A 51943-nucleotide genomic window follows, 5' to 3' on the forward strand; every position below is an offset into this window, starting at 1 on the left:
ACCACCAAACATACTTGGTCTATGGACATCTCCGATGACTATCGGCGCGGTAGACACGTGGTTTCCGCGCTTCACATTCACTTGGTCTTCGTGACGAAGTACCGGCGTGGGGTGTTCGACGCGGCGATGCTCAACACCTGCGAGCAGACCATGCGCGACGTGTGCGCCGACTTCAGCGCCCGCCTCGTCGAGTTCAACGGGGAGGACGACCACGTACACCTGCTGGTCGAATATCCGCCCAAAATCGCCGTGTCCACGCTCGTGAACAGCCTCAAGGGTGTGTCCGCGCGGATGCTGCGCGCCGAGTTCACCGGCCGGGTGAACCGGGCCTCGATGCGCGGGCATTTCTGGTCCCCGTCCTACTTCGCTGCCTCAGCTGGCGGAGTGCCCATTTCGGTGTTGCGCGAGTACATCGAAGGGCAGCGGCGGCCAGCCCCGATGCGCTAACCCCGCCCTGAACGGCGGGGCTTGCGCGCTACGTTTCCCGGTCATACCGCCGGCCGTACCTGGACAGGACCTCGACGGCCAGAACCGGCAGGCGCGCATCCTTGTCAGGCAGTACGAGAACGTCGGGTTGAAACCTCTTCTTCAGCGACACGGGCACGTCGAACGGTGCGACCAGAGTCCGTTTCAGACCCTGCTCGGCCGCAAGGAGGATGGAGCCGAGCCGGAGCACAACTCGTTGGTGGTCGTAGCCGGGGGCTGGGCTCACGACGACGACGCCGTCGAGGAGTTCCCAGCGCCGCCGGTCGTCGGGCGCCTGGTCGAGGTGGTCGGTGGTGTAGCCGCCGGGGTCGACGGCATGGAGGTAGGCCAGACCTTCGTCGAAGTCGACCCGGCCGACCGGCAGCGGCCACTCGACGAGGCCGGTGATGTCCAGCGGCTGACCGAGCGGCCTGTCCTGCGGCTCCTGCGCCATCGGGTCACGGTTCACCGCCACAGCTGTCATGGTGCCACTCCTCCTCGGATTCGGACGGCACATTTGCTGTGAAGCAAAAGCCGATGAGTGACTGATTTACGACGATGAGCGAAGAATCGTCCGTTGGCTCGCAGTGACCCGGTGGCCGGGTGTTCGAATCATGGGGTTCCCGGGCGTGTCGTGCCTGGTCAGCCGACGATAGAGGGGTGGGTGACGCCGGGGTTCCGCTCACGACCGCCATGGCGCAGAGCGCGCACAACGCCGTGACGGGCGCAACGCCGGATGAACCGATACCGGACGAGCCGGACGAGCCGGACGAGCCGACGGGTACAGCCAGGCGCCGGTGGTGGACGCGGATACGGCCGGTGGACGCCGTCTGTGTCGGCGGCCTCGCGGCGCAGACCATCTGGGCGTCGGTCAGCGTGCTGCTGATCCCACGGCTTATCGGCACCCACCCTGTCCTGCTCGAGCTGCTCGGTGCCACGTCTCCAGCCATGGTCGCCGCGGGCGCGTTCGCTCGGGCCGGCAGGGCCGGCCTCGTCGCAGCCCTCACAGCGCCGACGGTCGGGTGGGTGCCGCTGGATGTGTTCGGCTGGTGGGCGGGACGCCGGTACGGGCGGCCGGCGGTCGACATCGTCACCCGTGGGCATCCCCGGAGCGTCGAGTTCGCCAGCCGTGTCGACCGGATGGCGCGACGGTGGGGATTCGGCGCGCTGGTGCTCGCGCCCTGGCTGCCCGTCCCGAATCAACTGATCTATGCGGCCACCGGCTGGCACGGCATGTCGCTGGTCCGGTTCCTGATCGGCGACGCCATTGGTACGACCCTGCGTACCGGAGTGATCGTCAGTCTGGGCTACGCCGTGGGCGACCAGGCGGTCGATCTCGCCACCGCGATCTCCCACGACACCGTTCTCAGCTTTGTCACGCTGACCGCTCTGATGCTGTCCTGGACGGTCTTCCGTAACCGCCGGAGCCTGCGCGGTCTACTTGCCCGTGCTCGCCCCCGCCCGTGGGCGTCGCGAACGCCGCGGCGGGTCCGGGGCCAGCCGCCGACGCCGGACCCGTCAGACCCGCCGGGCGGTTCCACGCCGGGCCCACCGGGCGGGTCCTGACCGGCAGAGCATGGGCCAGCGCCGGGCGGGATCACACCCGGCGGGGGTCAGCGCCAGGCGGTCTCCGAGACAGGGGAGCGGCCGATGAGCGGACGCCACCACGACTCGTTGTCGCGGTACCAGGCGACGGTCTCCCGCATCCCGTCGGCGAAGCCGATCTCGGGTGCCCAGCCGAGCTCGGTCCGCAGCTTGGATGAGTCAAGCAGGTAACGCCGGTCGTGCGACGGCCGGTCCGGCACGATCGTCTTCAGCGACGCGGGCAGCCCGAGCTCACGGAGGATGGTGTCGGCGATGGTCTCGATGTCGGCCTCGACGCCGCTGCCGACATGGTAGGTCTCGCCGACCCGGCCCCGCTCGAGCACCGCGTCGATCGCCCGGCAGTGGTCGGCGACGTGCAGCCACTCCCGGCGGTTGCGCACCGAGGCGTACAGCGGCAGGTTCTCACCCTGCAACGCCCGGGTGACGAACAGCGGGATGACCTTCTCCGGGAACTGGTACGGCCCGTAGTTGTTCGAGCAGTTCGTGATGGTCACGGGCAGGTCGTAGGTCAGGCCGTAGGCGCGTACCGCGTGGTCGCCGCCGGCCTTGGCCGCGTTGTACGGCGTGCGGGGCAGATAGGGGGAGTCCTCGGTGAAGGCGCCCGGGTCGTCGAGGTCCATGTCGCCGTAGACCTCGCACGTCGAGATCTGGTGGAAGCGCCCCACGCCGACCGTGCGGGCGGCCTCCAGCAGCGTCTGGGTGCCGATGACGTTGGTGGAGAAGAAGTCACCCGGGCGGATGATCGCCAGGCTGTTGTGCGACTCAGCGGCGAAGTTGATCACAATGTCGACGCGGTGCTCCCGCAGCAGCGATTCGATCAGCTCGCGGTCGCGGATGTCGCCGTGCACGAAGGTGATCGCGTCCAGCACGTCGGTGAGGTTCTCCCGGCAGCCCGCGTAGGTCAACGAGTCCAGGGCGACCAGCTGGTCGCCAGCGTGGTGCTCGCGCCAGTATCGGATGAAGTTTGACCCGATGAAGCCAGCGGCCCCGGTCACCAGCAGCGTCGACATGGTGTGAACGTCCCCCCTTGGGATGAAGTCGGGATCGGCGGCCCCCGGACCGCCCGGACGCCAGCCTCTCATGTCGGTTACTCAGCCCACTGCTCAGCCCACGCCAGGTGCTCAGCCCGGCCGGGCGGGTGCGCTGGCGCTGGTGGCGGGGCCGCCGCGGTGATGGCGGCGGGGCTGCCACACCGCGCTCGAGCGCGGTGGCTCCCTCCGGACGTCGCCTGCGCGCCGCCCGCCGGGCACGACGGCGACGAAGGTGACGAACGTGGTTCCCACCGGCTGCGCCCGGTGCACCCAGGTACGGGCGAGCCGGGTGACCGTACTCTGTGACTATGGGCTCGGTGGTGAAGTTCGTGGGCGCAGGCCGGGTGCCGAGGCACGCGATCGAAGTTCGACCAGACAGGCCCTTCGTTCGCTGACGTCCCAGGAAGGCCACGTACATCCATGATCATCGCGTCCGACCTGGAGTTGCGCGCTGGCGCCCGGACTCTTATCGAGGCGGTGTCGTTCCGTATCCAGCCGGGTGACCGGATCGGGCTTGTCGGCCGCAACGGCGCGGGTAAGACGACGCTGCTCAGGACGTTGGCCCGCGAGACGCTGCCGTTCGCCGGAAAGGTCGACCTCCGAGGTGACCTCGGTTATCTCCCCCAGGAGCCCCGGGCCGGCGACCCGGCGGACAGCGCCCGTGACCGTGTCCTGTCCGCCCGCGGCCTCGATGTGATCGTGCGGGAGATGGAAAAACTCCAGGTGGAAATGGCGGAGCTGGTCGACGATGCCGCGCGGGACGTGGCGATCCGTCGCTACGGCCGTCTTGAGGAGCGTTTCGGCACCCTCGGCGGATATGCGGCCGAGGCCGATGCGGCCCGGATCTGCTCCGCGCTGGGGCTCGCGGACAGGGTGCTCGGCCAGCAGCTGGAGACGCTGTCCGGTGGCCAGCGCCGTCGGGTCGAGCTGGCTCGCATCCTGTTCGCCGGCGCCGGTGACAGCGACGCCACCTTGCTGCTCGACGAGCCCACCAACCACCTCGACGCCGACTCGATCATCTGGCTGCGTGAGTTCCTGCGCTCCCACAGCAGCGGGCTCGTGGTGGTCAGCCACGATGTCGATCTGCTGGACCGCTGCGTCAACAAGGTTTTCTACCTCGACGCCACCCGCGCCGCGCTGGATGTCTACAACGTCAACTGGAAGACCTACCTGGCCCAGCGGGAGCTTGACGAGCGCCGTCGGCGGCGGGAGCGGGCCAACGCCGAGAAGAAGATCGATGCCTTGAAGGCCCAGGCCGACAAGATGCGGGCGAAGGCCACCAAGGCCCGCGCGGCCCACCAGATGGACCGCCGGGCCGACCGGCTTGCCGCCGGGCTCGCCGAGGTGCGGGTCGCGGACCGGGTCGCCAAGCTGCGGTTCCCCGATCCGGCTCCGTGCGGACGGACCCCGCTGACCGCCACCGGCCTGTCGAAGTCCTATGGGTCGCTGGAGGTCTTCACCGGAGTCGACCTGGCCATCGACCGTGCCGCGCGGGTCGTCATCCTCGGCCTCAACGGTGCTGGCAAGACGACCCTGCTGCGGATGCTCGCCGGTGTCGAGTCCCCGGACACGGGCGAGGTCCACCACGGTCATGGGCTTCGGCTGGGCTACTACGCCCAGGAGCACGAGACCCTGGACATCAACCAGTCGGTGCTTGACAACATGCGTGCTACCGCGCCGAGTACCTCCGACGTGGAGCTGCGCCGCATCCTCGGCGCCTTCCTGTTCAGCGGCGACAGCGTGGCCCAGCCGGCCGGCACGTTGTCGGGCGGGGAGAAGACCAGGCTGGCGCTGGCCGGCCTGGTGTGCAGCGCCGCGAACGTGCTGCTGCTGGACGAGCCCACCAACAACCTTGACCCGGCGTCGCGGGACGAGGTCCTCGCGGCCCTCGCCACGTTCCGCGGAGCGGTCGTGTTGGTCACCCATGATCCGGGCGCGGTGGAGGCGCTGGCCCCGGACAAGGTGCTCATGCTGCCGGACGGGGTCGAGGATTCCTGGTCCGAGGATCTTGTCGAACTGATCACGCTTGCCTGACCGGAGCGGGCGCCGGTGTATCCGCCGGCCGTGCCACAACCGGTGGGGGAGCGCCGAGCAAGGGATGGTCGTGTGAGCGCGGAAGGCGGCACGAAGGCGGTTCTGGCCGCGCTGTCGGCCAATCTGGGGATCGCGGCGGCGAAGTTCGTTGGCTTCCTCATCACCCGGTCGTCGTCGATGCTGGCCGAGTCCATCCACTCGGTCGCGGACTCGGGCAACCAGGTCCTGCTGCTCGCGGGCCAGCGGCACGCGGCCCGGCCAGCTGATGAGGAACACCCCTTTGGCTACGGCCGCTCGCGTTACATCGCCGGCTTCCTCGTCGCGATCGTGTTGTTCAGCGTCGGCGGGCTGTTCTCGGTCCATGAGGGGGTGGCGAAGCTGCGCCATCCCCATGAGCTCGACAGCGCGCTGGTGGCGATCGTCATCCTGCTGGTCGCGACCGCGCTGGAGGGATTCTCCCTGCGGACCGCGGTCGCCGAGGCCCGGCACGTCAAAGGAGCCGCCTCCTGGTGGGAGTTCATCCACGCCGCGCGTGCCCCGGAGCTGCCGGTGGTGCTGATGGAAGATCTTGCCGCGCTGGTGGGCCTCGTGTTCGCGCTTGCCGGCATCGGTCTCACCATCGTGACCGGCGACCCGGTCTGGGATGCCGTGGGCACGCTCGCGATCGGCATCCTGCTGCTGGCGGTGGCCGTGATCGTGGCGGTCGAGACCCAGGCGATGCTGGTCGGGGAGGCGGCCACCCCGGCGATGGTCGCCGCCATCCGCGGCGCTCTCGCGGAATCGCCGCACATCACCCGGGTCATCCACCTGCGCACGCTGCACCTCGGCCCGGACGAACTGCTCGTGGCAGCCAAGATCGGAATGGATGTCACGCTTACCCTGCCGGCTGTCGCGTACGCGATCGACAGCGCTGAGGCGCGGCTGCGGGCGGCTGTACCGATCGCGCGCAGGGTCTACCTGGAACCGGACATCGCCCGGGAGGCCGATGAACCGCCCGTGCGAGCGATGAACCGCCCGTCGGCTGGCCGCTGACGCCGCCGGGCGCGCCGGCTGGTCGGCACACCCGCTTGGGGCAGGCGCTCGGTCGGGGCAGATGGCCGGTTAGGCCAGTTGGCCGGCGCCGGCTGTCACAGCGTCCCGGGCAGGAAGGCGCGGGCGACAATCGCGCTGAGGGCTCCGACGCTGGTCAGGCCCAGCGGAAGGGCTCCTGCCTGGGTCATGTCGCCTGGACGGTCCGGGCGTGGGTCAGGCGCCAGCGCGGGCACCAGCAGCCAGCAGTAGAACGGCAGCCAGGACCGCTCGGGATCGACCGCGGCCAGGCCGGTCAGCATCCCGCACCCGATCGCGGGGACGGCACCGGCGAGAAAGGGCCATCCAGGGGTGAGCCGGACGCGCCGCGCCGCCCGGATGATCGTTGGCCCGCAGGCGACCAGCACAACCGTGAGGCTGGGAGGAACGCGCGCGACCCACGCTGGCACACCCGAGCCGGTGCCGGGGATGTGCGCGGCGGCCTGGGCCACCTGGTCACGCGCGACAGCCAGCCCGTCCGGCCAGGAGAACCCCAGCAGCGCGGCCACGGACAGCGGCAGCAGAACGCACGCGCCGGTGATCACGTTGAGGAGCGGTCGCCGACGGACGAAGTAGACGGCCACAACCGCGACACCCAGCCAGGGGATCCCGTAGCCGCACAGCGTCGCCACGCCGATGCCCAGCCCACATGCTGCCGCCCACCACAGCCGCCGCCCTGGCTCGGAGCCGATGACCCCGAGCGTGACGAATGCGGCGGCGAGTGTCGCTGCCAGCGCGTCCGCGGCCGGGAGCCATACCGCCCACGGCGCCAGCACCAGCACCGGGACGAACCGCCGGGCGGTCCGTTCATGGCACAGCGACCGGACCGCGATCGTGACCAGCGGGACGGTGGCCGCGCCCACGAGCGTCAGCATGGCGCCGAGCGCGCTCGGCGCCCGCATCCCCAGCCGCGTCAGCGCCCACAGCAACAGCGTCAGGCCGGGGGGATGGGTGCGGGTGTCGTAACCGTAGGCGGCGGCGTGCTGGGCGTACGTCCGCAGGAACCCCAGCGGATCCGCGCCCACGGCGGCCATGTCCGACAGGTAGCCCCGCTCGTCGCCCAGCGGGGCGGCCAGGCCGCCACAGCCGCTCACCAAGGCCAATGCCAGGGTCCACGCCACCGATGCCGCGTATCCGACGGCCAGCAGCGGACCCCACCGGATCCGGATGTGAAGATCCTGCCATACCGCGACGATGACCACGGTCATGACGGCCGGAGCGAGGAGGGAGGCCAGCGAAATATGCGCGCGTCGCTCCACCGTGAACGGCATGCCGACAAGCGTCTTCGGCAGCGGCACGGTATCGCTCCCGCCGCTGCGCAGCAGTGCGGTCAGGCCCAGACAGGCGATTACCGCACCGATCCACACCGCGATTTCCCCGAGCCCGGCGCTGCCCGCACCGGGTTCTCCGCCGGCTTGCCGGCTGCCGCCTGGATCCTGGCCGCCTGATCGAATCGAGGTCCGCAAAGACGTTCTCACGACCGCACGCCCGGCGCAATGACCACATGTGCACCGTAGCCAGGTCGACGCCGCTGGGTCCGGATGGTGCACGATGTTCCTGGCGCGGATTCGACGATGTCCGTTGCGGCGCGCTGAAGTCCCTGTTCGGCCAGCCAGGGCGATGAGGGACGCTGGTCTTCACTGGCGTCGGCGGACGCGCTGTTTCTCTTGCCGGGTGGGCGGAACAGCTGTGCTCCCGTGGCCGGGCGTTGGTGTTCCGGTGGCGGGAGGAAGGGAAAAGCTGGGCCTATCCGGGGGGTTGCTCGGGCGCGCGAAGAGGATCAGTGTGATGGATCACATGCGCTTCGAGTGGCGCGTTCACCGCGACTGAGTGAAGATCGGTTCGCAGATCATCTATCACGGAGGGGGCCACATTGGCCGAGCTTAGGAAAGGAACCCGGATCACCGGCGCGGAGCGCGACAAGCTTGCATCAGAGCTTCGGAAGAAGTATGAGGCGGGCCAGAGTATCCGCCTCCTCGCTGAGTCGTCGGGTCGTTCGTACGGGTTCGTTCATCGGATCCTCTCGGAGTCCGGAACGACTCTGAGAGGCCGAGGCGGCGCAACCCGAGGCAGTAAGAAGAAGAGCGTCTGATCATGTCGCGACCGGCCGCCGTCGATCTGGCGGCGGCCGGGGTGACCCTGGCGATCGACGGTTCACGGGCGACCGTAACCATTGATCGCCAGGATCACGACGCCGGATGGGCGCGTGCCGCGTCCACCGCGGGAGCGCTGGCGGATATCGGGAGATGTCTAGCCGGGAACATCCGGCTTGTGCTTCTGCGGATCATCGGTGGTTTACCGTGCCCCGATCATGGCCGAGTCGATTCAGCCGCCGCTGACGGCGTGGAGCGGCCCGGTATGGCGGGTATGGCGGGCGTCGGTGTGGCTGGTGTGGGCAGCCGGCCGGCCGCCCAGTGCTGGTTGTCCCGGCCCGACCTGTTCAGCGTCGCTGTCGTCAGCGGGTACGCCGTGGACGCGCTTCACCTGGCGCTCGCCTGCGATCTGCGGGTTTTCTGTGAGGACGCATATCTGGCCATGACCGGAATCCACCAGGGTCTTGTCCCGGCGCTGGGCGTGTCCCACACGTTGGTTGATCTGATTGGTTACAGCCGGGCGCTTGATCTCTGCGTGACGGGACGCATGTTGTCCGGGAGGCAAGCGTATGAACTGGGGCTCGCGGAGCGGCTGGCGGCCCCAGGCGATCGGGATGACACGGTGGAGGAGCTCGTGACCGGGCTGCTGGCGGCACCCCGCGGGCTGGCCGTTGAGATCAAGGCGCTGCTGCTGCACAGCCGTGAGCGCACCCGGACGGATCAGTTGCGGGCCGAACGCGATGCCTGGCTCCGCACCGCGCGGGAGGCCGCGTCAGCGGGATGAGATGTCCCCGGGCTGAGAGCGCGGGAATGATCCGCTGGTGAGGCCTGCTTACAGTGTTACACAAGCAGCGGCATCGATTCCTGGGGTGGACTGATGAGATTTGCGGAGGGCGGGCCGCCCATCAGCGCACGGGCTTTCCAACGTGATCGTTCGATCGTGCATCAGAAACTTCGGCCAGGTACTCTGCGCCGGATCGTGGAGTTCGCACGCCCGTACCGGCGGATGCTGGCCGGTTTCCTCGTGTTGATCATAATTGACGCGGCGCTGGGCGCCACTACGCCGCTCATCTTCAAATCGATCATTGATGATGGCATCATCCCCGGCCGGGTGGGTGTTGTGGAGGCACTCGCGGCACTGGTCGGGATGATCGCCGTCATCAGCGCGCTGCTGGCGCTGGCACAGCGCTGGTTTTCCGCCCGCATCGGCGAAGGCCTCATCTTCGACATGCGGTCACGGGTCTTTGATCATATCCAGCGCCAGCCGCTGGCCTTCTTCACCCGCACCCAGACCGGCGCGCTGATCTCCCGGTTGAACAACGACGTCCTGGGCGCGCAGTCGGCCTTCACCGGGACACTGTCCGCCGTCCTGTCCAACGTCGTATCCGTCGGTTTCGTGCTTGCCGCGATGGTCGCGCTGTCGTGGCAGATCACCGTCGTGTCGTTGGTCCTGCTGCCGGTGTTCATCATCCCGGCGCGGCTGCTCGGCCCGAAACTCGCCACGCTCACCCGGGAGGGCTACGGGCTCAACGCCGAGATGAACACGACGATGACCGAACGGTTCAACGTGTCGGGGGCGATGCTCGTCAAGCTTTACGGCCGCCCGTCAACGGAGAACCACGGCTTTGTCGCCAAGGCCGCCCGCGTCCGCGACATCGGGGTGACCCAGGCCATGTACGGCCGGATCTTCTTCGTCTCGCTGACCATGGTCGGGGCGCTGGCAACCGCGATCGTCTACGGGGTCGGCGGACGCTTCGCGGCCGAGGGCGCGCTCGAGGTGGGCACGGTCGTCGCGCTGACGTCGTACCTCTCCCGCCTCTACGGGCCGCTGACCCAGCTGTCGAACGTCAACGTGGACGTGATGACCGCGCTGGTCTCCTTCGAGCGGGTGTTCGAGATCCTCGACCTGACGCCGGCCATCGCCGACCGGCCGGACGCGGTCGACCTGCCGCGCGGGTCCGCGACGATCGAGTTCGACAACGTCGACTTCGGTTACCCGGCCGCGGACGAGGTCTCACTGGCATCGCTGGAGTCGGTGGCGGTGCTCGACGGACGGGTGCCCGAGCCCGTCCTGCACAACGTCTCGTTCCGGGTGGCCCCCGGTGAGCTGGTGGCGCTGGTAGGCCCGTCCGGCGCCGGCAAGACGACGATCAGCCAGCTGGTGCCGCGGATGTATGACGCGCGTTCCGGCACGGTGCGCGTCGGCGGCCATGACGTCCGCGACGTCACCCTGCGATCACTGCGCGACGCCGTGGGCGTTGTCACCCAGGACGCGCATCTGTTCCACGACACGATCCGGGCGAATCTCGCCTACGCCCGTCCGGAGGCGAGCGAGGAGCAGATGTGGTCGGCGATGGAGGCGGCCGCGATCTCCTCCGTCGTGCGGGCGCTGCCCGACGGCCTCGACACGGTTGTCGGTGACCGTGGCTACCGCCTCTCCGGCGGTGAGAAGCAGCGCCTGGCCATCGCCCGGCTGCTGCTCAAGGAGCCTTCGATCGTGGTTCTCGACGAGGCCACCGCGCACCTGGACAGTGAGTCCGAAGCGGCGGTCCAGCGGGCGCTGGCCACCGCCCTGGCCGGCCGGACAGCGCTGGTGATCGCGCATCGCCTGTCAACGGTCCGCGATGCCGACCGGATCCTGGTGATCGAGGACGGCCGGGTGGCCGAAAGCGGGCGGCACTCCCAGTTGCTGGCCAGCGGCGGCTTGTACGCGGAGCTGTACCGCACCCAGTTCGAAGGCCAGCGTCCGGTTCCGCCGGTGCTGGTGGCCGAGGGCCGGGCCCCGCGCGATCGCGACGAGCCCGAAGCCGTGGCCACGGCTGTCAGCTAGTACGGTGACCGACCGGCCGTGTTCTTCTCAGGCCTGGTCGCCCGGTGGCCCGCCCGACGTGCCAGGCGACGTTTTCCGTATATGTGTGCCCGGATTCACCGCGGACCGGCCGGGCCATTTCACGCGGGCCGTCCGGGCTGTTGCCGCGGGCCGGACGGCGTCACATCCCCGGGGTGCCGGGGACGGGCACGACTACGCCGGGCGTCCTTTGCCACTGTCGGTGGGAGTCTGGTCAGCGGCGTCATCGCCACTCGCCGACGCCGCATCGGGCTCGTCATGCGGGAGGGAAATGTCGACATCGCCGGACGGATGGCGGTGGATCGCCGGGTTTTCACTCATCTGCCTGCCCACCGTGACCTGGGTAGTTATCTGGACCTGCCCGCCTACGCAGCCGCTGGGGAGCTCACCGGTGAGCTCTCGGCTCCGGTGCCGACGCCCTGATCCGGTTCGTGTCCACGCGCTCCGCAGCAGTGCGGACACGTTGACCGTACGCCTAGTCGCCACATAACGCAGCCGATGGCGTAGCCGGGTCCTTTTTCCTGTAGACGAAAAACGTTCCGGGTGTCGTTCAGTCGATAGCGGGGGCGGTGTCCAGGGCCCCCGCATCATTTCCTAGGCTTATCCCGTGTCTCGTCGCGCGAAAATTGTGTGCACACTCGGTCCGGCCACCAGCTCTCCCGACATGATCCGGGCGCTGGTCGAAGCCGGGATGGATATTGCCCGTCTCAACCTCTCGCATGGCTCCCATGATCAACATGTCGAGACCTACCTGCGCATCCGCGCCGCCGCTGACGCCGTCGGGCGCAGCGTCGGCATCCTGGTCGATCTTCAGGGGCCGAAGATCAGGCTGGGGAAGTTCGGCTCCGGGCAGGTCACCCTGCTGCCCGGCCAGCACTTCACGATCACCACCGATGACGTCGTCGGTGACCAGAACCGCGTGGGAACAACGTTCTCGGGGCTGACCGCCGATGTCTCCAAGGGGGACCGCATCCTCGTCGACGACGGCCGGCTGGTGCTCGATGTCACAGACGTGATCGGCGCCGACGTCCATACGACGGTTGCCATCGGTGGGCCAGTCAGTGATCACAAGGGTATGAACATTCCGGGCGCGGCCCTCGGCGTGCCCGCGTTGACCGACAAGGACACCGAGGACCTCCGTTTCGGGCTCAGCCTGCCCGCTGACATGATCGCTTTGTCCTTTGTCCGGTCGGCCGCCGACATCGAGAAGGTGCGGACGGTGATGGACGAGGCCGGTGTGCGTATCCCCGTCCTTGCCAAGATCGAGAAACCGCAGGCTGTCGATCAGCTTGAGGAGATCGTCGAAGCCTTCGACGGTCTGATGATCGCGCGTGGCGACCTGGGCGTGGAAATGCCCCTGCAGGTCGTGCCGCTGGTCCAGAAACGTGCTGTGTCATGGGCGCGCGAGCGCGCGAAGCCCGTGATCGTGGCCACCCAGGTGCTGGAGTCAATGGTCCACGCCCCCCGGCCCACCCGTGCCGAGGCCAGCGACTGCGCCAACGCGGTCCTGGACGGCGCTGACGCGATCATGCTGTCGGCGGAGACCAGCGTCGGTGACTACCCCATCGAGGCGGTGTCCACGATGGCTCGGATCATCGAGACGGTAGAGGTGGATCTTTCTCGGATCCCGCCCCTGCGGACCCGTCCACGGACGGTCGGCGGCGCCCTGGCCGAAGCCGCGGCGAACGTCGGCGGCGCTATGGGGGCCCGTTACCTCGTCGCGTTCACCCAGAGCGGGGACACCGCGCGGCGGCTCGCCCGGTATCGCAGTCCCATCCCGTTGCTGGCCTTCACCCCGGTGCCGGCGGTCCGCAGCCAGCTGGCTCTGCTGTGGGGCGTCGAGACCTTCCTGGTGCCGTTCGCGCACAGCACGGACGAGATGGTTCGGCAGGTCGACAGCGCGTTGCTGCACCTGGAGCGTTGCCGGCCGGGTGAACTGGTTGTCGTGGTCGCGGGGACACCGCCGGGGGTGGCCGGGATGACCAACACCATCCGGGTGCACCGCATCGGCGAAGAGGTATAGCCCCGCCCCAGCGAGTGCCTTCGGCACGATCTGGGGAGGCCCGTCTCCTGAGCTGGTCGTTGTGGGGGGTTTGTAGATCACCTGATGGTGGTCTGCAAGGGGGAGGGGCTGGTGCGTCCGCTCCGCGCAAACCTGGGGACCCCTGGCTCGCGGGCCGCGGCCGAGCCGCGAGAGGACGGATCAGCCCGTAGTGCCCGCGCCACGATGATGCGGCCCGGGGCTGGGCTGGGCATCCGCGCGCTGTGCGTCCCGGCCGGCGGATGTGGCTGATCAGGTTTACTGGGTGGTCAGGCGAACGGATGGCAGGACTGTCCCACGGTCGTGGCAGTGTGCGCCATTGGTGTGAACGCCGCTGTTCCAGCGGGCGGAGGTCCTGGGGACCCGCGAGGCGATGGCCTGGTTCCCGGGGGCTTCAGCTCCCTGGGCCATTCGCCGGACCCCGACCCGGCCCAACCGACCCGGGAGCGTGTCATGACCGAACAGCCGGCGCGGCGGCCTCGTGAAACAGACCGCGGCGACGATGCCGCCGAGGGGCAGGGATCTTCGCCGGCTGAGGCCCAGCCCGGTACGGAGCGCCCGGCGGCTCCGTCCGGCCCGTCCGCCGATCGGCCGGATCCGCGGACCGAGGCACCCGCCCCGCGCCGGACAGGCACAGTGCAGCCGCGTGGGCAGTCCGGGGCGCACCGCTCCCCGCCGGCCGCTGCCCCTTCATTTGCTGCCCCTTCGTCTGGCGCCCCCGCCGGCGCTGCTGTGTCCCCCTCCGAACGGGGCTCCGGCGGCCAGCCGCCGGTGGCGCGCCCGGCGCAGGCGAGTCCTCGACCGGTGAGTCCCGCGCCGGCCCGGCCCGCGCCGGCCCGGCCCGCACCGGAACGGCCCGCACCGGAACGGATGCTGCCAGTGGCTCAGCGGCGGGTGGTGTCTCAACGGACCGAGGCACCGGCCGGCACGACGGCCGCGGCGGTGTCGACCGGCCAGGGTGACAACGGGCCATCGCGGTCCGGACCGGAGCGCCAGCAGACCCCGCGGCCCGCACCGGGCCGTGCCGACGCGGACGCCGCGAAGGACTCAAACGGCGCGGGTGCCCGCCCGGACCCAGCCGCGGCTTCCTCCCGGCAGGCGGCACCCGGGCGACCGGCCGCGCCGAGTCCCGCATCCAGCCCTGCCGCCGGCCCCGCTCGGACAGCGCCGGGGCTGTCGGCGACGCCCCGTGCGGAACCTTCGCGCACGGAGAATCGCCAGGCTGAGACCCGGCGGCCCCCGCAGCCCCGGCAGGCGGCACCGAACAGGCCCCGGCCGGCTGATCGCGGGCCGATGGACCGCCAGCCGGGCGGCGCGGCATCCGAGGCGGCCAAACCCACCGAGACCAGGTCACCCGCGGCGCCGCGGCCTTCCCTGGAGGCTCCCACCACGCGGATTTCCCCGCATCGATCACGGTCACCAGCGCCGGAGACAGGCTCCGAGCGTGCCGAGCCGCCACCCTGGACGCCCGCGTCCCAGCCCCACTCGCGGAGCGGAGCGCAACCGTCCGCGCCAGCGGGACAGCCTCGGCCACCGGGGCCCGCGCCGGAGCGCGCGCACGCCGCGCGGCCACCGGGCCCGGATGAGCGTCCGCGGCCGTCAGACGGGCAGCGGCCAGCCGTGGCCGACCGCCCGGAGGCGTCCCGCCCGGTCCAGGGGCGTGACACCCTGTACCCATTTCCGCAGCATCGGGACTTCGACGTTCCGTCCGCTGCGTCCGCCGAGCCGGGCGGGGCGCAGCGAGGCCCGGTCGGGCACCGGCCGGCGTATCCGAGTGCCGACCCGGTGTTCGGGTACCACGGGCGTACCGCTGAGCCGTCCGCTCCCACCAGCGGCCCGCGGGAGCGCGATCGTGCTCCTTTCCGCGCTCCCGCGGAAGCCGGCCACCCTGGCGCCGGACTGGCCGGCGGATGGGAGCCGGCTACGGCAGCCCCGGACATGAGCCTCGACGGCCGGGCTGGTGAGCTGCCCCAGGCGCGCCTGCGAGCCCCAGCAGGGAGATCTGGGCAGCTCCTTTCGGCCGAGCCTGCCGTTGCCCGGCAGCGTGCCGGCTGGGATGCCGATGCTCGGGAGAGCGCTGCCGAGGACGCCCCTGCCAGCGGTGTGGCTGCCGAACCGCCGCTGGGCACCGAGCGTGGCATCGTCGATCCGGATTGGGCTGTGCCGCCGCGGCCGGCCAGGGCCGGCCGGCTCGCCGGCCTTGTCGTCGGTACGGCGGGCGCGGTCACCGGAGCGGGCGCGGTGTTGCCGTGGAGCACGCTGAGCAGCGGGGCGGAGACCCGTACGTTTTCGGGGCTGACGGTTGGCGACGGTCGTGTGACACTGGTTGTCGGTGCCGTCCTGTTGATGATCGGCTTCGCGCGCCTGTTCGGGCGTCCGGCGGGGGCAGCGGATGGAGTGGTTGCGCGGGTGCTCGCGGCCGGGGTCACGGTGCTGTCCACGATGGACATCATCGCGGGACCGCCGTCGCTGTCATCCTTCCGTGGCATTTCAGCTGATCAGATAAGCGTTGTTCCCGGGCCCGGTGTCGTCCTGACCCTGGTTGCCGGGCTGGTCGCGCTTGTTGGTAGCTGGTTGTTGCGGCCCGCGCGCGTGATCCGGCGGTGAACACCCAAGGATCAGGATTGGCTGGCCGGCTGGTGGGCCAGCCAATCAGCTCCGCGGGGCGGCTGGCGCCATGGTCGGCCCGCGCCGGCTGACCGTACAGGGAGGAAGGTGTGTCCGAACAGGATCGCAGTCCATGGGGGCCGCCGACCGAGCGCATCGCTGACTGGAGCGGCGAGACCGATGCGGGCGGCCCGCAATCCCGACCCACCGGTGACGACCGCGGACACGAGCAGGCACGGCGGTGGCAAGCGGAAAGGCGCGCGGCAATGGCCCGTACGGCCGATCCGCGCTGGGCCCGATCCGACGATGGCCCGCCGGCGGCGGACTGTGTCGCCGTGGACGCCCTGGACGCTTGGGGAGTCCCGAATGAGCTGGCGGGCGCTGGAGAACATCAGCTGTGGGGCGCGCCACTGGGGGCCGACGCGCGGGATGCCATCGCCGACGCGAGCACAGCTGGCGGCGCCGGGCCGGGCCTGAGCCGAACACTCGGCGGCTTGGTGGTGCTTGCCGCCGGTGCCGCGACAGCCATCGCTTCGTTCATGACGTGGGCTACCGTGAGCGCTTTCGGGCTGATCGAGATTTCGGTCAAGGGCACCGACGCGGAGCAGTACGGCGCGACGACGCTGCTGTTCGGTGTCGTGTCCGCCGTTCTCGGCGGGACGCTGATGGTCCGTGCGCGAAGCGGGCTGCTCTGGATCCTCGCCGCGGTCACCGGGTCCATGATCGTTCTTATGGCGGTGCTCGACCTGTTCCAGCTCCTGCGTGGCACCCGGCCGGCCGGGATGGATCTTGGCATTTCGGTCCGGGTCGGGCCAGGTCTGTGGATCACGCTTCTCGGCGGCTTTGCCGTTGTCGGCGGTTCGCTGTTCGCCCGCTTCGGGTCACGCCGCGGCCGTCCCTGACAGGGGCATCCCCGGTATGGCCGTCCCCCATATGGGGGTCCTTTCGTCCTGAGCTGTGGGGTCATGACACCGCGTGGCATCCGGGCCAAGCTGGGTGACGGTCGCTCAGTGGCCCCGAACGGCGCGCGTTTCCACCCTGAGACGGGGGGCGGGGTGGGACGCGGCCTGAGGGACAGCGCGGGAGACGGGTGACAGGTGGGCTCAGGACACGGCATGCCGAGGGGGTCCGCCCAGCTCTCTAGCGGGGGCGGGGGCGGGCGTGGGGTCATCCGGTGCCGTCGGGCCTGAGATGGCCGTCTTCCACCGCCCGGCGGTACAGATCGATCTTTGTTGTCGCGTCGCGGCCGACCTTGCGGTACTTCATCCTGACCCGTTCGATGTACTGCTTGGCGGTCTCGGTCCCCACGTTCATGCGTTTGCCCACCAACTTCATGGGCATCCCGCCCGCGTACAGCCGCAGCGCCTCGCGCTCCTGCGCGGACAGCGCCGGGCGATCCGGCGCGTCGTCGGTGAGCAGGACGAAGGCGAGCTGGGGCGATACCCAGCCGTTCCCGGCCGCCGCGGCCCGGATGGCCGTGGCCAGATCATCAACGGTTTCGGTCTTCGGCACGAAACCGTACGCACCGGCGCGGATGGCCTCACGGACAGCGGCCGGCGCCGCTGTCGCGCTGAACACGACCACGGCGGGGCCGGTGTCGGTCAGCCGCCGGATGTTGTCCGGCGCGGTGCTGCCATCACCGAGGTCGAGGTCGAGCAGGACGACGTCGGCGTGCCTTCCCGGGCCGGTGAGCAGTTCCGCCATGTTGGCGGCCTTGGCCACGAGTGTGCAGTCGGGCGTCCCCGCGAGCAGTCCCTCGAGCCCGTGCAGGACGATGGGATGATCATCAACGGCCGCGACGGAGATCATTCGATCCGCGGCGCAGGGGCTCGGGCCGCGGGGCCTGGCAGGGCCTACCACTTCACCCTTTCGAACATCTTGGTCCCTTCGGATCGGTTAAGAGCGCCCGGCAATAGGGGACGCGGCGTCGCGGGGCTGGGGCACGCACCTCGCCACGTTGTCGTCGGTCGCCACCCAACACCTCCGGTGACTCCCTCCGCCGCCTCGCGATGCACGCACCCCAGCCCCGCTCCTTGATCCACGCCCCTGTTGCCGGGCGTTCTAAGAGCGCCGGGCAACAGGGGTGGATGAGCGTGCTCATCGGCTCCATCGCAGTTCCAGGGAGCCGCGTCCGTCCGCCATGTCCGTGAACGCGTCGAGATGGCCCTCCATCCGGTCGCCCACGCCGATGGCCCGGACAGCCCGCGCGCAGGCCGGAGAGGTGGGAGAGGTGGGAAACGACACGAACACCTGGGCCTCGTCGCTGCCACCAAGCACGGTCAGCAGGACTCGGCCGGCGGCCACGGGCGCGAGGGACTCGTCGACCATGCGGGCTATCGCGCTGCGAGCCCCGGCCGGTACAGCGCTGAGATCTCCGCGCAGCTGGGTCTCGATCCGCAGGCCCCGGCGCTCAGCGACGGCGATCACATGCTCGAGGTCCAGGACGGTTGTACCAGTGATCATCCGGCGCAGGGTCGCGGCCTGGGCGGCACAGCGGCCGCGCACGGCCTCGTCCGCCGGGTCGAGCAGACCGTCCGCGATCGCTTGGACCAGCGGCAGCGTACGGGTCGCGAGCATGTCCCAGCGGCGGGCGCGGTCGGCCCGGACCGTTGCGGCGGAGATCTCCAGCGCGTTCAGCTCAGCCTCGGTAGCCACGATCCGCGCGACGGTCGGGCCAGCCGCGGCCATGGCACGGCGAACCACCATGACCGCCAGCGGCGGGACCCACAGCCCCCACGTCACCGCGGCCAGCCGGGTGAGTGCCAGTGGCCCCGGGCCGGCCTCACGCAGGGCCAGCACGCCAGCCACAACCGTCACGGCCGTGGTACCGAGCAGGGCCTCCCTGGCCGGGCGGTTCGCCGCCGTCGCAACCAGCAGCCAACCGGCACCGAGCAGCGCCCAGTTGGCGAAACCGACCACGTTGTAGCCACGGCAGGTCAGGCCGACCAGAAGTTCCGTGAGCACCGCGGTGGTCAGCAAAGCTGCGGACTCCCAGCCCCGCAGACCTCGCCGGAGCAGGACGGTGGCGGTGGCCACGGCGAGAACCGCCAGCGTGAGCCATAGCGCCAGCGAGAGCGCCGGCCAGCGGTAGCTGCTCACCATGGTGACGGCCGGCAGCAGCACCGCGGCGTGCCAGCAGAGGACGAAGACGGCAACACCGCGGGCCAGCCCGGTCTCGTAGCGGGTGCGGATGAGCTGGCCACTGTCACGGGTGAGCGCGGCCCGCTCGGCCTGTCCGGCGTCCCATGCCGCTGCCGGCAGGCCGTGCCCGCCGTGGGTACCGGCGGCGCTGTCCCCAGGCGTCCCCCGGGCCAGGAACGCCTCCAGCACGGACAGGTCACGTGCGCAGCGGGCGCGGACATCGGCGGTGGGCACCGCCGTGGTTCCCTCCGCCCCGGCCGGACCGGTGGGGTGAACGGCGCCCATCGCGATTCCGGTGAGGGTGTTGACGAGCGTGTCGTGAACAAGGCGTTCCTGCTCCCGGCGGTCCTGTGCCCGGGAGCGAACGATCGTTGCGATCCGGTACCGGCGTATCGCCGCGGCGAGGTCGACATCGGCATCGACGGCATGGGCACGGACGGTCCGTACGGTAAGCGCCCAGGCTGTCGTGATGACCGCGAGCAGCACCACGGAGCGGGCCGGCACCCCCGGGGCCGGCCCGGACGGCCCCACCATGGCCGCACCGGCCCAGTACGCCGCCGCGACGCTCGCGACGGCCGGCACCGCGGCCCGCACCGGCAGGCACCACGCCGCCGTCACGGTGGCTCCGCCGACAGTGACATAGACCCAGTTGGCCGCGTCCCCAACCGTCGTGGGCGGGATCATCAGCGCGCCGAAGCAGGCCAGCGGTCCGGCCAGGGCGAGCTCAAGCAAACTGGCGCGCGGGTCGAGGCCACGACGGGTGAGAAAGATCACGACGAGCACGGTCCAGGCGGCCGCGGCAAGCGGGCCGGCGAGCGTCCACGGGTGCGACCAGGTCCACGACCACCAGATCGCGACCTGCGCGAGGCTCAACACACCGGTGAGGACACGGAACAGCACGGCCGCTTGGACCATGACCGCGCCGTGCGATATGAGGGCGAAGCCCTTCGGGGCTGGCGGCGGTGCGTCAGGTGGCATGGTCACGCCGTCCTCGGCCGGTCAGGTCTGGCTACAACGCCTGCTATTTCAGCAAACGTGACATTCAGCTTCCACGACGCGTTGCCGGTGGTTGTCAGCGGGTCCGCGTGAACCTGTCCAGGGCGTCCGCGAGGGCCTCGATCTCGGCTGGGTCGCTGTATACGTGCGGGCTTGCGCGCAGGAGCGGGCCGGTCATCTCCCGGGGGGCGCGGCTGGTTGCGAAAGCGCTGGTCAGGATGCCAGCTTCGGCGTAAAGACGGTCGCGGACCGCGTGCGGATCCACCCCGGGCGGCGGGACGAGCGTGACGATTCCGCTGGGCTCGGCCAGCGGCTCACCCACCCGCCAGCCGGCCACCCCGTCAAGCCGCCGCCGTGCCAGCGTCCCGAGCGCCGCGATCCGCCCCGACACCACCGCCGTCCCGGCATCGACAAGCTCGCCCACGGCGTGCGCGAGACCCACCCTGGCGGCCGCGGCAGACTCGCCGATCCCCAGCGCGGCGATGCCGGTCAGCGGGACGGGCGGTCCGTGCCCGTCCCAGCTCGCCGTGTGCAGGCAGCGGGCCGGTGCGGCCAGCCGTTCGATGATCCGTGCCGATATGGCGAGAACACCCACCCCCCGCGGCCCGCACAACCACTTGCGGGACGTCCCGACATAGGCTGCCGCGCCCAGCCCGACCGTCGGTACGTGCCCCAGGGACTGCGCGACGTCCAGCAGGAGCGGGACGCCCGCGGCGGTGGCGCGCGCGGCGACCTCGGCGGCCGGCTGGACGATCCCGCGCTGGGAGGGCACGTGCGGGAAGGTCACCAGATCCAGGTCAAGGCCGGCGGGGCCGTGGCGGTCCAGGGCATCGAGGTCGATCCGCCCGTAGCCGTCCACCGGCAGGTCGATCAGGTCGATGCCGTCGCGGGCCGCCCGCGCGGCCAGCACCATCGCGTTGGACCCGAACTCGCCGGGCACCACACCGATCCGGCCACCGGCGGGCAGCGGCCAGGCGTCGACAAGCGCGGCGAACGCGGTGGACGCCGAGTGGTGGAAGGTCACGTCGCCGGCCGACAGATCAGGACCGAGCAGGTTCGCGAGATCCGCGCGTAGCTGTGCCAGCGGCTCGCTGTGGCGGATCTCGGCGACGTACCCGCCGGCCCGGCTCTCCTCCGCCAGGTAGGCGCCTGCCGCGGCGATGGTGGCCCGGCTCATCCGCGCGCACCCGGCCGCATCGAGATGAATGATCTCACTGCTGTCGCGGGCGGCTTGCCAGCGCGTCGCCAACTGCTCGAAGGATGTTGCCGGCATGCCCGGAAGTCTCACGCGGGTGAGCGTCGCATCGATGCGCCGTGACTCCAACCCGGAGCCCGCCCTGTTCCGCTCGTTGAGCGGCTGTCTCGTGCGGCTGACGCCGCCGGCATCGTTCGGGGAAAGATCGAATACAAAAAAGTGTGCGGATGATAGACGTTCTTTGCGCCGCTACCTGCGGGTTTCCATATCCGTGGAGATCCTGGCCGCTATCCCCGGTTGCGCGCTGGAGCAGCGGCCGGCTGTAGAAAATATCTACAGATTAACAACTCTGCGATTGATGTAGTGTGCGTGCGGATGCTTGCTGGCAGTATCTGTCCGGTGCCTTTCGACGCTAACGGATGGGCATGTACAACTTGCTTGCCCCACGGCTCGATTTTCCGGTAACTCAATTATCCGTACTGGCGCCGCGCTGTGCGCGGTCTTTCTGGTTGGACTGACTGGAGTCGACGTTCATGTCAGCTGGCATACGGCACTGCCTCCCCGGTGTTTGTCCCGCCCCGTCGGGTGACGATTATCAGCGTTCGTGGCCGTCGCGGCCGTCAGGGGAAGGCCGGCTGGCCGTGGCTCTGTAGTCCGCTGATCTGCGGCGATGCATTCTTCCGCTCCAGTGGCTGTGTTTCTCGTTGGCGGCGCACAGCTTTCACCGAGCCGCTTCTCCTGTTCATGCGCACAGGCGTCCGTGGGCCTCCCGCCAGACCGCCCCATTACCCGGGAAGGGTGGAACGACGATGCGAGACGATCCGGTCAGGAAGTCGGCAAGGAGGGCCGGCGCGCGGCGCGGGAAACTCACCGCGGCGCTGGCCGCTCTCCTGGCGTTAGCCACTTTCACCGTGCAGCTCGGTGCGACGGCCACGGCGGGCGTGGTCGCCACCGGCGCCGGGACGGCATCGGGGCTGCCGGGCGCGAGAGGTGACGCGGTCACTCAGGCGTTCATCCAGACCGTGGGGGCCACGACCATCAGTAACCAGGAAGCGCTCTCCGTTTTCAGGTCCTGGATGATCGACCAGGCCGGCTTCGCTGACAGCGGCTATGTCGGCTCAATCGACGACCTGGCGCGCAAGGCGATCACCATCATGTGGTACGGCCCCCACACACCCCTGCTGTCAGCGATTGTCAAAGAGGGCGAGCGGCGTGGCATCGCGGTGTCCGTCCAGCGGCGTGCACACAGCTTGCGGCAGATCCGCGCGGCTACCAACGAGATCTGGCAGCAGGCGGCCGCAGGTGAATGGGCCGGGTTCAAGATTTCATTCATCGCCGCTGTCGGGGCGACGGATGACGATATCACCGTCAACGGGACCTACACCGCGGCCCCGGCGGAGCGGCGCGCACCGCAGGTGCGGTCGCGGGCTACGGCGGTCATGGGGGTGCCGGTGCATGTCACACCAGGTGTCAGCGCTGACACGAGCACCGGCCGTGACGACGACTTCGCACCGTTCAACGCGGGTGGATACATGCTCAGCCCCTCCACCGGACACACCTGTTCCAGCGGGTTCGCTGTCAACCTCGGCGGGACGTCCAACACGACGACCGCACGTCACTGCAGCGCGGACGACTATCAGGATCGAGCCGCGTCGAACAGGTACGGCACCGGCGTGCGCACCTCCACGGACGGCGGCGGCCGGGTGCTGAGCGCTACCGGGGCGGCCTTGGCATTCGACGGGGCATACAATTCCAATAACTTCTGGAAGACCGTCATAGGCTACGCTGACCTGGGCGTCAACGACTTCGTGTGCACGGGTGGCGGTAACTCCGGCGAGCATTGTAACATCAAGGTCACAAACCTGTTGGTGTCATTCAATGATGGTAGCGGGTCGTTTTCGACCATCGAAGGTGTCCAGCAGTCGAGCGGTGCGATCGCGCAGATCCAGGGTGACAGCGGCGGCCCGGTGATCTCGCTCGCGAGTACGTCGTCCGGGCAGGTCCGGGCGGCCGGAATGATACAGGGTTTTCTGGGTGCGGGCATGACAGGCTCCGCCTGCGGCGCGGTGTACGACGCGGGTGGCAACAAGTGCAGCACGAACGTCCTTTTCTCGTCCATGCGGACGGTCGTCAACGGCATCCCGGGCGCGTCACTGCGGACCGGGTGACACCGGCCATCCCCGACAATCAGGCGGCGTATCGGCGTTTTGTAGCGATCGCTGATCGTTCATCCCGCAAGAATGAGGTGGGTAACGGCGTCATAACGTTATAATCGGGTCTGACGTCCCCCAGGCAGGGGAAGGACCGCGATGCTCCGCCACCTCCTGGCTGAACCCGGCGAGCGGATCGCCCAGGTCTCCGGCTGTCCGCGCACCCGGTGCGGCGCGCTCGCGTTCCTCCCCCGCCCGCGCCGCACCGTGGCTTGCCGCGACCACCTCGGCGAACAAGGAGCGAGCACGGTGACCTCGAACAGCTCTTGGCATCCCGCGCCCAGGAGGACACCGATCCGGGCGCTGTCGTGACCGCCATCCACAGCAGCTTCCGCAGCAGGCGGCAGCGCCGTGCCCGCAACCGCACCCTCGTCATCGGCGGTCTGGCCGGGGCTGCCATCGTCATCCTGGCCGCTGTGCTGCAGACATGGGCAACGCCACCCCGGCCGGCCACGACCGCCCAGCCGGGCGCGGCAGGAACGCGGGCCGCGGCAAACGGCTGCGTGTCGCTCTCCCTGCGACAGACACTGGCCATAGCGGGGCAGGGCGGCGCATCGGTGCTTGTCGCCAGCGGCTCGCTGACCGGGGAGACCGTCATCGACGGGCAGGCGTTCCATCAAATGATCATGCATTCCGTGCGGACTCTCAGCGGCCCGGTCATCACCTCGGACAGCACGGGCTGGATCGGCAGCGCCAGCGGGGCCGTGGGGCCGATCCCCGGCGCGGACGCGGGCGCGCTGTGGGGCACGGACGGGCGTCTGTTCGCCATCGCCTGGCCGGCGCGGCAGACGGGCACCGCGGTCGGGCCCGTCCTGCGCATCGCCCCGGTCGTCCACGATCAGGTGATCTTCAGTTCGGCCGGCTGTTGGGACATCACGGACCTGCCCACCGAGCCGTACCACGGCCCGCTCGCGGAAATCCCGGGCAGCAACTCGTATGCCCGCGCGGCCCCAACCGGCTTCCACGCGGTTGCGCTGACGGCCGTCGAGCAGATGCTGGCCAAATGATCATCCTGGATGCTCGCGAGCGGGACAGCGACGGGTCGCCCCGCGCCTGTGGCGCGAGCGCCCGGCCCAGGCGCCATGGCTACTTGGCCATTGTGGTCACCGCGTCTCCGTCTCCACTGGTGTGCCGCCACCCCGCCGTGACCGTGTGATGGTGCGTCATATGGTGTGTGGCATGCCGAACCTGAACGTGTCCGTGCGGGCCGCGACCCTCCAGCAGGCTCGCGCCGCGGCGACCGCCGCCGGCATGACACTGTCGGCGTGGGTGGACAAGACGCTGACTGAGTCGATCTGGACCGCTCGGTTCGCCCGCCAGCGGCAGCGCAACACCGCGCTGGGCGTCACCGCGAGCTACCTGGTGGCCGAGTACGCCCGGCTGGAGGAACTGCGGCGTGCGGCAGGGTGAGGTGTGGGCGCGCGTCGACGTCCTCGCCCATGCCCTGATCGTCTCCGCGGACATGTACAACAACGCCGGCACTGGACGGGTGATCGTCTGCCCGGTCATCCCCGGTGACCCGCTGCCGCATGACGACTACACTGCCGACGCCTGTATCACCGACCCGATCCCCGGTACCGTCCTGCCCGAGCTGGTCGCCTGGCTGCCGACCTCGGCCCTGTCCCACCCTCTCGGCCCGATCCCCGAAGACGCGTGGCTGCGTGTCGACCAGATCCTGTGCCGCGTCCTGGGGCACTGACGGCAGAAGGCCCCTGACGACGGAAATGGGCTGATCGACGACAATGGCGGGACGGCTGGCGGTCGTGGGCGTGGGTGCGGTCGGCGGGTTCTTCGCCGCCCGAGCGGCGGCCGCGGGGGCTGACGTACAGCTCTGCGTGCGTCGGCGGTTCGACGAACTGGTGCTCCGGGGCCCTGACGGGGTGTTCCGCGCCGAACTGCCCGTCTGGACCAGCCCCGAGCATGCCGAGCCCGTCGACTGGGTGCTGCTGGCGACCAAGGCCCATCAGAACGCGGCGGCACTCACGTGGCTGACCCGGCTCGTCGGTCCGGACACCGTCGTCGTGATCGCCCAGAACGGTGTCCGGCAGGCCGAGCGGGTCGCGGCGGTGGTACCCGCGGAGCGGGTGCTCCCCACCGTCGTCTACATCAACGCCGAACCGGTCGCGCCCGGTGTGGTCGAGCACCGCAACTACGGGTTCCTGCATGTTCCGGCCGGCGCCCTCGCCGACCGGTTCGCCGGGGTTCTGCCCAGCGCGGGGCTGGTGCGACCGGTGGACGACTTCGCCGTCGAGGCCTGGACGAAACTGACCGCCAACACCGCGGCAAACTCGCTCACAGCGCTGACCGGCCGGCGCCTGGAGGTGCTGCGCCGGGACGACATGGCCCGGCTCGCGGTGACCATCATGCGTGAGGCGGTCGCTGTCGCCCACGCCGACGGTGCGGCCATTGCCGACGAGCTGCCGGAACTGATCATCGAGCGGCTGCGTGACCAGCCCGCCGGGTCGGGCACATCGATGCTCTACGACCGGTTGGCGGGGCGCCCGCTGGAACACGAGGCCCTGATCGGCGCGGTGGTGCGTATCGGCGCCGAGCACGGTGTCCCCACCGTGGTGTCGGCGCACATCCTCCCGCTGCTGGCGGCCATCAGCGACGCCGCGCTGAGCCGCTGAGCGGCTGAGCCGGGTCGCTGGGATGGCCCCGCGGGCCTCCGGTTACGCGGCCAGATCTGGTCGCGTAACCGGAGATCAGAGCGTTACCCGATGGTCCAGTACTGGTCCGCGTTGGACAGGCTGCGCAGGTCACCGCCGTTGCCGAACGTCACGCCCGTCCCGCCGACCTCGATACGCAGATACAGGTTTCCGCCGGAGACGAAGTACTGACCGTCCTTGCCGATGCTGGCGACGCTGGACGCCATCTTCACCGGGACGTCCTGGCCCCAGAACTTGAAGCTGGCCCTGGGTGCCGACCTGCCCGCCCAGGGGATGACCAGGTCGACAAAACCCGGATCGGTCCCGTGGATGTCGAAGTCGAGCGAGCTGAGCGTTCCCCCGGACGGTGGGGTCACCTGGTAGCGCTGGCCTTCGACCACGCCGACGGTGCCGCTGTAGCCGGTGACGCCGTCGGTGCGCTTCCACGTCCAGTGGTCGTCGACCAGGCCGAGGCGCAGGCGCATGAAGCCACGGTCGAGCGGGCTCCAGGTGCCGAAGTCCGCGCCCTGGAAGTAATCCGGACCGACTCGGCTGTAGATGGTCCTGTCCGCGGGTGACCGCAGCAGCGCGGAGTCGTTGTGGATGATCGCCGGTACTCCGTCACCCTTGACCGAACCGTCGAGATCGGCGAACCAGTGTGAGTGGCCGGATTCCGCCGCTTCGAAGTACGGGCTGTTGCTGGCGAACAGGGTGCGGTACCCGTCGCCGAAGAACTTCAGCCCCTTCACCCGGTTGGTCGCGTCCCAGGTGCTCGCGCCGATGTCGCTGATGGCCGCGAGCCCGGGATCCGCTCCGGCGGCCTGCTTGAAGTTGGCGAGCCAGGTCCCGTTCGTGTCGCACTGGCCGTGATAGAAGCGGATCAGCGCCTGGATATGCCCTGTCTCAGTACCGGTGTTGGCGGTGTTGTTGCCGATGAGCAGGCCGTTGTTGATGGCGGTGTCCTGGCAGTTGAGGGCGATGCTGTTGTTCGCGGCGGTCGGGTTGTCGGTCGTGAGCGCACCGTCGATCCACAGTCCGAAGCCCTCGTTCTTCCACACGTTCGGATTGATCATCCGGCCGCGCCGGGTGAAGTCACCGTTGTAGGCCTCGACGCTGATGCCCGAACCCGGGACGCCTTCCGCCGGGAAGTCGGCGGGGTGGATGGTGTGTGAGTGGGCGGTGCTGTTCTGGTTGAGACCGAACGGTTTGTCGACCGCGTCGTGGATCGCGTCGTCGCTGGCGTTGCCGGGGTCGACCGCGTTCATGTCGAAGTCGTACCAGATACCCACGCCGTCACCGCCGGCCGCGGAGTTGCCGCTCAGGATGTTGTTCGGATCGGTGATCCAGAATTCCGACGGGATCTGGTCCGACGCGCGTAGCGGCCTGGTACCCGCCGGGACCTGATGGACGCCCATCACCAGGTTGTTGGTCAGTACGTTCCCTTCCTCGACACGATCTTCGAGGAAGAAGCCGGCGCCGTAGGTCTCATCGGCCACCACGCCGTTGACATGGACGTTGTTGCTCCGGTGGATGGTGACCATGCGGTTGAAGCTGTCGATGATGCTGACGTTGTCCACCAGCGAGGCGCTCTGGTCGCCGGCCCAGTGCCAGTGGATCGGGTAGCGGGCGAGTACTCCGAACTGGCCCATGTGGTCGAGTTCGGTGTTCGACATGCGCAGCGTGCCGCCTTTCATGATCATGACATGGCCGCCGAACTTCGTCGCCGCCGCGTTATCCGGGCCAGTGATGACGATGTTGTGCGACAGCAGGCCGACCTCGGCCCGCTCCTCGACCGAGCGGGTCTCGCCGCCGGAGGTCTGGGCGGTGACTATCGACGCGTGCCGGTGGGCCAGCGGCCTGTCGATCGTGATCGTTCTGCCGTCCGCGGAAACCCCGGCGACCGTGACACGTTCCTTGTGGTTCACGTCGAGGTCGGAGGAGGCGACGACGATCAGATCGCCGGTACGCCACGACACGGGGTCGATGAGCGAAAGAGTGGTGGCACCAGTGTTGGCCGTCTGTGACAGTTTCGTCCAGGTATGGCCGGAATCCCTGCCGTGGATCTCGATGCGGCCACCCATCGAGCCCAGGACGTCCGCGCCCATACCCATCGTGTTGTCGGTCGGGCGCCCGTCGAGGACGAGCCTGATGGCGCTGGTGAGCGGGGCACCTTCGGTGCCCATCCAGAAGCTTCCGTGCACCATGATGTAGGCCGTGCGCAGTGTCGTCGGCCGGTCCGCGAAGGCGAGGTCGCCGTCGACCTCCAAGCCTCCCAGTTTGGGTACGTCGACGTCGACGAGTATCCGTCGGCCCGCCGCGACCGTGACGACCGCACCGGCGGCGGGGACTGTGCCCCCCCACGTCGCGGGATCGCTCCACTTGGCGAAGGTGCTGAAGTCGGGTGGGGCGATCCCGGGCTGGGCCGGTGGCACCGGTACTGTCGCGACGCCCTCCGACACGGTGGTGGACGCGCCGGTGGCGTCGGGGCTGTGGCTGGCGGTCGGGCTTGTCGGAGCGGTCGGATTCTGACACGCTGCGAGCGCGGACAGCAGGCCGATAATGGCGACGCCGGCCGCCGTCATCGTCGTTCGGCGCCGGCTGAATCGGCGGCGTCCGCCAAGAACAGGGAACATCTGGCTACTTCCCTACTTTACATTTGGTGACCGGTCGACGTTCTGACTGCCCCCCCGATCACGTAACGTGACCATGAGCATCATGATAGACCAACAGGTCAAAGGCACTGTTTTGGGATCGAGCCGTAGTTGCGGCGCCATGCACTGGGTGGCGGCCGGGTGACTATGTGACGGGCGCTCTTGGAGCGCCCGAGGACAGGGCTGTCCGGCTCGCGGCTCCCCGCGTCCCGCCCGGCCGCGTTGTCCTCAGTCGGCGCCCAGCACCAGGGCGCCTTCCTCCGCCGCCTTGCCGGACCGGGCGCGGATGAGCCGCTCACTGATCGAACGCCCTGTCCTCGGGCGCTCCTACGCGGCTGGTTCCGGGACGACCTTGCTCACGATGTGCTCGGCGATCGCCAGTGACGCGGTGGCACCTGGTGACGGTGCGTTACGGACATGCACGATCCGTCCGCGGATCGACAGCACGAAGTCATCCACCAGGCTGCCGTCGCGGGCGACCGCCTGCGCGCGGACGCCCGCGGGACCCCTGACGACATCGGCGGCCCGCAGCTGCGGGACATACCGGCGGGCCTGTGCCACGAACGCGCGTCGGCTGGCCGTCCACAGGATCTCGCGCGCCCCGGTCCGCCAGTGCGTGCGGGCCATCTTGTGGAAGCCTGGCCAGGCGATCGTCTGACGCAGGTCCGATCCATCGACGGCCAGGGCTGTGTACCCTTCCCGGGCGGCCGCGAGCACCGCGTTCGGGCCGACCAGGACCTCGCCGTCCACCCGCCTGGTGAGGTGGATGCCGAGAAAGGGGTACCGCGGGTCCGGCACCGGATAGATCAGCCCTCGTACCAGCTCCCGGCGTTGCGGCCGCAGCAGCCAGTACTCGCCCCGGAAGGGGATGATCCGCGGCGAGGGGTCCTCGCCGGTGAGCCTCGCGACCTGGTCGGACTGTAGCCCCGCGCAGGCGACGACGAGGCCGAACGGCCCGGCTGTCTCGGACACCTCCGTCACCGTGCCGCCAGCCCTCGACGCGGCCGCGTGGTTTCCGTTGGGGGTCACCCGGGCCGTCCCCCGCACCCGGAGGCCCAGGTGGACACCGTCACCGCGGTCGTCGACGGATACGACTTCGGCGCCGGTGCGGACCGACCCGCCCGCGTCCCGCACGTCGTCACGCAGCGCACGGGCCACGGCCTGGTAGTCCACGATCGCGGTCGTGGGGGAGCGCAGCGCGGCCACCCCACGGGCATGCGGCTCGTAGCGACGCAGGCCGTCCGCGTCCAGCATGGTCGTGCCCGGGACGCCGTTGGCGCGCGCCCGGTCGGCGATGTCGGCGAGCCTGCCCAGCTCGCTGTCGTCGACCGCTACGACAATCTTGCCGCATTCGTCGTAGCGGATGCGGTGGGCGGCACAGTACTCCTTCAGCAGCGCGACACCGCGCCGGCACAGGGTCGCCTTCAGCGAGCCGGGCTGGTAATAGAGCCCGGCGTGAACCACCCCGCTGTTATGCCCGGTCTGGTGGCGGGCGACGTCGTGCTCCTTTTCGAAGACCGTGACGGTCACGCCCGGATCGACCTGCCCGATCCGCCGGGCCACTGCCAGCCCCACAATCCCACCGCCGATGACCGCGACCCGACCCGTCACGTGTGCTGCCCCCTTTGGTTGTCTGCCACGATTGGTGTGGCCCGTACCCAGTATCGGCGGATGCGGACGGGCGGTTCGTCCTGGCGGATCCCCGCCGGCTACCCGAAGAAGTGGCCGGGAGGGTATGCCCGGTCGGTGCGGGAGCGCGGCATGCCCCGGAGCGCGTCCGTCAGTGTCCGCGCGGTGTTGACCAGCGGCACATGGCTGAACGCCTGGGGGAAGTTGCCGACCATGCGCCCCAGCCGCGGGTCGTACTCCTCGGCCAGCAGCCCGACGTCGTTACGCAGGGCCAGCAGCCGCTCGAACAGCTCCTGGGCCTCGCGGACCCGGCCCGACAGCGCGTAGTTGTCGGCGAGCCAGAAGGTACAGGCCAGGAACGCGCCCTCACCAGCGGGCAGCCCGTCCACGGCGCCGTCGTGGGCGGTCGGGTACCGCAGCACGAAGCCGTCCTCCATGAGCTCACGTTCGATGGCGGCCACGGTGCCGACGACCCGTCGGTCCGTCGCGGGCAGGAAGCCGACCAGCGGCATGTAGAGCAGGGCCGCGTCCAGTTCGGTGGAGCCGTAGAACTGCGTGAAGGTGCCGCGGTCGGCGTCGAAGCCACGGACGCAGACCTCGTTGTGGATCTCGGCTCGCAGCGCGCTCCAGCGCTCCAGCGGTCCGGGCAGGCCCGACTCGGTGATGCCCTTGATCGCTCTGTCGGCCGCCACCCAGGCCATCACCTTGGAGTGCACGAAGTCCCGCCGTGGCCCGCGTACCTCCCAGATGCCCTCGTCGGGCTTGCGCCACCCGGTCTCCAGGAAGTCCATCAGCTTGGTCTGCAGGGCCCAGGAGTCGTCGTGACCGTCCACATCGGTCGCCATCCGGGCCACGTGCAGCGCATCGAGCACCTCGCCGTAGACGTCCAGCTGGAACTGCTCGACGGCGCCGTTGCCGACCCGTACGGGCGCGGAGCCCTCGTAGCCGGGCAGCCACGGCACCTCGTATTCGGTGAGCCGGCGCTCACCGCCGACCCCGTACATGATCTGTACTCGGGAGGGGTCACCGGCCACCGCGCGCAGCAGCCACTCCCGCCATGCGGTGGCCTCGCTGGTGAACCCGGCATCGAGCAGCGCGAGCAGGGTGATGGTGGCATCACGCAGCCAGCAGTAACGGTAGTCCCAGTTGCGGACGCCGCCGATCATCTCCGGTAGCGACGTGGTGACCGCGGCGACGATGCCGCCGGTGGGCGCGTACGTCAGCGCCTTGAGGGTGATCAGGGAACGCCGGACCGCCTCCTGCCACTGCCCGTCGTAGGTGCAGCCGGCCATCCACTCCGCCCACCACGACTCGGTGAGGTCGATCGCCCGACGGACGTCGATCAGGGTGTGCGCCGGCCGGTGCGAGGGGCACCAGGTCAGGGAGAACGGCACGGACTGGCCGGCGGAGACGGTGAACTCCGCGTAGGTGGCCATGTCGTGGCCTTCCATCGGCGCGGTGGTACGCAGGGTGACCGCGTCCGGCCCGGCGACCGCCACGATCGTGTGGTCATCCAGCCGCCGCACCCATGGGACGATCGAGCCGTAGTCGAACCGGATGCGGGTCTCGCTGCGCATCCGCACGTTCCCCTCGACGCCTTCGACCAGCCGCAGCACGATGTGCTCGCCTGACCTCGGGTACATGGCGTCGACGATGCGCACGGTTCCGGTCGCCGTGGTCATGTCGGTTTCCAGGACAAGGGTGTCGCCCCGGTAGCGGCGGCTCACCGCGAGCACGGGACCGACCGGAGCGATCTTCCAGTGGCCGGAGTCCTCATCGCCGAGCAGCGCGGCGAAGCAGGCGGTCGAGTCGAACCGCGGCAGGCACAGCCAGTCAATCGAGCCGTCCCTGGAGACCAGCGCGGCCGAATGGGTGTCGCCTATCACCGCGTAGTCCTCGATACGGGAGGGCACGGTCTCTCCGGGGTTTCTTGGGGCCTGCGACGACGCGAGGAGGTCGCCCCGACAGATCGCCTCGCGATCCCCGCTGGTCCCCCATGCTCACGTCGTCCCTGGCCGGCTTGGACAGGTCGGTGTGATGAACATCCCTCGCGTTTGCGCGGGCAAGAGCGCTTACCTTAAGGCCTCATCGAAACGGCTAACGTGAGGGGCACGCCGTACTGGTGGCGATCCGGTTACGGATCAAGATCAGGATTGTCGCTCGCCGCTGCCGACCCCAGCTGACCATCGTAACCGATCACCCCAGCCGCTATCGTTTCTGCCGGATCTCGTCCGAAGGAAGGCTCGTGACCTCGCAGGACGTCCCGGACATCGCTCCACGGGCGACGGTCCGGCGCTCACCTGAGCCGGCCGCGGCGCGGTTGGTTCGGGCCCTCGTCGACCGGCGTCACCGGCGCTGGGTACTGCTGGGCGGGCTGGCGTTCGCCGCACTGGCCGCTTTTGGCGTGTATGCCTCGGTCGCCGGACCCCCGCCACGGATCGAGGCGGTGGTCTACTTCACCCCCACCGCCACGGACGCGCAGAAGGACGCGGTCCGCGCCGCGTGCCCCACAGCTGGCCAGGCCGTCCAGGAGGCGCGTGATCACAACACGGCCCAGTCCAGCCGCGTGTACCCACTGCGTTACAACGTCACGTACGCCTCGCCAGCGGACAAAGCCATGATCTATCGGTGCGTGCACGCCCAGCCCAACGTGATCGGCATCAGCGAGTTCACGGCCGGGGAGTGACCCGCCTGGCCGCTGTGCCAGCGGGCGTGCCTACGCTGTAGATCATGTGAGTACGGCGGCGGGCACGGACGGACCTGGACAGCGAAGACGCGTTACCCAGCCTCTAGGCTATGGGCAGCAGCTGTCACAGCCTGTCCCGGCTGTACCGATCCAAGGAGACGTCGAAGTGCCTGCATCTCGTTCCGAAGCCGTGGCCGCGCGCGCCGTCGTCCCGGCCGGGACGACGGCTGCCCAGGCGATCGCCGCCGCGAAACTGCCGCTCGTCGGGCCCAACGCGATCGTCGTGGTCCGGAGCCCTGATGGCGTTCTGAGAGATCTCGACTGGGCTCCCGACACCGATCTCGACGTCGAAGCGGTGCCGATGTCCAGCCCGGACGGGCTGCGCGTGTTGCGGCACTCGACCGCGCACGTCCTCGCCCAGGCGGTCCAGGAACTTTTCCCCAAAGCCAGGCTCGGCATCGGCCCGCCGATCGAGAATGGTTTCTACTACGATTTCGACGTCCTGAAGCCATTCCAGCCAGAAGACCTCGAGCGTATCGAGCAGCGCATGCGCGAGATTGTAAAGGCCGGCCAGCTCTTCCGGCGGCGCGTGTTCCTGTCTCCGGCGGCGGCGCGGGCCGAGCTCGCCGACGAGCCCTACAAGCTGGAGCTGATCGACGTCAAGAGCGGGCTTGATCTCGGTGAGGTCATGGAAGTCGGCGGCGGTGACCTGACTGTCTACGACAACATAGACCGGGTTACGGACAAGGTCTGCTGGTCTGATCTGTGCCGCGGTCCGCATCTGCCGAGCACGAGACTGATTCCCGCCTTCACGCTCACCCGCAGTGCCGCCGCATACTGGCGGGGCAGCGAGAAAAACCCCCAGCTCCAGCGCATCTACGGGACCGCCTGGCCGACGCGCGAGGCGCTCAGGGACTACCTCCGGATGCAGGAGGAGGCCGCCCGGCGTGACCATCGCCGCCTCGGTGAGGACCTGGATCTGTTTGCGTTCAGCAAGGAGATCGGCAAGGGGCTGCCGCTCTGGCTGCCAAACGGCACGATCATCCGGGACGAGCTCGAGGGATGGGCGCGCGAAACCGAGCGGAAGCTCGGGTACAAGCGGATAGTGACCCCACATATCACCCGAGAGGATCTCTACTATCTTTCGGGGCATCTGCCGTATTATAACGAAGACCTCTACTCGCCCATCGACATCGAGGGTGAGAACTACTATCTCAAGCCGATGAACTGCCCGCACCATCACATGGTCTACAAGGCGCGGCCGCACAGCTATCGCGAGCTGCCGATAAAGCTGGCCGAGTACGGCACGGTCTACCGCTTCGAGCGGAGCGGGCAGCTGCACGGATTGATGCGCGCGCGTGGTTTCACCCAGAACGACGCGCACATCTACTGCACCGCCGAGCAGGCGAAGGACCAGTTCCTCGAGGTCATGCGGATGCACGCCGACTATTATCGGACGCTCGGCATCACCGACTTCTATATGATCCTGGCGCTGCGCGATCCGTCGAACACGGCGAAGTACCACGACGATGAGCGGATGTGGGCGGATGCCGAGCGGATCACGCGAGAGGCGATGGAGGAATCCGAGATCCCGTACGTCGAGGAAATCGGTGGGGCCGCGCATTACGGCCCGAAGGTCGACTTCATGATCCGTTCTGTGACGGGTAAGGAGTTCGCGGCCTCGACCAACCAGGTCGATCTCTATACACCCGATCGCTTTGGGCTCACCTACCACGACTCCGACGGGTCGGAGAAGTCGGTGGTCGTGCTCCACCGAGCCCCGCTCGGCTCGCACGAGAGATTCGTCGCATATTTGATAGAGCACTTCGGCGGGCTTTTTCCCGTGTGGCTGGCGCCAGAGCAGGTCCGCGTCATCCCGATTTCCGACGAGCTGCTGAGTTACGCGAACGAGGTGCGGGACAGGCTCCTCCAGGCGGACCTGCGGGCTGATGTCGACGTGAGTGACAATCGGCTCAACGCGAAGGTGCGGACCGCGATCACACGAAAGATCCCGTTCGTCGTGGTTGTCGGCCGACACGAGGTGGCGGACTCGTCGGTGTCCGTGCGGTACCGCTCCGGCAAGGAGGAGCGTATGCCGCTGGACACATTCGTTGACCAGGTGCGGGAGCAGGTCCGGGTAAAAAGCCTCGCGGGGTCCGGCTACCTGCGGCGGGAAGCCACGACGGAATAGCGGCGAAGACGGAATAGCGGCGCAACAGCGCAACAGCCAGCCACGGCCGGCGCCGGGTTACCGGCGGCCGGGCCGTCACAGATAGAGGCCGGAATGCGGGTCCGGCCGCGTGCTCCGCACCGGTGCCCGGCCGTCGCGGAGCGCGAACAGTTCGGCCAGCGTCATCGTCGGCCCGACTCCCTGCGCGGTCCCGAGCCAGGTGACGGCCTCGCCGTGGGGCAGCGGTCCCACCTCGACCTGGGCCAGGCACCTGCCGGGACGCACGATTGCCGGGTGCAGCCGGACGAGGTCCTCGTTGGTGGTGAGCGCGACAAGGACGTCCCGCCCCTGCCCGACCAGGCCGTCAGTCAGGTTGAGCAGCCGTGACAACGCCTGCCCCGAGGAACTCCGGGTGTCGCCGCGGACGAGCTCGTCGCAGTCCTCGATCACCAGCAGCCGCCATCGCCGCCGGACACCGCCCAGCTCGGCGGCCGGTGCGGTGCCGCGGTCGCCGGGCACCGGATCCAGCGCCCCCCGGCCAGGGCCTTCGCCATCGTGGGCATGGTCATTATCGTCGGAGTCGTCCTCGTCGCTGTCGAAGCCGATCGCGACCTCCATCAGGTATCCAGGGTCGGCGAACAGCGCCTCCGGGTCCAGGACGCAGTCGACCTGGCACCAGCGTCGCCACTCGTGGGCCAATGCCCGCAGGACGGTGGTCTTTCCGGTGCCAGCCGGTCCGTGCAACAGAATCAGCCGGCCGGCCAGCGCCTCGTGCCGGACAGTCATGAGCCGGTCCAGCGCGTCGCGGGCGCTGCTGGAGTAGTTGTCCCGGATCGAGGCCCACGACGTCGTGGCCGCCTTGCGGGTGGTACGGGTCGGGCCGCGGCGCGCGGACATATACCAGAAGCCCATCGTAACGGCGCTGTCGACGTCCGATTCGGCGACGGCCTCGCGCACAACTCCGCTGAGTACCGTGCGCGCCAGCTCTTCACTGACCGCCGTCACGGTTACCTCACCGCCGCCGCCGCGCCAGCGCACCGCGCGCAACGTCCAGCCGTCGCCCGCGGCGAGCCGTGAGTCACGCGAGTCTTCGATTACCGTACGTAGTATTCTGGCATCGGGTGGCAGCAGGGACGCGCCTGAGCGGAGACGGTCGATCCGGGCGCTGTGCGCCCACGGCTGTTCCCCCGTCGTGAACGGGGCCAGCGCGAGGGCGTCGACCACATCGTATGGCGTGTCCGAGTCGTCCAGGCCGACCACGAACGGAAGCCCGGTAGCGCGGCCCGCGGACTCCGGCGCGGTGGTGGCCGCGGTGGTGGCCCAGTACTCCGGCTGTGAGGCTTTCTGATGAGGGACGGGCACACCACCGATAGTCGACGACCAGCCTCGCCGGCACCACCGACTTTCGGTTTTCGCGGCGGGACTGTGGCTACGTCACCAGCTGGCGGCGATGGTCGATATTTTGATCATGTGGAGCCAGGGCCAGGGTGGTGCTGGGCGGCGGGCGGCACCCGCATCGGCTGGAGCGGGTGTGCCCGGCCATACCGGAGGACTCCGGCTATCACGGTGGGCCTGAGCAAGGCGGTGGGAGCGTCCACGAGGTTCAGCCAGTTCATCAGCGCACGGGCCACGGCGGCATCGCGATGCGCGGCGATCTGTACCCGCTCCCCGTATGCCCCGACCAGCCGGCCACGTAGGCCGCGCCGCCCCTGGACGCCGGGATAGCGCAGGTCGGCGCCGGTCGCCAGCTCCCAGGCCGCGTCCACGAGACAGCTGGCCTGTCGGTAGAAACGGGCCGGCAGATCCGGGCCGGCGACCCGCAGGCAGTTCCGCAGGACCAGCGCCTGCTGAGCCGCCACGGTCATCCCCTGGGCGTAGAGCGGATTGAAGCTGCAGATCGCGTCACCTATGGCGAGGAACCCGGCGGGTGGGTTCCGCAGGCGCTCGTAGCGCCGCCGCAGCGAGCCGGAGAACCGGTGGGGGACCGGGTCGGTCAGCGCGTGTGCCGAAGAGATCAGATCGTGGATGTCGGGTACGGGCAGCGTCCGGGCGAACGCTTCGAAACCGTCGGGGTCCGCCGGCGGATGGTCTCCGAGCATGCCGGCAAGCGTTATCTGCCAGCGTTCACCCTCCAGCGCCACGGCGCCACCGCCGCGGGACCCGGGCATCGTGGAAACGATGATGGAGCGCTGCCCGTCACGGTCTTTGGGATCACGCCGGTAGAGCCGTGACGCGTAGCCGAGGTCCACGTCGACCCGCTGTTCCAGCGGCCGGGGCAGGCCGAGGGCGGTGAGCCAGTCCGCACCGCGGGAGCCACGCCCGGTCGCGTCGACGACGAGGTCCGCACCGACGAACTCCGCCCCATCGGCGGCCGTGGGCTCCGGCCGCAAGCCGTCGGGAGCGCTCCGCCCCGCCCGGACGATCCGCACGCCGATGATGCGTGCGCCCGCATGGGGAGCCGCGACAAGCCCGGTCGCCACTGCCCGCTGGACGAACTCCACGCCGGGCATCCCACGCAGATTCGCCTGTATGACGGCTTCCAGCAACGGCCTGCTGGCAAGGAGCGAGATCAGTCCGGTCTCGGTGGGGTGCACCCGTAGCCCCCGCAGGTACCAGCGGGAACCCACCAGCGTCTCGATCGCGGGAGCGCCCCTCGCACCGAGTTCGGCGGTCAGCCCGGGAAACAGCTCCTCCATGATCTGGCGGCCACGGTCGAGCAGGCCATGCAGGTGCCGGCCCTGGGGGACGCCGCGGCGTGGGTCCGCGGTCACCAGAACGTCCCGTTCGAACACGGTGACCCGGTCGAAGCTTTCCGCGAGCACGCGGGCCGCGAGCAGCCCGGCGATACCGGCGCCGAGGACAACCGCGTGGCCACGTTCGCCGCCGGTCGCGGCGGCCGGGGCGGGCCGAGCCCGGGACAGATCATCAGCGTCGGTCCCGCGTCCTTGGCCCGGCTGCCGGACCGTCCCGCCGTGTGCCATCACGCCTCCGTGGCCGTCATGTGCTCGCGCCGGTATCTGGGAGCGCTCGCATCGATCTTATTATCATTCTTTTACACGGCCCCTCGGTTATCGGATGCTCCGATAGATCTATTTGTCGCCACAATAACCGGAAGGAATGCGACTCGGCCGGGAGGGAGTTCGTAAGGAATGTGTCGCGTCAGGTAAACGAACCGTTCACCGCGGTGCCGGCCGGCTCTGTTGATATATTACTTTACCGGTCGATCCGACACGCTCGCCAATGTCCGTCCAGACGTCGGCGCCGGCGTATCAGGCCCTGCCGTCGGCGCTTGTGCCCGGCGACCGGAGAAGTGCCGAAGAATCGTGCGAGGGAGCCGAAATGGATCTGGCGACCACCCCGGCGCGGACGCGGAACGACGCTGCCGTACCGCCTCTCCTGGATGAGCTGTTCGAGCCCGCGAACCGCGCCGACCCCTACTCGCGATACCGGGCCCTGCGAGACGCCGGGCCGCTGCACATGTCAGCCTTCGGGCTGCACCTGGCAACCCGTTACACGGACTGCGTCACAATCTTGCAGAGTGCGGACTGGGGCCATGACAAGGAGGCGGAGCAGCTGCACCCCACGATTCCGGCAGCCGCCTTCCCCGACACGTTCCTGTGGATGGAGCAGCCTGATCACACTCGGCTACGCGGCCTGGTCACCAAGGGTTTCACCGCACGGCGGGTGGCCGAGCTCCGGCCACGTATCACCGCACTGGTCGACAGCCTGTTCGACGCCGCGCTGGACGCCGGCGAGTTCGACCTGATCGAGATGATGGCCTACCCGCTGCCGCTCACCGTGATCTGCGAGATCCTGGGCGTGCCCACCGGTGACCACCCACTCGTGCAGAAGTGGTCGCAGGCGCTTTCGCACGCGTTCGATCCGGACGTCTACCTGACCGCCGAAGCGCTTGCCGCCCGTAACGAGGCGCTCCCCGAGTTCGCCGCGTACTTCCGCGCGCTTGTCGACGAACGGCGGCGTAGCCCCGGAGACGATCTGATCAGTTCCCTGGCCGCGGTGGAGGAGCGGGGCGACAGGCTCACCGCGGAGGAGGTGCTCGGCACCTGTATCACTCTGATCATCGCGGGCCATGAGACGACCGTGAACCTGGTCGGCAATGGTTCCCTCGCCCTGCTGCGCAACACCGATCAGCTCGAGCTGTTGCGCGGGCGGCCGGAGCTGATTCCCCGGGCCGTCGACGAGCTGCTGCGCTACGACTCGCCCATCCACCTGAACACCCGTGCGGCCAAGCGGGAGCTCGTAGTCGGCGGCCGTACCTTCGCTCCGGGGGAAGGTGTGGTCGCTCTGATCGCCTGCGCGAACCGCGACCCGGACGCCTACGACGACCCGGACCGGCTCGACGTCACCCGCTTCTTCGGGGAGCGTCCGGTCTCCCGTCACCTGTCCTTCAGCCTCGGCCACCACTACTGCCTGGGCGCGCCGCTCGCCCTGCTGGAGATGGAGATCTTCCTCAGCGCGCTGGTGCGTCGCGTCAGGTCCGCCGAGCTGCTCAGCGCTGACCCCCCTTACAAGCCGAACATCCTCATTCGTGGCCTGGCGCGTCTGCCGGTCCGATTCCAGGCCTGAGCCCATCGTTTTCAGCGCGTAACGAACGCGGAGAGTGAGACCATGCATACATGGTCGGCGGCGCTCGAAGATTGTCGGCGTCGGGACTGCCCGCCGGCAGACCTGTTCCGCCGGGCCAGTGGATGCCGCACCTGATCGGCACTGCCCGGCGCGACGCTTGCACCCGCCAGCGCGCCCCCTTACGTAGGCTTGCCAGCGCCAGGATGCAATGCGCAGCAGTACGCTTTCGTGCGGGTTGCGGGTTGCGCGACGCAGCCGAACATCACCATCCAGGTGCTGCCCTTCACGTTCGGCGCCTACGCAGCCTTCGGCTACCCGTTCACGATCATGACTTTCGCCGGATCGATGGGCGAGGAGGAGACCGTTGCCGATCAGGTCCGTGTTTTTCGATGTGGGCGAGACGATTGTGGACGAGTCCCGGGAGTACGGGACGTGGGCGGACTGGTTGGGGGTGCCTCGGCACACGTTCTCGGCCGTGTTCGGTGCGGTCATCGTCCGCGGGTTGGACTACCGGGAGGCGTTCCAGGTCTTCAGACCTGGTTTTGACCTACGCCTGGAGCGAGAGCGACGGGCGGCGGCGGGACAGCCGGAGGCGTTCGGAGAGGAGAACCTGTATCCCGATGCCCGCCCGTGCCTGGCCGCGCTGAGGGAGCGGGGCCTCCGGGTGGGGTTGGCGGGTAACCAGACTGCCCGAGCCGAGGCGATTCTCCGCACGCTCGATCTGCCGGTGGACGTGGTTGGCACGTCGGACGGCTGGGGGGTGGAGAAGCCATCGGCTTCGTTTTTTGATCGGGTTGTCGCTGAGGCGGGCTGTCGCGCGGAGCAGGTGCTCTATGTCGGTGACCGGTTGGACAACGACATCAGGCCGGCGCAGGTCGCTGGTTTGGCGACGGCGTTGGTTCGGCGCGGGCCGTGGGGGCACATTCTCGACGATCCGTCGGTTGCGGACCGGTGTGTGTTTCGGATCGGCTCTCTGGCCGAGTTGCCTGGCCTGGTGTGTAAGCACAACGAGGCTGGGTAGTCAGCCGGGCCTGGAGATCGGTCCCGCGACGGCGAGTTCCTTTGTGGTGCAACGCGGCGACGATCAGGTTCCGGGCGCCATCCGGATCGCGGCGGAACCCGGGGACGAAGGCCATGTGGCCGAGGACCGCGGCGGCGAGAGTGTGATCGCCGGCCTTCTTGCTGGCGGTGAGCGCTACGTCGTAACAGCGGGCAGCGACGGCGGGCTGTGCGAGGTCGAAGAACGCCAGCCGTGCGGTGAGCAGCGCCGACTGGGCCAACGCGCTGGCGTGAGCGGCGCGTTGCCCGCTGGCCGCGCCGCGGACGAGGTCGACGCCCAGGTAGGTGTGCGAGTAGGCGGCCCTCGTAAAGCAGCCGCGCAGGCGCGGTCCAATACAACTCGCGCTGACACTGCGCGATCTGCGTACCTTCGGAAGCGGCGCGGAAAACCCTGGCAGACGACACCTGGAGGGTCCCGGCGCTGTCAGTGGCCGCCTTTGCGGACCTTCCACCGCCACGCCTACATGAGATAGACTAGTGCCACGTAATGACGACATTTTTGCTCGAATGCATTGTCAACAATTTTCGACATCGGAGAATCATCAATGATCCTCGATCAAGAAACCCCTAGAGTGGCAAGGCATATCAACATCATTAATCATTCTTGCCGATATGAATTCGACAATTGTAGATAACCGGAATAACAAACAAGATCTTTTTGTTACGCGGCACTGGTGCCGCGTAATGTACGCAAATTTCGTTACGCTGAGTCATAGCTGCTGTTCACAGTTTGGTCGATTATGTAATCCTGCAAAGATGCCGCCATTACACGGCACTAGTTTGTATATTTTTAAATATCTTCATCGGAGGTTCCGCGCGCGTGAGAGACTACCAGCACCCGCCCGACAGGACGCCGCTCCAAGCACGACGCTCGAGCCGGCCGGCCCACGGGGCCCCGGGTGATATCGGGTCGGCCGCGGCGCTGCTAGCTCTGCAGCGCACACTGGGCAACGCCGCCGTGACCCGAATGCTGCAGGAAGCCGGGCAGATCGATAACGCGGACGGCGGGCACGGGCAGTCGGCGGGGAGTTCGGTCCACGCTGTCCTGCGCTCGTCCGGGCGGTCGCTGCCCGAGCCGGTCCGCGCCGAGATGGAGGCGCGGCTGGGCTCCGACTTCTCTGACGTGCGCTTGCATACCGACCCGGTCGCCCAGCGGTCGGCCACCGAACTCGGTGCGCGTGCCTACACCTCTGGCAGCCATGTGGTCATCGGGCGGGGTGGTGCTGACGAGCACACCCTGGCGCATGAGTTGATACACGTGACGCAGCAGCGTCAGGGAACCGTGATGGGCACCGATGACGGCTCCGGCCTGAAGATCTCCGACCCGTCTGATCGCTTCGAACGCGCGGCGGAGGAGACCGCCAGGCAGGTGATGTCAGCCCCCGCCCCCCTCCAGCAAACGCCTGGAACCCGCACTCACTCCCATTCCGACCGTGGCGGCGACGTACCCGTACAGCGGGTCCGGCCGAGCACAAAGCCCAACAAGGGCAAGAATGCGGAGGTGGTGAAGCCAAGCGGCAGCTCGCAACCCGATGACGGCGGAGAATGGCATACTGCCACGGAGGAGGATGTCGTCGGGGGTTCGAAAGCTTTCAAAAGGGAGCTGGGAAAGGAAAAAAAGGAAAAAAATGCGCCGGAAAAGGGAAGAAAATACGACATCGAGTTCACCAAGCCCAAGCTTATTGGGCCGAAGCAGGCCAGCGGCGAGCCCCAAGCCGGTCCGGCGTTCGTGGCCACGGTGCCGGTCAGGTACAACACCAACCTGACGGATCTGATCGAAAAGTATAAGGAAGCGACTAAAAAACAGAATGGCAACTTCGCGCTCGTGCTGGGCGTCAACTGTGGCGGCGACGGCTCCGACCGCGGCACCAGTCGCACCAAGGTCGACGAGGCCATCAAGGGGCTGGGAGAGCCTAAAGGGCTGACATTCCCGATCGCGGTGATCGGATTTATCTGGATCAATAATAAAAAGAGCCAGGCAAGGGACCAACTTGACCAGAAGAATGTCCCCTACGGTCTGTTCCGTGAGATACTGGCCCGCCACAGGTGTACCACGGATTTCATAGAAGAGGTGCGCGCTCGCAGCAAAGACGGGGTGGTCTACCTCCACACCGGTGATTCCGACGTGCACTCGTTAAAAGTCCCGCCTGGCAAGGCAGATGATTCCAAAAAAGCCCCGTCTGACAAGGCCGGTGGTTCCGAAGAAGGCCCGTCTGGCAAGGCCGGTGGTTCCGAAGAAGGCCTGTTTGACAAGGCCAGTGAAATCCTCTCCGGGCGCGGACTCGAGCCCAAATCCAAGCCCAAATCCAAGCCCAAATTCCCCGACTTGGCGAGTGGCGGATACACCGTACCCTCCGACAGCGGCACCGCCCGCAATGCCGCCGAACTCGACATAAAGGTCCGTGAGGCGATGGCCGGCGTCGATCCGCGCAGCGTGTACTTCCCTGAGCCGAACACCTTTATAAAGGTGCCGGATTACGGCCACCTCCCCGATAGCGTCAGCTTCGGCATCGGCGCCAAAGAGGGCCAGCAGCTCGCCGACGACGTCCGCAAGTACGCCACCAACATTAATCCCGCTAAGGATAATAAGGAGATTTCGGTCTTCGATACCAGACTGATGATTACCACCAACGCGGACCGGATCGCCGGCAAGATCGATGAAAAAAACGAAAACGAGCTGGTCGAGGTCTGCAAGCTGGCCCAGAGCCACGCCAACCGGAAGACCTGGTCCGACCAGATGGAGCACTACCTGGACATCTACCACGCATACACCGACCAGCGCGGTATCAATAAGCTAACAGAGCTGACGTTCCAGGGCCTGCGAGTCAAGAGCGGGGACGACATCGAAAAACTCGAGCCGTTCGACAAAATAGTGGGCAATCTCAAAAGTGACCCGAAGTATAACCAGCTACCAGGGGAAGCATGGAACCTCGCGGAGGTCACGCGTAACGCGCTCATCAATAAACTAAAAGAGATCCACGAGGAATCAAAAAAGATCGACTCCACCAATGCCCAGAAGCCACCCACCGCAGGTCCAAGCCGTGGGAAAAAACAGGGCGGGGCCAAACGGTCGTAGTTTTGTCTTCCAGTCTGCGAGCCTGTTTTGTGCAGATTCGAGGAGAATAATGGGTTTCGTACCCGGCATAACGGCATGCGAACTGCCGTTTTTGTCCCATGAAACCCTTTTGATCTAGAAGCAGGGCACTATGCATGCCACGCCGACGACGGATCGCGGTCCACATCGGAACGATCGACACCGTGGGCCCCACATATCAGGGTGAATCGTCCTAAATCTAGCGAGGAATATGCACTGACAAAACGGATCTATCAAGATCAAACGCCCTCTCGGGCAGGTGGTGGTTCACCTGGTTGGGAACCTCCAGCGGTGGAGGGAGAGACGGCCGACGCCCGCTCGCGGCGTTGTTGTTCCTCCGCCCGGTCGAGCAGCTGCGCCGGGGTCAGCCGGCCGGCGTTGCGCGCCTGTCTGGCCTGCCACAGACTCACCAGCATCGTGGCGAGAATCACCAGACCCCCGAAGACAAGGCTGCCGCCCGTCCACGCGGAGGAGAAGGGCAGCCCTTTCACCGTGATCCACACGATACCGGCGGCAACCATGCCAAGCCCGAACACGATCGTGAAGGCGGCTGACCACGTTGCCGCCGCGGCCTGGTCAGCAAGGTCGGCGGCCTTCTTCCGGGCCTTGTCGAACCGCCGACGGGCCCATTCGTACTCCAGGCTCAGGATGAAGAACCCCAGCGCGATGACGAGGAACCCCGGGCCGGGCAGGGCGAGCAACGCGACGCCCACCCCGAGCACGCTCACCCCGGCCGTGGTCACCGCGATCCGGCGAACGAGGCGAACACCCCTGTTCAACACCGCGGCACCGCCTTCCCACGGATCGTGCCGGTATCAATAACCGTCGGCGTCGACGCCGGTCCAGGCACGTCCTCGCCACGGTACCCAGCCAGCGGCACTGGAGGACGCGGGGCTCTCAATGATCGCTTCTCCGGGGCTTTCCAGCGGACCGACCTGTTGCCGGGCGCTCTTATGGCCGGAAGCGGCAGCCCATGCCCGGTTCGGTGAGCAGGTGGCGGGGGCGCGATGGGTCGGGCTCCAGCTTGCGCCGGAGCCGGGCCATGTATTCGCGCAGGTAATGGCTGTCTGGCGTGGATGGTCCCCACACCGTGGTGAGGAGCTGGCGTTGGCTGACCAGCTTGCCCGGGTGGCGTAGCAGGACCTCCAGCAGCGCCCACTCGGTCGGGGTGAGCCGGACGTCGCGGCCCTCCCCAGCCGGCACGGCCGGGCCGTGGGCGGCCTTCGCCGCGGGCACGGCACGGGTGACCGTATGGGCGGCGAGGTCGATCTGGCAGTTGCCGATGATGATCGGTTCCAGGTCCTCGCCGCCCGGTGTGCGGCGTGACACCGCGCGCAGACGTGCTAACAGCTCGTCGATATCGAAGGGTTTGGTGACGTAGTCGTCGGCCCCGGCGTCAAGCGCCGCGACCTTGTCGCTACTGCCGACCCGGCCTGACAGCACGATGATCGGGACCGTGCTCCAGCCGCGAACCCCACGGATGATCTCAACGCCATCAAGGTCCGGCAGGCCCAGATCGAGCAGGATGATGTCGGGCTGGTAAGAGCCCGCGCGGCGGAGCGCCTGCCGTCCGTCCTCGGCGGTCTGTACCTCGTAGCCGCGCGCATGCAGGTTGATGCGCAGGGCACGCACGAGCTGCGGCTCGTCGTCGACGACGAGGACCCGGCTCATGGCCGGCGCGCCGGATGCGCGGCCCCCGCTGCGGGGCTGGTGCTGGCCGGAGCCGCGCGCCCCTTGTCGGCAGCTCCGCCGACCGAACCATGACCGGGCATATCCGACTCCGTTCCTCGGCGCGGGCCACGCATCCGCGCCATCGGGTCAGGCACGGAACGGGTGCGCGGTGCCCCGGGTTTTGGCGGCTGTCACCTGGCCGCTGTCATCCGGCGACTACTGTGCAGTCTGCTCCAGCGCCCTGTTCAGGTTGAGGACGTTGACGGTGGGCTCACCCAGGAAGCCCATCGCCCGGCCGTGGACGTGGTCGTCGACCAGCGCGCGGACAACGGCCGGATCGAGGCCACGGGCCTTCGCCACCCGGTTGACCTGCAGGCGGGCATAGGCGGGGGAGATATCGGGGTCAAGCCCACTGCCACTGGCGGTGACCGCGTCGGCAGGCACCGCCGGTGTGGCGGGCGCGTCGCCACGCACGACGACCAGCTTGCCGGCGGAGACATCGTCACCGAAAGTGTGGCACTCGACCTTCATCCCGGCGAAACTCGCGATGAACGGAGCAGCCGGGCACTCCTCGTTGACACTGACCACGCGGGTGACAGTGCCCTTGTAGCCGGGCTGGTCGTAGAACACCGACAGGACGGCCCCGACGCCGCCAGGCGTGCAGTTCGGCCGCGACCCGTCGACGCCCTCGAGCGTGCCGATCGCGACGCTGCGGGCACAGACCTGGGTGAGCAGGCTCTGCTTGCCGGAATCGTCCTTCACGTTCGGGTCCGCCAGGGTGTCGACGATGCTTTCCGGGCCCAGGTTGCTCGCGCTGGTCGCGGTCGGGTCGTAGCCGCCGCCGGCCGCCGAGGGCCGGCTCTGGAAGTACTTCGTGATCGGGTTGCCCTTGCCGTCGGTGAACGACTGGCCGATCAGGCTCGAGCCGGCCACGGTGCCCCTGGCATCGCGGACGAACGAGCCGTCGGCCTTGTCCCTCAGGCCGGGGAGCTGGGCGATGGCGAGAACCAGCAGCGGGTAGCCCAAGCCGAGCAGGATGGTGAAGACGAGTATCGCCCGTAGCGCGGCGAGGTGCTGCCGGATCCAGACAGGGACGCGAGAGAACATGACAGTCACCGGGCTCCGGGGATGAACTGGATGGCCAGATCGATGAGTTTGATGCCGATGAACGGAACGATCAGCCCGCCGAGACCATAGAGGCAGAGGTTACGGCGCAGCATCCGCGAGGCGCTCGCCGGCCGATAGCGCACCCCGCGCAGAGCGAGCGGGATCAGCGCGATGATGACCAGAGCGTTGAAGATGACCGCGGACAGGATCGCCGACTGCGGGCTGTGCAGCCGCATGATGTTGAGTGTGTCCAGGCCCGGGTACACCGCGGCGAATATCGCCGGGATGATCGCGAAGTACTTGGCGACGTCGTTGGCGATGGAGAACGTGGTCAACGCCCCGCGGGTGATGAGGAGCTGCTTGCCGATTTCGACGATCTCTATGAGCTTCGTCGGGTTGGAATCGAGGTCGACCATGTTGCCGGCTTCCTTCGCCGCCGACGTGCCGGAGTTCATGGCGACGCCGACGTCGGCCTGGGCCAGCGCGGGAGCGTCGTTGGTCCCGTCGCCGGTCATCGCGACCAGCTTGCCGCCCTCCTGCTCCCGCCGGATCAGCGCGAGCTTGTCCTCGGGGGTCGCCTCGGCGAGGAAGTCGTCGACCCCGGCCTCCTCGGCGATGGAGCGGGCGGTCAGCGGGTTGTCACCAGTGATCATTACTGTCCGGATGCCCATCCGCCGCATCTCGTCGAACCGCTCCCGCATGCCCTGCTTGACGATGTCGCGCAGGGCGACGATGCCGAGGACCCGAGCGGTCCCGTCCGTGGCCTCGGCGACCAGCAGCGGGGTGCCGCCGGAGGCGGAGATGCCGTCCACCAGCTCGCCGGTGTCCGGCGGGATCGTCCCGCCGCGTTCGGTGACCCAGGCCATGACGGAGCTGGCCGCGCCCTTGCGGACCTCGCTCGCCGGCTGGCCCCCGGCGGTGCCGCCGAGGTCCACCCCCGACATCCGGGTCTGCGCGGTGAACGCGACGAACCGTGCGTGGGTCAACTCACCGGGGGCGCGTTCCCGCAGGCCGTAGGTGTTCTTGGCGTAGATGACGATGGAGCGGCCCTCGGGCGTCTCGTCGGCCAGCGAGGACAGCTGCGCGGCCCTGGCCAGCTCCTGTTCGTCGGTGCCGCCGACCGGGAGGAACTCGCGTGCCTCCCGGTTGCCGATTGTGATTGTCCCGGTTTTGTCCAGCAGCAGGGTGTTGACGTCGCCGGCGGCTTCCACGGCCCGGCCGCTCATCGCCAGCACGTTGCGTTGCACCAGCCGGTCCATGCCGGCGATGCCGATCGCCGACAGCAGCGCACCGATCGTGGTGGGGATCAGGCAGACCAGCAGCGACACCAGCACGATGCCGGTCACCCCGTTGCCGCCCAGCGCCGAGGTGTCGGGGATACCGGGCTGCTGTGCTTTCGAGAAGATCGCCAGCGGCTGCAGCGTCGCGACCGCGAGCACGAAGACGATCGTCAACGAGGCCAGCAGGATGTTCAGCGCGATCTCGTTCGGGGTCTTCTGCCGGTTCGCGCCTTCCACCAGCGCGATCATCCGGTCGATGAAGCTCTCTCCCGGCTTCTGGGTGATCTCCACGACGATGCGGTCGGACAGCACCCGGGTGCCGCCGGTCACCGACGAGCGGTCGCCGCCCGCCTCGCGGATCACCGGCGCGGACTCGCCGGTGATCGCCGACTCGTCCACACTGGCGATGCCCTCGACGACGTCTCCGTCACCGGGGATGAACTCGCCCGCTTCGACGACGACCCGGTCGCCTTGGCGTAGCCGCGGTGCGGGCACCTGTTCCTCGCCGCCCGCGGGCGTCAGGCGCCGAGCGAGGGTGTCGGTCTTCGTCCGCCGCAGCGCTTCGGCCTGTGCCTTCCCGCGGCCTTCGGCGACCGCCTCGGCGAGGTTGGCGAACAGCGCGGTCAGCCACAACCAGATGACGATCAGCCAGGCGAACGCCGTCTCGTCGCGGATCGCGAGCACCGTGGTGAAGACCGCGCCGATCTCGACGATGAACATGACCGGGTTGCGGTAGAGCGTCGCCGGATTCAGCTTGCGCAGCGCGTCCGGAGCGGAACGCCACAGCTGTTTCGGGTCGAGCAGCCCGCCCCGCACCTGGCGCGATGGCCCCGGCTGCCCTGGGTGCGCCGGCTGCGCCGGGTGGGCTGGGATGTCAGGCGGTGACACGGGCGCTCCGATCGCAGTGGTGGACATCAGTGCAGGCCCTCCGCGAGAGGCCCGAGCGCGAGCGCCGGGAAGTAGGTGAGTGCGACGACGATGACGGCGACGCCGGCGAGCATCCCGGCGAACTGCGGCCGTTGGGTCGGCAGTGTTCCGGCCGAGATCGGCACCGGCTGCTGGCGGGCCAGCGACCCGGCCAGGCCGAGAACGAACACCATCGGCAGGAACCGCCCGGCGAGCATCGCGATGCCGAGCGCCGTGTTGTACCAGTTGGTGTTCACGGTGATGCCGGCGAAGGCGGAGCCGTTGTTGTTCGCCGCTGAGGTGAAGGCGTAAAGGATCTCGGAAAGGCCGTGCGCGCCCGCGTTGAGCATCCCGGCCCGCTCACCGGGCCGGGCCATCGCGGCCGCCGTGCCGATCAGCGCGACCGCCGGTGTGGTGAGGATGTAGAGGGAGGCGAACTTGATCTCCCGGCTGCCGATTTTCTTCCCGAGGTACTCAGGCGTCCGTCCGATCATCAACCCGGCGACGAACACCGTGATCACGGCTAGGACGAGCATGCCGTACAGCCCCGACCCGGTGCCGCCCGGAGCGATCTCCCCGAGCATCATGTTCACCAGCAGCGTCGCCCCGCCGAGGCTCGTGTAGGAGTCGTGGAACGAGTCGACCGCCCCGGTGGAGGTCATCGTTGTGCTACTCGCGAATGCGGCCGAGTCGGGTATCCCGAACCGGGTTTCGGTGCCCTCCGCCGCCGCGCCGACCGCGCTCGGCACGGTGCCGTGGTGGGCCATCTGGAAGCCCGCGTTCACCGCGAAGCTCGCGATCAGCAGGCCCGCCATCACCGCCACGATCGCGAGCCCCTGGCGGGTGTTGCCGACCATCCGGCCGAACGTCCGCGGCAGCGAGAAGCCGATGAGCAGCAGCAGATAGATCTGGAGCCAGTTCGTCCAGCTCGTTGGGTTCTCGAACGGGTGCGCGGAGTTGACGTTGTAGAAACCGCCGCCGTTGGTGCCGAACTCCTTGATGGCCTCCTGGCTGGCCACCGGGCCACCGGTTACACTCTGTGTGCCGCCGACCAGCGTGGTGACGGCGCGGTTGCCGTGCAAATTCTGGACTGCGCCGCCGACGATCAGCACGACCGCGGCCACGACGGCGACCGGCAGCAGGATGCGCAGGCAGGTCCGGGTCAGGTCGACCCAGAAGTTGCCGACCTGGTCGGTCCGTTTGCGGGTGAGGCCGCGGACCAGCGCGATCGCGACCGACATGCCGACCGCGGCCGAGACGAAGTTCTGTACGGCGAGACCGGCCATCTGCGCGAGATGCCCGAGCGTCGACTCACCGGAGTACGACTGCCAGTTCGTGTTGGTGACGAAACTCACCGCCGTGTTGAACGCCTGGCCCTGCTCCATCCCCTTGAAACCGAGGCTGAGCGGCAGCCGGCGCTGCAGCCGCAGAAGGGCGTAGAGGAACAGCACGCCGACGACGGAGAACGCCAGCACGCTGCGCAGGTAGGTGCTCCAGCGCTGGTCGGCCTCGGGATCCACCCCCACCAGCCGGTACACGGCGCGTTCCATCCGCAGGTGCCGTTTGCTCGTGTAGACGCGGTACATGTAGTCGCCGAACGGCCCATAGGACAGAGCAAGGGCGCCAACGAGCACGACGACGAAGACGAGCCCCGCGGTCGTTGTGTTCATCTAGAATCTCTCCGGGAACAGGAGGGCGACCACCAGGAAGACCGTGGTCGCGGCGGCGAGGACCAAGCCGACGATGTTTTCCGCGTTCACAGCTTTTCCGCCCCTTTCGCGGTCAGCGCGAGCAGCGCGAAGACCACGACGGTGATAAGCACGAACAGAACGTCACGCATGGGTGCTCCTGGCCTTCGAGTCGGTCGGGCAGGGGATGTCCGGTGGCCGGCCGCCACTGGGCTCGTCACACGGGCAGCGGCGGGATGCCGGCGGGATGCCGGCGGGATCGAAACGGGCGGGAGCCGACCAGCCGCTTGCCCGGTCGCGGCTCCCGCGAGCACGAGCCGCGGATGCCGTCCGCCCGCAGGCGCGGACCTGCCAGCCCCGCGGCGCACCGGACACCGCACACCCCTTCAGCTCACGGCAGCCGCCCTGGTCTGCCGTCGGTCATGCTGGACCACGCGGGCGGCACATGCGGCCGGCGTTGACGCCCTGTGTACGGTCATCCGGAAAATTCCTACGCCGTGTTGACGCCGGCCAATATGATCGAATCGATCATGCTGTGGGTGCGCGGTCGTGCGGGACCCACGGCTGGCGGCGGGTGAATTTGTCGGTGCGGCGTCTCGCCAGGCACTGGTGATGTTTGACAGGATGCCGCCTGTGAGTGGACTCCTTGTAGGTAAGCGCATCCTTGTCACCGGCGTCCTGACCGATGCGTCCATCGCGTTCGGGGTCGCACGGATCGCCCAGGAACAGGGCGCGACGGTGGTGCTGACAGGCTTCGGCCGCGGGCTGTCGCTGACCCGGCGGATCGCCAGGCGGCTGCCTGCCGAGGCGCCCGTCATCGAGCTGGACGTGACCGACGAAGGGCACCTGAGCGCGTTGTCCGACCGGGTGCTTGAGCACACCGACGGGCTGGACGGCGTACTGCACGCGATCGGCTTCGCACCCGAATCCGTGCTGGGCGGGAAACCGTTCGTGGAGGCCCCCTGGGCCGAGGTCGCCACCGCGGTACAGGTTTCGACCTGGTCGCTGGCCGCCCTGTGCCGGGCGGCCCTGCCGCTGTTCAGCGAGCGGGTGTCGGTTGTCGGGCTCGACTTCGACGCGGCGGTGGCCTGGCCGTCCTATGACTGGATGGGGGTGGCCAAGGCCGGCCTGGAGTCCGCCACCCGCTACCTCGCCCGTGATCTTGGTCCGCGCGGGGTGCGGGTCAACCTGGTCGCGGCGGGGCCGCTGCGCACGATGGCCGCCAAGAGCATCCCCGGGTTCGAGCGGTTCGAGAGCGTCTGGGACGAGCGCGCGCCACTGGGCTGGAACATCCACGACACCGGCCCCACGGCGCAGGCCTGCGTGGCGCTGCTGTCGGACTGGTTCCCCGCCACCACCGGGGAGATCATTCATGTGGACGGCGGTGTGCACGCGATCGGCACCTAGCCGAACAAGAGCGACCGAGGATAGGA

The 51943-nt window shown here is 68.7% G+C and carries 41 protein-coding genes and 1 pseudogene; 23 read left to right on the forward strand and 19 right to left on the reverse strand.

The window, feature by feature from the left end:
* Window positions 1-21 precede the first annotated feature (21 nt).
* Complete coding sequence (gene tnpA, locus MJ797_RS10845; RefSeq protein WP_239334250.1) at window positions 22-447, forward strand: IS200/IS605 family transposase; 426 nt, start codon at window positions 22-24, stop codon at window positions 445-447.
* Between the two features lie 28 nt (window positions 448-475).
* On the opposite strand, the gene MJ797_RS10850 is transcribed toward tnpA, so the two are convergent.
* Window positions 476-949, reverse strand: a complete 474-nt coding sequence (locus tag MJ797_RS10850; protein WP_239334195.1) for a Uma2 family endonuclease — start codon at window positions 947-949, stop codon at window positions 476-478.
* A 176-nt stretch (window positions 950-1125) separates the two neighbouring features.
* Between MJ797_RS10850 and MJ797_RS10855 the strand changes: the two genes are divergently transcribed.
* Window positions 1126-2031: a DedA family protein gene (locus MJ797_RS10855; protein WP_239334196.1), complete on the forward strand. Its 906-nt coding sequence runs from the start codon at window positions 1126-1128 to the stop codon at window positions 2029-2031.
* Between the two features lie 47 nt (window positions 2032-2078).
* On the opposite strand, the gene rfbB is transcribed toward MJ797_RS10855, so the two are convergent.
* Window positions 2079-3080, reverse strand: a complete 1002-nt coding sequence (rfbB, locus tag MJ797_RS10860; protein WP_239334197.1) for a dTDP-glucose 4,6-dehydratase — start codon at window positions 3078-3080, stop codon at window positions 2079-2081.
* 441 nt (window positions 3081-3521) lie between these two features.
* Between rfbB and MJ797_RS10865 the strand changes: the two genes are divergently transcribed.
* Both MJ797_RS10865 and MJ797_RS10870 read left to right on the forward strand, forming a co-directional pair.
* Complete coding sequence (locus MJ797_RS10865) at window positions 3522-5135, forward strand: ABC-F family ATP-binding cassette domain-containing protein (RefSeq protein WP_239334198.1); 1614 nt, start codon at window positions 3522-3524, stop codon at window positions 5133-5135.
* 72 nt (window positions 5136-5207) lie between these two features.
* Complete coding sequence (locus tag MJ797_RS10870) at window positions 5208-6167, forward strand: cation diffusion facilitator family transporter (RefSeq protein WP_239334199.1); 960 nt, start codon at window positions 5208-5210, stop codon at window positions 6165-6167.
* Between the two features lie 95 nt (window positions 6168-6262).
* Here the strand turns inward: MJ797_RS10870 and MJ797_RS10875 are convergent, their stop codons facing one another.
* On the reverse strand, window positions 6263-7681 hold the full coding sequence (locus tag MJ797_RS10875; RefSeq protein WP_239334200.1) for a hypothetical protein: 1419 nt from the start codon (window positions 7679-7681) through the stop codon (window positions 6263-6265).
* Between the two features lie 395 nt (window positions 7682-8076).
* Between MJ797_RS10875 and MJ797_RS10880 the strand changes: the two genes are divergently transcribed.
* The 5 genes from MJ797_RS10880 to pyk all read left to right on the forward strand — a co-directional run bounded on the left by MJ797_RS10880 (window position 8077) and on the right by pyk (window position 13167).
* Window positions 8077-8295 (forward strand): helix-turn-helix domain-containing protein, encoded by a 219-nt coding sequence (locus tag MJ797_RS10880; RefSeq protein ID WP_131766260.1) that lies wholly within the window; start codon window positions 8077-8079, stop codon window positions 8293-8295.
* 2 nt (window positions 8296-8297) lie between these two features.
* Window positions 8298-9080 (forward strand): enoyl-CoA hydratase-related protein, encoded by a 783-nt coding sequence (locus MJ797_RS10885; protein ID WP_239334201.1) that lies wholly within the window; start codon window positions 8298-8300, stop codon window positions 9078-9080.
* Window positions 9081-9173: 93 nt separating this feature from the next.
* Window positions 9174-11126: an ABC transporter ATP-binding protein gene (locus MJ797_RS10890; protein WP_239334202.1), complete on the forward strand. Its 1953-nt coding sequence runs from the start codon at window positions 9174-9176 to the stop codon at window positions 11124-11126.
* Window positions 11127-11402: 276 nt separating this feature from the next.
* Window positions 11403-11567 (forward strand): hypothetical protein, encoded by a 165-nt coding sequence (locus MJ797_RS10895; RefSeq protein ID WP_239334203.1) that lies wholly within the window; start codon window positions 11403-11405, stop codon window positions 11565-11567.
* A gap of 184 nt (window positions 11568-11751) precedes the next feature.
* Window positions 11752-13167, forward strand: a complete 1416-nt coding sequence (gene pyk / locus MJ797_RS10900) for a pyruvate kinase (protein ID WP_239334204.1) — start codon at window positions 11752-11754, stop codon at window positions 13165-13167.
* Between the two features lie 920 nt (window positions 13168-14087).
* Here the strand turns inward: pyk and MJ797_RS10910 are convergent.
* On the reverse strand, window positions 14088-14576 hold the full coding sequence (locus tag MJ797_RS10910; protein ID WP_239334254.1) for a hypothetical protein: 489 nt from the start codon (window positions 14574-14576) through the stop codon (window positions 14088-14090).
* Window positions 14577-14805: 229 nt separating this feature from the next.
* On the opposite strand from MJ797_RS10910, the gene MJ797_RS10915 reads away from it, so the two are divergent.
* Window positions 14806-15792, forward strand: a complete 987-nt coding sequence (locus MJ797_RS10915; protein ID WP_239334255.1) for a hypothetical protein — start codon at window positions 14806-14808, stop codon at window positions 15790-15792.
* Between the two features lie 110 nt (window positions 15793-15902).
* Window positions 15903-16694, forward strand: a complete 792-nt coding sequence (locus tag MJ797_RS10920) for a hypothetical protein (protein WP_239334205.1) — start codon at window positions 15903-15905, stop codon at window positions 16692-16694.
* 265 nt (window positions 16695-16959) lie between these two features.
* On the opposite strand, the gene MJ797_RS10925 is transcribed toward MJ797_RS10920, so the two are convergent.
* The 3 genes from MJ797_RS10925 to MJ797_RS10935 form a co-directional block, all read right to left on the reverse strand.
* On the reverse strand, window positions 16960-17601 hold the full coding sequence (locus MJ797_RS10925; RefSeq protein ID WP_239334206.1) for a response regulator transcription factor: 642 nt from the start codon (window positions 17599-17601) through the stop codon (window positions 16960-16962).
* Between the two features lie 288 nt (window positions 17602-17889).
* Window positions 17890-19917, reverse strand: a complete 2028-nt coding sequence (locus tag MJ797_RS10930; protein ID WP_239334207.1) for a hypothetical protein — start codon at window positions 19915-19917, stop codon at window positions 17890-17892.
* An 88-nt stretch (window positions 19918-20005) separates the two neighbouring features.
* The gene (locus tag MJ797_RS10935; RefSeq protein WP_239334208.1) at window positions 20006-21217 is read right to left on the reverse strand and encodes an aminotransferase class V-fold PLP-dependent enzyme; all 1212 of its coding nucleotides are present in this window, start codon (window positions 21215-21217) and stop codon (window positions 20006-20008) included.
* Window positions 21218-21933: 716 nt separating this feature from the next.
* On the opposite strand from MJ797_RS10935, the gene MJ797_RS10940 reads away from it, so the two are divergent.
* The 5 genes from MJ797_RS10940 (at window position 21934) to MJ797_RS10960 (ending at window position 25964) form a co-directional block, all read left to right on the forward strand.
* The gene (locus MJ797_RS10940; RefSeq protein ID WP_239334209.1) at window positions 21934-23292 is read left to right on the forward strand and encodes a S1 family peptidase; all 1359 of its coding nucleotides are present in this window, start codon (window positions 21934-21936) and stop codon (window positions 23290-23292) included.
* Between the two features lie 254 nt (window positions 23293-23546).
* On the forward strand, window positions 23547-24341 hold the full coding sequence (locus MJ797_RS10945) for a hypothetical protein (protein ID WP_239334210.1): 795 nt from the start codon (window positions 23547-23549) through the stop codon (window positions 24339-24341).
* 172 nt (window positions 24342-24513) lie between these two features.
* Window positions 24514-24744: a hypothetical protein gene (locus MJ797_RS10950; protein WP_239334211.1), complete on the forward strand. Its 231-nt coding sequence runs from the start codon at window positions 24514-24516 to the stop codon at window positions 24742-24744.
* Window positions 24731-25033, forward strand: a complete 303-nt coding sequence (locus MJ797_RS10955; RefSeq protein ID WP_239334212.1) for a hypothetical protein — start codon at window positions 24731-24733, stop codon at window positions 25031-25033. Before MJ797_RS10950 ends, MJ797_RS10955 begins: the two co-directional genes overlap by 14 nt.
* Window positions 25034-25076: 43 nt before the next feature.
* On the forward strand, window positions 25077-25964 hold the full coding sequence (locus tag MJ797_RS10960) for a 2-dehydropantoate 2-reductase (protein ID WP_239334213.1): 888 nt from the start codon (window positions 25077-25079) through the stop codon (window positions 25962-25964).
* 83 nt (window positions 25965-26047) lie between these two features.
* On the opposite strand, the gene MJ797_RS10965 is transcribed toward MJ797_RS10960, so the two are convergent.
* The 3 genes from MJ797_RS10965 to MJ797_RS10975 form a co-directional block, all read right to left on the reverse strand.
* Window positions 26048-28615, reverse strand: a complete 2568-nt coding sequence (locus MJ797_RS10965; RefSeq protein WP_239334214.1) for a G8 domain-containing protein — start codon at window positions 28613-28615, stop codon at window positions 26048-26050.
* A gap of 345 nt (window positions 28616-28960) precedes the next feature.
* Entirely contained in the window at window positions 28961-30244 is a 1284-nt protein-coding gene (gene lhgO / locus MJ797_RS10970) for an L-2-hydroxyglutarate oxidase (protein WP_239334215.1), read from the reverse strand.
* A 98-nt stretch (window positions 30245-30342) separates the two neighbouring features.
* Window positions 30343-32175, reverse strand: a complete 1833-nt coding sequence (locus tag MJ797_RS10975) for a glycoside hydrolase family 15 protein (RefSeq protein ID WP_239334216.1) — start codon at window positions 32173-32175, stop codon at window positions 30343-30345.
* Between the two features lie 332 nt (window positions 32176-32507).
* On the opposite strand from MJ797_RS10975, the gene MJ797_RS10980 reads away from it, so the two are divergent.
* Both MJ797_RS10980 and thrS read left to right on the forward strand, forming a co-directional pair.
* On the forward strand, window positions 32508-32948 hold the full coding sequence (locus MJ797_RS10980; RefSeq protein WP_239334217.1) for a hypothetical protein: 441 nt from the start codon (window positions 32508-32510) through the stop codon (window positions 32946-32948).
* A gap of 166 nt (window positions 32949-33114) precedes the next feature.
* Window positions 33115-35139 carry a threonine--tRNA ligase gene (gene thrS / locus MJ797_RS10985; RefSeq protein WP_239334218.1) on the forward strand — a complete coding sequence of 675 codons (2025 nt, stop codon included), beginning with the start codon at window positions 33115-33117 and terminating at the stop codon, window positions 35137-35139.
* Window positions 35140-35214: 75 nt separating this feature from the next.
* Here the strand turns inward: thrS and MJ797_RS10990 are convergent, their stop codons facing one another.
* Window positions 35215-36480 (reverse strand): DUF5925 domain-containing protein, encoded by a 1266-nt coding sequence (locus tag MJ797_RS10990; protein WP_239334219.1) that lies wholly within the window; start codon window positions 36478-36480, stop codon window positions 35215-35217.
* A gap of 104 nt (window positions 36481-36584) precedes the next feature.
* Complete coding sequence (locus MJ797_RS10995) at window positions 36585-38099, reverse strand: NAD(P)/FAD-dependent oxidoreductase (RefSeq protein ID WP_239334220.1); 1515 nt, start codon at window positions 38097-38099, stop codon at window positions 36585-36587.
* A 358-nt stretch (window positions 38100-38457) separates the two neighbouring features.
* Here MJ797_RS10995 and MJ797_RS11000 point away from each other — a divergent pair, with 358 nt between their 5' ends.
* The 4 genes and pseudogenes from MJ797_RS11000 (at window position 38458) to MJ797_RS11015 (ending at window position 43840) form a co-directional block, all read left to right on the forward strand.
* Window positions 38458-39705 carry a cytochrome P450 gene (locus tag MJ797_RS11000; RefSeq protein WP_239334221.1) on the forward strand — a complete coding sequence of 416 codons (1248 nt, stop codon included), beginning with the start codon at window positions 38458-38460 and terminating at the stop codon, window positions 39703-39705.
* A gap of 228 nt (window positions 39706-39933) precedes the next feature.
* Window positions 39934-40047, forward strand: a pseudogene (locus tag MJ797_RS27460) (Scr1 family TA system antitoxin-like transcriptional regulator); the annotation flags it as partial.
* Window positions 40048-40069: 22 nt separating this feature from the next.
* A complete protein-coding gene (locus tag MJ797_RS11010) occupies window positions 40070-40726 on the forward strand; it encodes an HAD family hydrolase (RefSeq protein ID WP_374581958.1) in 657 nt (218 codons plus the stop codon).
* A gap of 1005 nt (window positions 40727-41731) precedes the next feature.
* Complete coding sequence (locus MJ797_RS11015) at window positions 41732-43840, forward strand: DUF4157 domain-containing protein (RefSeq protein WP_239334223.1); 2109 nt, start codon at window positions 41732-41734, stop codon at window positions 43838-43840.
* A gap of 257 nt (window positions 43841-44097) precedes the next feature.
* On the opposite strand, the gene MJ797_RS11020 is transcribed toward MJ797_RS11015, so the two are convergent.
* The 7 genes from MJ797_RS11020 to MJ797_RS11050 form a co-directional block, all read right to left on the reverse strand.
* On the reverse strand, window positions 44098-44640 hold the full coding sequence (locus MJ797_RS11020) for a PGPGW domain-containing protein (protein ID WP_239334224.1): 543 nt from the start codon (window positions 44638-44640) through the stop codon (window positions 44098-44100).
* Between the two features lie 169 nt (window positions 44641-44809).
* Window positions 44810-45529 (reverse strand): response regulator, encoded by a 720-nt coding sequence (locus MJ797_RS11025; protein WP_239334225.1) that lies wholly within the window; start codon window positions 45527-45529, stop codon window positions 44810-44812.
* 216 nt (window positions 45530-45745) lie between these two features.
* Window positions 45746-46636 (reverse strand): potassium-transporting ATPase subunit C, encoded by an 891-nt coding sequence (locus MJ797_RS11030; protein ID WP_239334226.1) that lies wholly within the window; start codon window positions 46634-46636, stop codon window positions 45746-45748.
* 5 nt (window positions 46637-46641) lie between these two features.
* Window positions 46642-48831 (reverse strand): potassium-transporting ATPase subunit KdpB, encoded by a 2190-nt coding sequence (gene kdpB / locus MJ797_RS11035; RefSeq protein WP_239334227.1) that lies wholly within the window; start codon window positions 48829-48831, stop codon window positions 46642-46644.
* Window positions 48831-50492, reverse strand: coding sequence for a potassium-transporting ATPase subunit KdpA (kdpA, locus tag MJ797_RS11040; protein ID WP_239334228.1), 1662 nt, complete (start codon window positions 50490-50492; stop codon window positions 48831-48833). Before kdpA ends, kdpB begins: the two co-directional genes overlap by 1 nt.
* Window positions 50493-50582 carry a K(+)-transporting ATPase subunit F gene (gene kdpF / locus MJ797_RS11045; protein WP_239334229.1) on the reverse strand — a complete coding sequence of 30 codons (90 nt, stop codon included), beginning with the start codon at window positions 50580-50582 and terminating at the stop codon, window positions 50493-50495.
* Window positions 50579-50731, reverse strand: a complete 153-nt coding sequence (locus tag MJ797_RS11050; protein ID WP_239334230.1) for a hypothetical protein — start codon at window positions 50729-50731, stop codon at window positions 50579-50581. The genes kdpF and MJ797_RS11050 overlap by 4 nt, the downstream gene beginning before the upstream one ends.
* A 412-nt stretch (window positions 50732-51143) precedes the next feature.
* Between MJ797_RS11050 and fabI the strand changes: the two genes are divergently transcribed.
* A complete protein-coding gene (gene fabI, locus MJ797_RS11055; RefSeq protein WP_239310783.1) occupies window positions 51144-51917 on the forward strand; it encodes an enoyl-ACP reductase FabI in 774 nt (257 codons plus the stop codon).
* The last annotated feature ends 26 nt before the right edge of the window (window positions 51918-51943 follow it).

The sequence above is a fragment of the Protofrankia sp. CiP3 genome, from assembly GCF_917627345.1.
In the GTDB taxonomy this organism is placed as follows: domain Bacteria; phylum Actinomycetota; class Actinomycetes; order Frankiales; family Frankiaceae; genus Protofrankia.

Excerpts from the sequence above, each read along its gene's own strand:
- MJ797_RS10895 (WP_239334203.1), top strand. The coding sequence starts at position 11,403 with ATGCGGGAGGGAAATGTCGACATCGCCGGACGGATGGCGGTGGATCGC.
- kdpA (WP_239334228.1), bottom strand. The coding sequence starts at position 50,492 with ATGAACACAACGACCGCGGGGCTCGTCTTCGTCGTCGTGCTCGTTGGC.
- MJ797_RS10995 (WP_239334220.1), bottom strand. The coding sequence starts at position 38,099 with ATGGCACACGGCGGGACGGTCCGGCAGCCGGGCCAAGGACGCGGGACC.
- MJ797_RS10960 (WP_239334213.1), top strand. The coding sequence starts at position 25,077 with ATGGCGGGACGGCTGGCGGTCGTGGGCGTGGGTGCGGTCGGCGGGTTC.
- MJ797_RS11000 (WP_239334221.1), top strand. The coding sequence starts at position 38,458 with ATGGATCTGGCGACCACCCCGGCGCGGACGCGGAACGACGCTGCCGTA.
- MJ797_RS10865 (WP_239334198.1), top strand. The coding sequence starts at position 3,522 with ATGATCATCGCGTCCGACCTGGAGTTGCGCGCTGGCGCCCGGACTCTT.
- MJ797_RS10965 (WP_239334214.1), bottom strand. The coding sequence starts at position 28,615 with ATGTTCCCTGTTCTTGGCGGACGCCGCCGATTCAGCCGGCGCCGAACG.
- rfbB (WP_239334197.1), bottom strand. The coding sequence starts at position 3,080 with ATGTCGACGCTGCTGGTGACCGGGGCCGCTGGCTTCATCGGGTCAAAC.
- MJ797_RS10850 (WP_239334195.1), bottom strand. The coding sequence starts at position 949 with ATGACAGCTGTGGCGGTGAACCGTGACCCGATGGCGCAGGAGCCGCAG.
- tnpA (WP_239334250.1), top strand. The coding sequence starts at position 22 with ATGGACATCTCCGATGACTATCGGCGCGGTAGACACGTGGTTTCCGCG.
- MJ797_RS11025 (WP_239334225.1), bottom strand. The coding sequence starts at position 45,529 with ATGAGCCGGGTCCTCGTCGTCGACGACGAGCCGCAGCTCGTGCGTGCC.
- MJ797_RS11030 (WP_239334226.1), bottom strand. The coding sequence starts at position 46,636 with ATGTTCTCTCGCGTCCCTGTCTGGATCCGGCAGCACCTCGCCGCGCTA.
- kdpB (WP_239334227.1), bottom strand. The coding sequence starts at position 48,831 with ATGTCCACCACTGCGATCGGAGCGCCCGTGTCACCGCCTGACATCCCA.
- MJ797_RS10925 (WP_239334206.1), bottom strand. The coding sequence starts at position 17,601 with ATGATCTCCGTCGCGGCCGTTGATGATCATCCCATCGTCCTGCACGGG.
- MJ797_RS10890 (WP_239334202.1), top strand. The coding sequence starts at position 9,174 with ATGAGATTTGCGGAGGGCGGGCCGCCCATCAGCGCACGGGCTTTCCAA.
- MJ797_RS10885 (WP_239334201.1), top strand. The coding sequence starts at position 8,298 with ATGTCGCGACCGGCCGCCGTCGATCTGGCGGCGGCCGGGGTGACCCTG.
- MJ797_RS10950 (WP_239334211.1), top strand. The coding sequence starts at position 24,514 with ATGCCGAACCTGAACGTGTCCGTGCGGGCCGCGACCCTCCAGCAGGCT.
- MJ797_RS10940 (WP_239334209.1), top strand. The coding sequence starts at position 21,934 with ATGCGAGACGATCCGGTCAGGAAGTCGGCAAGGAGGGCCGGCGCGCGG.
- MJ797_RS11015 (WP_239334223.1), top strand. The coding sequence starts at position 41,732 with ATGCTGCAGGAAGCCGGGCAGATCGATAACGCGGACGGCGGGCACGGG.